A 53,748-nucleotide genomic window follows, 5' to 3' on the forward strand; every position below is an offset into this window, starting at 1 on the left:
GTGCCCGGACGGCGTGCCGGAGCAGGCCAGGTGCTGGACGGGGACGGACGCGAACGGGGCGCACTACGCGATGGCCGTGCCTCAGGACTGGAACGGCTCCCTCGTCGTGCACGCGCACGGCGGCCCCGACCTGGGCGACGCCTCCGACCCGGAGCGCAGCGTCGACGACCTGGGACGGTGGGCGGTGATGGTGGACGAGGGGTACGCCTGGGTCGGCTCGTCCTACCGGCGCGGCGGCTACGGCACGCGGATGGCCGTCGCCGACACGGAGAGCGCACGCCGCGCGTTCGTCGCCGCGTTCGGAACGCCGCGCCGCACGTATCTGCACGGCCAGTCGTGGGGCGGCAACGTGGCCGCGAAGGCCGCCGAGAGCCACGGGGCGCGCGGCCCGTACGACGGTGTGCTGCTCACCAACGGCGTGCTCGGCGGCGGCTCGCGCGGCTACGACCACCGGGTGGACCTGCGCGTCGTCTACCAGCACTACTGCCGCAACCACCCGCGCCCGGACGAGCCGCAGTACCCGCTGTGGCAGGGGCTGCCCGCCGACTCCGCCCTGACCTCCGCCGACCTGCGCGCCCGCCTCCAGGAGTGCACCGGCCTCGCCTCCGCCCCCGCCGACCGCACCGAGCGGCAGCAGCGCAACCTCGACGACATCCTCGCCGTCACCCGCATCCCGGAACGCGCCCTGGAGTCGCACCTCCGGTTCGCGACGTTCACCTTCCGCGACATCGTCCACGAACGCCTCGACGGCCGGAACCCGTTCGGCAACCGCGGTGTCCGGTACACGGGTTCGCACGACGACGCGGCCCTGAACGCGGGCGTCGCACGCTTCGCCGCCGACCCGTCCGCGCGCCGTGACCTGTCGTACGACAGCGACCTCACGGGCGAGGCGACGGTGCCCGTGCTCACGCTGCACGCGATCGACGACCCGACCGCGTTCGTCGAGCACGAGTCGGCCTACCGGGCCACCCTCGAAGGCGCGGGCCGGGACGAGCACCTCGTGCAGACCTTCACCGAGGAGCGCGAGCACAGCGGTCTCAGCCCCGCCGAGTACGCCAACTCCCTTGCGGCCCTGGACCGTTGGGCCCGCACCGGCGACCGCCCCACACCCCGCTCGGTCGCCGCGTCCTGCCCCGCCTTCGACGCACGGTACGGCACGGGCTGCTTCTACGACCCGGCTTACCGCCCCGCCCCGTACGCCTCCCGGGTCCGCCCCCGGCCCGGCGGCACGGACTGGCCCGCGATGACCGCAGAGCAGGAGCGGGCGTGGAGCGGCATCGAGGGAGTGGGCATCGAGCCCTGACCACCCGTCAAAGAGCCGTGTGCACAGGGGCCTTGAGGTGACGTCACAGCAGCAGGAGGGACTTGCCCACCGTCGCCCGCGCCTCCAGGGACCGGTGGGCGTCGGCGGCGCACTCCAGCGGGAACGTCGCCCCGATCGCCGGACGGATCCGCCCCTGAGCCGTCAACCGCAGTGCCTCGCCGAGGAGTTCGCGCACCACGGCCGGAGGGTGCGGGCCGTCCTCCAGAGTGTTGACGGCTCGTACGCCGCGCGCCTCGGCGGTCGCCGGGTCGATGTCGGCGAAACCGCCACCCGCCGTGCCGTACGTCAGGAACCTGCCGCCGTCCGCGACCGCCTCGAACACGGCACGGCCGAGCGGGCCGCCCGCGCCGTCGAAGGCCAGGTCGACGCCCGCGCCCCCGGTCGCCTCACGGGCCCGCTCCTGCCAGCTCGCCACGGAGTAGTCGACGACGACGTCCGCGCCCAGCTCCCGGGCCAGGGCCAGCTTGCGCTCGCCGCGCGCGGCGGCCACCACGTGCGCGCCCGCGTCCCGCGCCAGCTGCACGAGGAGCGAACCCGCGCCGCCCGCCGCGGCAGCGACCAGCACCCACTCGCCGGGCACCAGTTTGCCGGTGCGGGCCAGGGAGAGCGCCGTCACCCCGTCGTGGACCAGGCCCGCGGCGTCCACGGCGGTCACGGCGTCGGGCACCTCGACCAGCTCGTCGGCGGCTGCCGCGAACCGCTCGGCGTACGCCCCCGCACCCCGGGCCACGACCCGCCGGCCCACGAGCGCGGGGTCCACGCCTTCGCCCACGGCCGTCACCGTGCCCGCCGCGCCGCCGCCGGGCACGTACGGCGGCTCGATCGGGAAGAAGTCGCCGCCCCAGCCGTTGCGCAGCAGGGTGTCGAGGTAGATGACGTCCACCGCCTCGGTCCGTACGACGGCCTGCCCCGGCCCGGCCTCCGCGTCGGGAACGTCCGCGATCCGCAGCACCTCCGGACCGCCGAACTCCCGCACCTGAATCGCCCGCATCGTGACCCCACCTCTGCCTGTCGGTTCCGTACGCCTCGGTCGGCGACGTCCTCGAAACGTAGGACTTCAACCAAGGTTCAGGTCAAGGAGCGGCCGTACGACCTGAACGCCGACCGGGCGTGAGACGCAGGTCACATCGGGTGATGTCACATCGCGGTGCGTGCGGTCCGTCGTAGGGGTGAAGGCGGCACACGGCGCCCGAGGCGGCGCCGACACCGGCTCAGTTGTCAACATCCCTACACGGCACAGGAGTTCATCATGGAAGCGCGTCTGCCTCTCTTCGGTGGGAACGTCGGCCCGAAGGTCTTCCGGCACATCAACTCGGCGGGCAAGGTCGTCACCGACTCCGCGCTGCCCCAGGCGACGCAGGAGCTGGTGAAGATCCGCGCCAGCCAGATCAACGGCTGCGGATTCTGCACCGACATGCACACCAAGGACGCCACCGCCGCCGGTGAGACGGCGCTCCGCCTCAACCTCCTCGCGGCCTGGCGGGACGCCACCGTCTTCACCGAGGCCGAGCGGGCCGCCCTGGAGGTCACCGAGCAGGGCACCCGGATCGCCGACGGCGCGGGCGGCGTCACGGACGAGGCCTGGGCGGAGGCCGCGAAGCACTATGACGAGGAGCAGCTCACCGCCCTCGTCTCACTGATCGCGCTCATCAACATGTACAACCGCCTCAATGTGATCGTGCGCAACCCTGCCGGGGACTACCAGCCGGGCATGTTCGGCTGAACCCGCGGCCGCCCCCGGCCGGGGCTCCGGGACGCGAGCAGGCCGTGCACCGGCGGGGGCCTCACCCCCCCCCGCCGGTGGTCGCCCGCCCCGGTCGCTCACTGCTGCAGGGGCAGGATCGCGCTCTCCGGGATCACCGTGTGCCTGAGGTCCGCCGGGACGGGGTTGTTGTGCGAGGGGTACTTGGGGCCCTGCGCGTTCCGGCGGTAGACGGCCGTCGAGTGCTCCGGGTTCTTGTCGAACTCGGGGATCACCTGGTCGCCGAAGACCTCCAGCATCTCCAGGTGCTCCTCGAACGTCATGCCACCCGTGAGCCCGAACACCACCTGGTCGCAGCCCACCGTCTGGTACGCGGCCACCTGCTCGCACACCTCCTCCGGCGTGCCGCACAGCATCATGCCGGCCTTGATGACCTCGTCGAGGATCTCCTCGCCGCCCAACTGGCCCAGCGCGATGGGGGGTTGGGGCCAGGTGATCGCGTCGAGCGACTTCGGCATGGTGTCGTGGTACAGGTTGACGAGTGTCACCAGATAGCCGAGCCCCGCGTTCATGGCGATCTCGCGGGCCCGCTTGCGGTCGTTGAGGCAGATGACCGTGTTGGTCATCATCACGTTGTTGTTCTGGTAGTCGCCGAGGACCTCGACCGGATTCGCCGCGGCCTCCTTGTACGCGTCGATCCGCCCCTTCAGCTCGAAGATCGGCTCGAAGTTGAACGCGATCGCCCCGATCCCGAGCGAACCGGCCTTCGCGAACGACGGCGGGTTGCCGCAGGCCATCCAGATCGGCGGGTGCGAGTGCCCGTACGGCTTCGGCAGGATGTTGTGCGGCGTCGGCACGGTGAAGTGCTCGCCCTGGAACGAGTAGTCGTACTGCTCCCACATGCGCACGATCTCCGGGGCGACCTCGTCCCACTCGGCCTTCGTCGAGGACGTGTCCATGATGTTGAACGACGCCACCTCGTGGCTGCCCGCGCCCCGCCCGGTGCCCCACTCGAAGCGGCCCTCGGTGATGTGGTCCAGCATCGCGGCCCGCTCCGCGTACCGGACGGGGTGCTCCTTGCGCGGCGAGAGGCTGTTGATGCCGGTGCCGAGGTGGATGCGCTCGGTCTTCCCGGCGACGTAGCCCATCAGGACCTCCGGCGCCGACATGTGGCTGTACTCGGTGAGCGAGTGGTGCTCCCCGAACCAGGCGTACTTCCAGTTGTGCTTGTCCGCCTTGATCGCGAGGTCCAACTCCCGCATCAGGGCCAGGTGTTCGGAGGGCCGGTCGTGCGCGGCCGGGCCCGGGACGAATCCGTTCAGGAAGATGCCGAACTCCATCTGGAGCCTCCTCGCTCGTCTGGGTGGGCGCAGGATGCACCACGGAACGTCAAGGAGCCATGGGTACGGCGGATCTGGATCAAAGTCTTCCGGCTCGCCCCGAGCGGCCGTCGCGATCCGGGAAAAGCCCTGACCAGAACCTGAAGTGACGAAGTGTCAGGTCAGGGCCTGATGGGCCGTCAGGCAAGGTGGTTCCGGTCCGCCCGCGGGGGCGTTCAGCCGCTCCGCTCCGCTTCCTTCGCGCGGCGCTCGATCAGCACCGCGAGCCCGTCCAGGATGCGGTCGAGGCCGAACTCCCACGCCTGGTCCTGCTCTTCGTCCGTCACGGCGGACGCGAGGGCCGCGCCGAGCGCCGGGAAGCGCTCGCCGTGCTCCTGGAGCAGCTGCCCGAGGGCGGCGCCGAGCTGCTCCTCGGCGTTCCCGGACGGCCCGGCGGCGCGCGCCTGCTGTGTGAGGGCCCGTACGTGACCGCTGAGCAGCACGGCCGCGTCCATCCGCTCGGCGCCGCTCAGGCCGGTGCCGTCCAGGGTGGCGACGATCCGCTCCAGCCACGACAGCTCGGCGGGCCCGAGCGCACGCGGGCCGACCGTCGCGTCGAGGATCCACGGGTGCCGCCGGAACGCGGCGTACAACTCGACGGCCCAGGAACGTAGTTGAGCGCGCCAGTCGCCGGACGGTTCGGTCGGGGCGGGGCAGGGGCCGATCGCCGCGTCCGCCATCAGCGCGACCAGCTCCGCCTTGCCCGGCACGTACCGGTACAGCGCCATCTTCGTGACGCCCAGATGTGCGGCGACGCGCTGCATCGACAGGTCCGCCAGGCCGTCCGCGTCGGCCAGTTCGACGCCCGCGGCGGCGATCCGGTCGAGGTCGAGGGTCGGGCGCGGGCCGCGCGCGGGCCGGGTGTGCGGGCCCCAGAGGAGCCGGGTCGCCTTGCTGTGGTCGCCGCTCATGACCCCGCCTCCGTCGGTGCGGCACGCCCTGGTGCTCCGGGAGTGCCCTGCCTCTGTCCGCCGCCTGTCGTGAACCGCTCGCCGCCTGCGGTTCTTGCGGCGGCGAGCGTTCTGTGTCTACCGTACACAGTAATTACCGTGTCCGCCGGACACGGTTTCTCGGCGGGGGAGACCCCGCCCGTCGCAGAGGGAGGACCACCGCCCGTGAACAGGACCGTCCTGATATCCGGCGCGAGCATCGCCGGGCCCGCGCTCGCCTACTGGCTGGGCCGCCACGGCTTCAGCCCCACCGTCGTCGAACTCGCCCCCGCCCTGCGCGCGGGCGGTCAGGCCGTCGACTTCCGCAGCGACGCCCACCTCACCGTCCTCGACCGCATGGGCCTGCTCCCCGAGCTGCGCCGCCGCCAGACCGGCGGCAGCCCCATCCGCTTCGTCGACGCCGCCGACCGGACGCTGCTGCGGCTGCCCGCCGAGTTCGCCGGCGGCCGCATCGAGGTGCTCCGCGGCGATCTGGCCGAGATCCTGTACGAGCGCAGCCTGCCCGGCGCCGAGTACGTCTTCGGCGACACCGTCACCGCCCTCACCGAGACGGCCACCGGTGTGCGCGCCGACTTCCGGCACGGCCCCTCGCGCGACTTCGACCTGGTCGTCGGCGCCGACGGACTGCACTCCACCGTCCGCCGCCTCGCCTTCGGGCCGGAGGAGCAGTACGTCACGCACCTCGGTCACTACGCGGCCACCTGGAGCCTCCCCAACTACCTGGACGTGCGGGAGGGTTCGGTCGGCCACAACGTCCCCGGCCGCCTCGCCTCCGTCGGCGTCGACCACCGCGACCCCACCCGGGCGACCGCCTTCTTCGTCTTCGCCTCGCCCCGACTCGCGTACGACCGCCACGATCTGACGGGGCAGAAGCAGATCCTGAAGGACGCCTTCGCCGGGATGGGGTGGGAGACGCCACGGCTGCTCGGCTCGCTCGACCGGGCGCCCGAGCTGTACTTCGACTCCATCAGCCGCGCCGACGTGCCGAGGTGGTCGACGGGGCGGATCGCGCTCGTGGGCGACGCGGCCTGCGGTGCGACCCTCGGCGGCATGGGAACGGGCACGGCCGTCGTAGCCGCGTACGTCCTCGCCGGGGAACTCGCCCGGCACCGTGACGACCACCGGGCCGCGTTCACGGCGTACGAACGGAGGCTCCGCAAGTACGCCGAGGGCTGCCAGACCGGCGGCGACCGCGCGGGCAGGTTCCTCGCCCCGGGCACCGCGACCGGCCTGTGGCTGCGCAACACACTGCTGTCCCGGCGGCTGCTCCTCGACGCGATGCTGCGCATGGGGGAGAAGGTCAGCGCCGATGTCGATCTGCCGGACTGTCCGGTCGCCGCGGAGGCGCCGGAAAAACCCTCCCCGGCGGCCTGAACTGCCGTACGCGGAAGGGGAGTCGAGGACTTCAGGGGCGGGCGAGGCCCACCGTGCTGAACGACGTCTGGTCCTTCGCCGTCGTGCCGCGTGTGATCCACCAGTGCGTCGGATTGTCGCCGTACAGCGAGAACAGGCCGTCCGCCGCCCAGTGCAGCACCAGCTCGTCCTTGCCGTCACCGTCGAAGTCACCCGCGCCTGCGGGGCGTGCGTGCCGCCACTTCGCCGGGACCCGCTCGCCGCCGCTCTCGGCCGGGCCCTCCCGCAGGATGTTCGTCCGCCGCTCCCCGTCGATCAGCGTCGCACCCTCGTACGTCGCGACGAGGAGGCCGTCGCGGCCGTCGCCGTCCGGGTCGGCGGCCACATACCCGCCGGGGCCGTAGTCCGTGGTGCCGCTCTTCGGCGGCTTCGGCAGCCGGTGGGTGACGGGCGCGCCGCCCTTGCCCGGGTACACGGCGAGGGAACCGGCCACGTCCGGGGCCTCCGTCTCGTATCCCGGCTCGTTGTTGCGGCCGCCGTCGTCGCCGATCGCCACGTCCCGTACGCCGTCGCCGTCGAAGTCGCCGAACGCGTGCGCGCTGCCGACCCGCAACTCCTCGCCGCGCGCGGTGAGTCGGCGTCCCTCGCGGGCCCGGAACAGGGTGTTGCCGGACTGCTCGCCGTCGTTCACGTGCTGCACGAGCAGGGACGTGGCCCGCGGCTTCCCCGACGGGTCGACGGCGTCGGCGACGAGCGTCCCGTCGGCCGTCGGCAGGCTCGTGTCCGTCCGCGCGGGCGCCCCGGACCGTGTGAACGGGCCGTACAGGAGGACCGGTCGGGTGCCCTCGTTCTGGGCGATGCCCGCGAGGTCGTGGTGCCCGTCCCCGTCGAAGTCGCCGCGCACCAGCGAGGTCACCCCGAGCTTCGCCACGTCCTGCGGCAGCGGCACCGGCGTCGCCGCCGACCCGCGCTTCGGGCCGGTCGGGCCGCCCCACGTGACATGCGGGACCATGCGTGCGGCGGACACCTGCCCGTCGGAGGCCCGCGCACCGGCGACCGTCGTCACGAAGTCCGGGAACCCGTCCCCGTCCAGGTCGGCGGTGACCACCTCGCCGGAGTACAGCGAGTTCCGGTCACTGCCCTCGACCGACGCGGGCAGCCCGAGGTCCGTCCGCCCGTACACCGTGCGCGTCGCCGGGTCGAGGCCCTGCGACGAGCCGAACACGACGGCCACGCGCTGGGCCGCGTTCGGGTCGTCGGCCGCGCCGACCTGCACGGGAACGAGGAGGTCGCGGTGGCCGTCGCCGTTCACGTCGTCCGGGTCCTTCGTGCCCTCGCCCGCGGCGGGCGCCCGGCTCTCCTTCGGCACGGCCGGCTCCGTGGCCGCGGGCTTCGCGCCTGACTCGCCGGGCTGCGCCCCGCCCGCCGCGCCGCCCCCGCACCCGGTGAGCAACGGCACGAGCAGCGCGGGCACGGCACACACCAAGGCCGCGCTCCGGGCCGTACGGGACATGCTGCGGGCGCCGGGACGCCCGGCTGGGCGGGGGAGGGTGCGCGTGGTCATGCGGGTCAGCCTCACATGGCGGGTGGGAGCGCTCAACCCCGGGGTGGCGGGCCGCAGTCGAGGACGTGTGAGGCGCGGGGCTCAGGCGAAGTCGGCGGACCTCAGTCGAAGTACGACGCCAGCTCGCCACGTCTGCGGACGTCGAGGGTCGCGCAGTGGAAGGAACCGCCGAACGGCGCGTAATGCAGCAGGTCGCAGGGGATCGGCTCGAATCCCCACTTCTCCAGGGCGCGCAGCATGCTCGTGTGATGCCGCTCGGCGACGACGCGTTTCTCGTCGACCATCAGCACATTCAGGCTGAGCCATTTCCCGCACAGCGACGTCAACTTGAGGAGTTGATCCCCGATGGGCTCGGGCTCCGGCGCGACCAGGATGTCCCACGAGTCGAGTACGGCCGGCAGCCGGTCCGGATTCACGTACTCGGGATTGATGAGCGCCTTTCCCGGCGCCAGCACCAGAAACGTCGTGTCGATGTGCATCGGCGTGCGGCAGCTGCTCTCGATCTCGTGGATCCGGAATTCCGGCCCGAGATGCCGGCGCAGCCACTCGATTCCCAGGCCGTTGGTGACATTGCTGCGCGTCACGAACAGATCGCGCCCGGCCCGTACGAAATCCGCCGCGTCGAAGACCGGCTCGAACTCGGTCAGGATGTACCGCATCGGCTCGTCCGGCTGCGGCGTGCGGAAACCCGGCACGAACAGCTCGTCGGTGAGCTGCGGGCGCGGCGCCGCCGTCCAGCGCGCACCCGCCCGGAAATACTCCTTGAGCAGCGGGCGGTAGCTGTGGGTCTCGAAATAGCGGCACGGCCACGCCATCGGCGTCTCGATGATCTCGTCGCCGACCACCAGCATGCTGTCGCGCGGACAGGTGTTGCAGAAACCGCGCGTCGACCAGTCGGGCGTCCCGAAGCGGCGGCGGTGGTCGACCACTTCCGGGCGCCGCACGGTGACGCCGAGCGAACGCAGCAGTTCGATGAATCCGTCGAGCTCCTCCTGCGCCCGCTCCACCATCATCCGCGGATAACGGAATCCCGCCGCGAGCCGCTGAAAACGCGCCGCCCACGGCGGAATGTTGCACGTCACCACATCGTGGTTCGACGGAATCGTCGCGCCTTCGAGTCGCCCGACGATGACTTCCTCCAGCGGGTCCCATTCATTGTGGGAGTTCACGGGGGAGGATGTCATCCGTACTCCTGCGCAGATTCCGTCGCCTACCTTTTCGATGATAGTTGCACGTGATACGCCGAGAAGGGTCAGAGCGGGCGGACTGTCAGGATCTGCTGGGCGTGTCCGATCGCGCCTTTCACGTCGTGCAGGACGGTGCTGGTCACCCCCTGCCCCGTCGGCCCGAACGTGACCGTGGTGTCCAGGCCCGTCCACCGGCCGACCGGCTGCCGGTGCAGATGCAGCGTCAGGTCGACGTTCGGGAACATCCACTCGGTCGGCGAGCGCCGCACGGCGATCCCGTTGGCCGTGTCCACCAGCGCCACGTACGAGGCGAGTGCGCTGCTCGGCTGCCCCGCGACCAGGTCGAGCGGCGTGGAGATCCAGGCCGTCGTACGACCCGGCTGCGGCGGCGCGAGCGGGCGCACGTCGATGGACGCGATGTACCCGCCCGGCCACACCGACTTCATCTCCCACGGCGCGACCTGCTCCGGCGGCGTGAGCGGGCCCGCCGCGCCACCCTCGACCGCCGCGGTGTCGGACGCGGCGAGCCGCCACACCCGCGCGCGGACGACCGGCCGCCCGGCGATCAGCGCCACCGCCTCGAGGAGTTCGATGGTGCGGCCGGGCCGCAGCGACTCCACGCGGACCTCGACCTCGTCCAGGGCGAGCCGCCCGAGGATGTCGAAGCCGATCCGGGAGATCACCAGCCCGTCGTCGGGCCGCTCCCGCTCCGCGAGATGCCGGTCGACGGCGTGCACGAGCAGCCCGCCGAGCGGACTGAAGTGCTGTTCGTCGACGTCCCACGCACCGCTCGCGTGCGCGGTCGGCTTGTAGCGGTGCTCGTCGATGGGCTCGAAGTAACTGCCGGTGTTCAACGGGTGGTTCCTTCACGGGCTCGTGGACGTTCGGGCGCGCCACCCCGCCCGTACGCCGCCACAGGGCCCGGCGTACGAGGTGAGGTGCCGCTGCGGAAAGGGTGCTGCATACACGGGTCTCCGCGCCAGCCCCGAACTCCCGCGACTGATGGCCGCGTTGCACCCCCTGCGGTTGACCGGTACGCGACAGGCCCCTACCGTTTCGCGTTCGTAATCAGAGACGTCGTACGAGATACCGAACGGGCGGATGTCCGGCGGTCGTTGAGGGCGCAGGCGTCGACGGGGTGGGCCGGGTGGACGAGATGGGCGGGGTGGGCGAGGGGCCATGAGGGGCGTCAGAGGCGGCGGCGACGCGGCCGCCGAGTTCCACACGTTCTTCGAGCGGCACTACGCCGAACTCGCCCGGCTCGCCTACCTCCTGACCGGCGACGCGGACGGCGCCGACGACCTCGCGGCCGATGCCCTGCTCGCCCTCTGGCACCGCTGGGACCGGGTGTGCGCCGCCGAACACCCGGCCGCGTACGCCCGGGGAGTCGTCGCGAACATGGCACGCAGCCGCATCCGCAGCGCCGTCCGCGAACGCCGCCGCGTCACCCTCTTCTGGGGCTCGGGCCGGGGCGAGGCCTGTGAGGGGCCCGACGTGCCGGCCGTCGTCGACGTCCAGGAAGCACTGCGGAGCCTGCCGTTCCGGAAGCGCGCGTGCGTCGTCCTGCGGCACGCCTTCGACCTCTCGGAGCGGGAGACGGCCCGAGCCCTCGGAGTGTCGGTGGGTACCGTGAAGAGCCAGACGTCGAAGGGCATGGCCGAACTGCACCGCCTGCTCGGCCCCCGACAGGCCCTGGAACGCGTACGGATGAGCGCCATGGGCGGCGAGCGATGACGCGCGGCCGCGGGGGCCGGAGCGGGGGACAGGGGCGCGGGCTGGAACGGGAGCCGGGCGGGGCAGGTGGTACGGCCGGCGGCGGGGCGAGGCCAGGACGAGCGGAGGAGCCGGCGCGGATGGGCGCGGAGGAGGAGCGGGAGCTGCGCGCGAGCCTGCGCGACGCCGCGCGGGCGCACAGACCCGACCGGGAGCGGATGCGTGCCCGCGTCGCACACGGCATGACCGCACAGGCCCAGGCCCAGGCCCAGGTCCAGGCTCAGGCACGGGGCCGCCGGGCGCCCGGACGTCCGGGCGCGCCCTGGCTGCGCGTCGCGGGCGCGACCGTCGCCGTGGCCGCCGTTCTCGCCGCGGGCGGGTACGGCGTGGCCGCGGCCGTGCGCGAGGACGAGCCGCGGCAGCGGACGGTGGCGACCCGACCGGCGCCCGACCGGACGGAAACCGCGGAGCTGTTGTGGGCGGACGGCTCCATCGACCCCGGCAGCTCCTCGTACTGGAGCCAGAGCAACATCACGGTCAAGGCCCGCGCGCCCCTCACCGCACTCACCGTCGAGGTGCGGCTCGACGGCCGCGACGCCCCCGAGGCCACGGGCAGTTGGCGCACACTCCCCGCCGACGCCTTCGCGGTGACCGTACGGGCCACGCCGGACGGGGGCCTGCTCTACCGCTGGACGCTCAAGCCGGGCCGTACCGTGCCCGCCGGCGAGCATGTCTTCGCCGCACAGTACGACCACACCGAAGGTGGGCGCGACGCACACGGGGACAGGTATCTGGTCCGCGCGGAGGCCCGGAGCGGAGGCGGCTCCGGGGACCAACGGGACGTGTGGCGGGGCGACTTCGGCTGAGCGGTGAGAGGCGTGGCGTGGGAGGACGTCGGCGAGGACGCCGCCACCTTCAAGGGCACCTCGGACACGGCCCGTTACGCGGTCGTGGGCGGCGGCGCGCGCCAGGCCGACGACAAGGTGCTGCAGTTCAACGGCGCCGGAACGCTGACCGTACGCGGCTTCCAGGTCGGCGACTTCGGCAAGTTGGTCCGCTCCTGCGGCAACTGCTCCGAGCAGCACAAGCGGACCGTCGTCATCGACGACGTGGACATCACCGCGCCGGGCAAGTCGATCGTCGGCATCAACACCAACTACGGCGACACGGCCACGCTGCGGAACATCCGCATCCACGGCGACGAGGACCGGAACATCGAGACCTGCGTCCGCTTCACCGGCAACGACTCCGGCGACGAGCCCGAGGAGACCGGCAGCGGCCCCGACGGAAAGTCCTGCCTGTTCACGGACTCGGACATCTCCTACGAGTGACCGGGCGGCAAGGGCGCGAGTTCCCCGGGCGCGCGGTGACTGGCCGCCCAGGTACGGGAGTTGTGCCGTGACGCGTGGGCCGGCCGGGCTCCCCCGGGGTCCGGCCGGCCCACGCGCGGTGCGCCCCGGCGCTACGGCCGGGGCGCGTCTCCGCGTCCGCGTCTGCGTCTTCGGCTCAGCGCGTGAGTTCCGTGAAGCGGCGGGTCAGTTCGGCGCTGCCCTGTTCGGTGAGGCTGCCGTGCAGACGCAGCCGCGAGATGCCGCCGTCGGGGTACACGTCCAGGCGCACGTCCGTGGCCGTGGCGGGGGCGGCCAGCGGCAGCCGGTGCAGGGTGTCGGGCTGGAGGCGGGTGCGCGGCACGATCTCCGTCCACTCGCCGCTCGCGCCGTCCCGCACGGACAGGCTGATCCAGCCCGCCGAGTTGCCCTTCAGGTACGCCGTGTCGACCTCGACGGCACGGATCTCGCCCTGCGCCGGCAGGCGGTACTCGATCCAGTCGTTGCCCTTGTCGCGCCGGCGACGGGTCTCCCAGCCGTCGTCCATCTTGCGGGACGTGCCGGGCAGGATCGTGTTGCCGGGGGAGGAGTAGAACGCGTCCGAGGCGTCGGTGACCGTGCCGCCGTTGACGACGCAGGCCAGGTCGAAGCTGCCGAGGAGCGCCAGCCACTCCGGGTCGGGCACGACCTCGCCGTGCACCCGCAGGCGGGCTATGCCGCCGTCGGGGTGCTGGTTGAGCCGCAGGTGCGTGAAGCGGCGCTCCACCGTGACCTCGAAGCCGTTGCCCGCGTGGCCGCGCACCTCGCTGACGGGGACGATCTCCTCCCACTTCACCTCGCCCGACAGCAGCTCCTCCGGGCCGGCGTCCGGGCGGGCGCAGGCGCCCTCGATGCTGATCCGCTGCGGGTAGTTGCCGCGGAAGTGCGCCGTGTCGACGATGACGCCGCGGACGATGCCGGGCACGCCGAGCCGGATCACCGCCCAGTCGTGCTCCTCCGCTTCCGGGTGCGGGGTGTCCGCGCCCGCGCCGCGGCGCCGCCGGGTCTCCCAGCCGTCCATGACCTTGCCCTTGTGGCCGAAGGCCTCCGGGTCGAACACGGCGCGGTGCGGGAGCAGCAGGTTCTCGCGCTGCGCGAAGAACTCGTCGTTGGCGGCGATCACTCCGCCCCCGAGCCGCCGGTCGGCGAGGTCGGGCAGCTTGGTGAAGCCGAAGTCCCCGTCGCGGAAGTCGGCGTACGGGTCGCCTCCGCCGTACGGGTTCGCGTCGTTCTTGCGGGACGGGTCGAGGGTCATGGCCTGCCTTCCGTGCGGGGCGCGCGCTGGTCGCGGTCGCTGTGATCCGACTGTCACAGACAGCGAGCAGGTAGGTCCATCGAAAGTTTCCGAACAAGAACTTCAGCAGAACTGAACAATCGCCGAGCCGCACCGGAGCACGGCGACTGCTCAGTGCACTCCACGCCTCAGTGCAGCTCCACGCCTAGGACCTTCTCCAGCCGCTCCGCCTGCTCGTCCGTCGCGAACACCATGTACGTGTCGTAGTTGGCGTTTCTCAGCCGTACGAAGTCGCCGAGCCGGAATCTGCGCGGGTCGGCCTCCGGGTCCGGGTCGACGTGGCCGACGATGCTCGGCACGGCCAAGTGGTCCAGGTAGTCCTCCGACAGGTGCTCGACCAGTTCGCGGACCGGGGCGCCGTTGCGCCGGAACTCCAGCCACTCCTCGTCCCGGTCGTCCCGCACCAGCCGTACGTCGGTGATCGTGACGGAGCCTTCGGTGAGCGCTGCGGCCTGGTCCAGGATGAACGCGTAGCTCTCGTCCAGGAAGTCCACGTCGTCGCCGTGCGCGGAGACCGCGACCCCGAACTGCTCCAGCGCGTCGAACACTTCACTGGGGTCGCCGAACGGCTGGTGCGCGTACGGGGCGAACTCCTCCAGGACCTCGGCGACCCGCGCGGCCGACACCATGCCCAGGTCCTCCAGAACCGCGCCGACATACGCGTACGTGGACGGTCTGAACCAGAACAGCACGTCCCGCAACGGCTCCGCCGGGTGGTCCGGGTCGGGCGGGAGCAGCAACTCCCGCAGGCAGCCGAGCGGTTGGGCCGCGCCGGGCAGGCGTTTGCCGGGCTGGGCCACGTACGGCAGTCCCGTCCAGCGGTGCTCCCGCGAGCCCAGGGTGCCGGGTTCGGCGGACTCGTCCAGCGGGACGTACTGCCACATGGCGCCCGTGGTGCGGCGGATCACCTCGCCCAGGTACCAGCACGCGCCCTGCACGAACGGCTCGTCGCGCGCCGCGTCGAACTCCTCGACCGTGGCGAAGCGTCGCCGTACGACGGTCTCCAGCCAGTCCAGCGTCTCCGGGTGGAAGTTCCACCGCCAGGCCTCGTCGAACGCGTCCTTCGCCCACTCCGCCAGGGCCTCGCTCCGCTCGGCGGTCCAGCGGGCCAGGAAGGGGTCCTCGGCGAGCGGCGGCGCCGGGTCGACCTGCGGGGTGTGCGCCTTGACCGGAGACCAGCCCGGAACCTGCTCCTCCAGCGCGGCGACGGCCTCCCGCAACCGGGCCACCTCCCCGGCGAACGCCTGCCCCGAACCGGTCCGCAGCGCATGCTCGACCAGCAGCTTCGGCGCGATCGGCGACAGCCCCAACTCGGCGTCCGGGCACACCACCGGCTGGCCGGGAGCGCCGCCGACCGGCCGGGTGTTCCACCCCCAGGACCCGCCGGCGACACCGAGCAGCACCTCGCCCACGTACGCCGCGGACGCCGCCACCCACTCGGCGCGGTCCTCGGCGGAAAGGGGCGAAAGGGTGGAAGACGACGGCGAGTCCGGGGCAGCCGGGGAAGCCGGGGACGGGCCTGGGGGAGCGGCGGCGCCCACGTGCGTGGACAGGGCTCTCTCCAGGACGTCCAGGGACCCCGGCGTGAAGTCGAACCACTCGCCGTCGGGCGCCAGCGCCTTCTCGTCGGGCAGCAGCACCTTGTCCAGGAGCAGCAGCCGATAGGGCAGCTCGCCGACCCAGCTCCGCAGCAACTGCTCCGGAGCCGGGGCGCCGTCGGGCACGTCCGCGCGCGTCTCAGTGGTCATGCGGCCACCCTAGGCGCGCCCACTGACAACGCGGCCCGGAAGCCGAACTCCCGCGGCGGAAGCGGAACTCCCGTTTCAGCAGCGGGAGTTCACTGCTTCAGTGCGTGAACACCGCACTGGCGAGCACCACATGGACGACCGTGCCGCCGAGGATGCTCAGGAGGGCGTTGCGCCGCCACAGGTGCAGGCCGACCGTCACGGCCAGGGCGATCACCGGGGCGAGGGCACGCGTCTCGGTCACGGGCAGGTCGCGCAGGCAGTACACGAGCAGGATGACCATGACGCCCGCGGGCATGCGCGTACTCAGGTACTGGACCGTGCTGCTGGCGCGCAGCGGCGCGAGCGCGGCGAACGGCAGGGCGCGCAGACCCCACGTGACGGCGGCGGAGACCGCGACGGCGGCCAGCAGATAGGGCGTCTCAGGCATCCCGTCCGCCCCCGTTCTCCGAGGCCGAGCACCGGATCCCGTTCGCCGAGCGCCGGGCCGCCGCGTTCTTCGCGCGCACGTACCGGCCCGCGAAGTGCCGTACGACCAGCGCCACCACGAACAGGGAACAGGCCGCGAGCATCATCTGGGAGGGGAACAGGACCCGCGCGATCACCGCGCTGAGCAGGGCGAGCGCGGGCGTCGGCAGGTCGTCGAGCCGGTCCCGGATCGCCTCCAGGGCGAGGACGGTGAACAGCGCGGTCAGGGCGAAGTCGAGGCCCGTGACCTCCTCGGGCACGAGCGTGCCGAGCAGGGCGCCGAGGGTGGCGCCGGCGACCCAGTACAGGTGCATGTACAGCTGCAGGAACACGATGCGCCGCCCGGGCCAGGAGCGGGCCTGCTCGCCGGTCGTCAGGGCGAACGCCTCGTCGGTGAGCGCGAACGTGCTGTACGCCTTGCCCGCCCGGCCGCGCACGCGGTGCAGCGGGAAGGAGAGCGCGTAGAAGACGTGCCGGATGTTGACCAGGAACGCCGTCAGGGCGACCGTGCCCAGCGGTGCGACCGCCGAGACCAGCCCGATGAGCAGGAACTCGAACGACCCGGCGTAGATGAACGCGGTGAACGCGGTCGCCCACCACCAGTCCAGGCCGGACTGGGTGATCAGGACGCCGAAGGCGAGCCCGAGCGGCACGAGCGCCAGACCCACGGAGGCCGAGTCCCGGAACGCGGTCAGTGCGGCGGGCCGGACCTCAGCGGGCTCTACGGGAGCGGGCTGGACGGGAGCGGGCTGGACGGGGGCGGAGGTCTCGGCGGGCGGGGTGACCGGCGGGGCCGAGGGGGCCGGCACGCGCGCCGGCGGTGGTGCTGAGGTCGTCGACGGAGCGTCGACCAGCTGCAGGTCGACGGTCCGGGCAGGTTCACCGACGACCGGTGTACGTATGGGCATGCCGCAATTTTAGAAAAGAGTCCGCCTAATTTGGTTGCCGATGATGCCCGTATGATCTCTGCATGAGCAATGAAGTGCATATCGATGAGATCGACAGCGAAATCTTGTTTCAGCTGGGCCAGGACGGTCGTCTGACCAACGTCGAGCTGGCCAAGCGGGTGGGGCTGACGCCGCCGCCCTGTCTGCGCCGGGTGAAGCGTCTGGAGGAGAGCGGCGCGATCGCCGGATACCGGGCCGTCGTCGACCCCGAAGTCCTGGGCCGTGGCCTGGAGGTGCTCATCGACGTGGAGGTGAGCGCGAACGACCGGAAGACGTTCCTGGAGTTCGAGGAGACGGTGACGTCCTTCGAGGAAGTCGTCGAGTTCCGCCGCATGTTCGGCAGGCCCGACTACTTCATCCGCGTCGCCGTCGCCGACCACGCGGCGTACGAGGTGTTCCTGACCGACAAGCTCAGCGCCCAGGCCTGCGTGCTGCGCGTGGTGTCCCACCTGACGATGAAGCGGATCAAGGGCGGCCCTTGAGGCACACATGCCGGTCGGCCGGCGGCCCCATGACGTTCAGCACGGGCTCGGGGCCCGCCCCCTCGGCCCCCGGTTCCTCGTCGTCGGGGCAGGCGAACGTGAACAGCGCTCCCGAGGGCACCGTCCTGATCGACACCTGGTCGGAGAACGTCAGCGGCGGATACGGCTCCCACGCGCACCCGGCCCGGTCCAGGCCCGCCAGGACGTCGGTGTGGCCGAGCCGGGCAGGGAACTCCCTTTTACCGCCGAAGAGTTGGGGCGGAAGTTCCACGACGTCCCGCCACGTCTGCAGACAGATCATCGTGACCCTGCGGCACGAACCCTGGGACGTGGGCAGCATGAGCGGCTCCCGGCGATGGCCGCGGCTCTTCGCCTACGGGGATCTGGAGATCAGCGTCTGCTCTCCACGGGCCGGATCGTGACATCAGAGAAACCCGTCCGGCAGCGTCGCCCCCGTGGACCGCAGATAGCGGAGGGCCGCCGCGAGGGAATGGCAGTCGAAGAGCGCGGAGTGCTCCTGCCCCGACCCCGGCCGCGGTCGCCCCAGCACCTTCCACAGCCGCCCGACATTCACGTCCGCCGTCGTCGGCGCCACATGATTGATCCACGGCCGTACGTTCACGAACCGGGCGGCCAGCCAACTGTGCTCCAGCGTTTCTCCCCGCGCCCGCGCCCACCCGACGTTCTCGCCGAGCACCACCATGTCGTTCCCGTACGACAGCACCGACCGGCCCGCGCAGAAGCCCAGGAAATCGCTGAGCGCGCGGGCCGGGGCCACGCCCTCACGGTCCACCTGCTCCTGTTCGATGCCGGTGAGTTCCGTGAAGTACGGGGAGAGCCGCGGGTTCACCACGGGCCGTACGAGCGTCTCGAACTCCTCGGCCACCGCGTATTCCTCGTCGAGCCGGACGGCGCCGATCTGCACGATCTCCCGGAGTTCCCCGGGCCCCGACCAGTCCCGTTCCAGCGCGCCGGGCCAGGACGTGAATTCCAGGTCGAAGAGTACGAACGTCGTCACGGTCTCCGTGCTCCTTGGTCCGGGGGAGGGGAAGAGGTGTCCGGCGGGTCGGCTGGTCCCGCGGTCATTCTTCGGGCTTCGCGCGGCGGAATCCGGCCGGGACACCGTCCGTTCCAGGGAAGCACGGCCGACCGGCACACGCCGTCCACGTCCCGTTCAACCGCGCGTACGGCCAGGGGAATTCAGCCCCGACCGCGCTTCACGCCTACGCCCCCGGCGGGATGTGCTTCGCCCGGGACCGGACCTGGAACGCCGTGCCGATCTCGACGACGCCCACGACGAGCAGCCACAGGCCGCCCCACAGCGTCAGCACCGCCACCGACTCGAACGGCGACACGATCAGGACGACGCCCGCGAGCGCGCTCACGACGCCGAGGAACACCTGCCAGCCGCGCGCCGGCGTCTCCGGGTCGGAGAGGGCCGCGATGGTCTGCGTGATGCCGCGGAACAGCCAGCCGATGCCGATCCACAGCGCGAGCAGCAGCAGCGACTGCATCGGCCCGCGGAAGCAGAACAGGCCGAGCAGGATGGACAGCGCACCGCTGATGAACGCCATGATCCGCATGGCCGCCGACGTGTGCGTGCCGAACGCCGAGACCAGCTGGAAGATGCCGCTCACGAGGAGGTAGAGGCCGAAGAACACTCCGGCGGCCAGCAGCGAGGCGCCCGGCCACACCAGGACGAGCACACCCAGGATCAGCGAGGCGACACCGGCGAGGAGGACCACCTGCCAGGCCGACTTGGCGAGCATTCCGAGCGGCCCGGGCGGCGTCGCCCGCCGCTCGCCACGGTGCTCCTCCTGGGCTGCTCCCCGGGCCTCGGTCCCGGCCGCTTCGCGATGCGGCGGCGGGGGCGGCTGCGATTCGTTCGGCGCTTGAGTCATGTTCGACTGTTCGTTCACGCGCACCGCCGTCGCGACCGGGATTGCGCCGGACGGGTTACGCGCCACGCAGCGCCCAACGGGCCGAGGGACGCACGACGGCCGCACGGCGGGGCGCGCACGGTACCTGCCCCACCCCGGCGAGCGTACGGTCGTACCTTCCCCGGTGTACCGTCGAGCCCATGCCCACCACCCCCTTCGCCGACGACCCGCGGACCAACCTGCAGCGCATGCTCGCCGGGGACCTCTACATCGCCGACGACCCGGAGATCGGCCGCCGCCAGGACCGCGCGATGCGGCTCGCCGCCCAGTACCAGCAGCTCTACCGGGAGGACCGGGACAAGGCCGCGCAGCTCCTCGACGGCCTGCTCGGCGAGGTGGGCGAGGGCGTCGACCTGCGGCCGCCCCTGTACGTCGACTACGGCAGCAACATCACCATCGGCGCGCGCACCTTCGTCAACTACCACCTGACCGCCCTCGACGTCGCCGCGATCACCATCGGCGAGGACTGCCAGATCGGCCCGAACGTCCAACTCCTCACCCCCACCCACCCGTTGGAGCCGGGGCCCCGCCGGGACAAGTGGGAGGCGGCGCTGCCCATCATCATCGGGAACAACGTGTGGCTCGGCGGCGGCGTCATCGTCTGCCCCGGCGTGACCATCGGCGACGACAGCGTCATCGGCGCGGGCGCGGTCGTCACCCGGGACGTCCCCGCCGGCGTTCTGGCCGTCGGCAACCCGGCCAGAACCGTCCGCGCACTCCCGAAGTCCTAGGATCGGCAGCCATGGCCACCGGACACACGGACCCGCAGCGGCGCGCACGCATCCTCGCCGCCACCCTCGACCACATCGCCGAGGAGGGCGTCGCGGGCGTCTCGCACCGCAAGATCGCCGCCCGCGCCGGGGTGCCGCTCGGCTCGATGACGTACCACTTCTCCGGCATCGACGAGTTGCTGCGCGAGGCGTTCACCGGGTTCGCGGACCACATCGTGACCGTCTTCGAGGAACACCTGGACCGGCCCGGCAGCCCCGAGGAGGCGTGCGAGGCCGTCACCGACCTCGTGCACGTGCTGTCCGAGGGCCCGCGCCGCGACCTGGTCCTCACCCAGGAGCTGTACACGCTGGCCGCGCGCCGCCCCGAGTACCGGGAGCTCACCCAGGCCTGGATGCGCCGCAGCCGCGAGCGCCTGGAGCGGCACTTCGACCCGGACACGGCACGTCAACTCGACGCGCTCATCGAGGGGTTGACCCTGCACCGCGCCCTCGACCCGGCCCCGCACGACCGGGCCCTGACCCGCGAGGCGGTCCGCCGCATCACCGCCACGCCCCCGCGGGCGTGACCACGAGAACGGCCCGTGGGGCGCGGCCCTGACACCGCGCCCCACGGGCACCCCTTCACGTACGCCGGGTCGTCACCGCACCGCGACGTCCTCGCCGGAGAGCTTCGCCAGCACACCGTCCTTCGTCACGGACAGGTCCCGCAGGCGCAGGTCCACCGGCATGTCGTCCGGCAGCCGCGCCGAGAACTCCATCGTCTCCGCGACCTTCGGCTCCTGCACCTTCCGCAGGCCCGCGATCAGCGCCGGGTCGATCCCGGTCGGCTTCAGCAGCGACGGGTGCTCCACCAATGCGTCCAGGGCACGCCCCTTCAGCAGCTGGTCCGCGCGCGTCCGCTTCCCGGCCGCCTCCTGCAGCTCGCCCTCGTCGACCTTGCCCGCCGCGGGCGCCGCCAGCTGCAGACCGCCGCCCTTCCCGGGCGTGTACGTCAGGAGCCCGGGTACGACGAGACGCGCGTCGTCGACCTTCATCGTCACGCCGCGGTCGCCGACCCGCTGCACCTGCGCCTCGGCCCGCACCTGGACCTGCTTCCCGGCCACCGGGATGTCGCCGCGCGCCAGCACCACGTTGTCCCGGCCGGACGACTGATCGGGCGTCAACTTCACCTGGGACGCGCCCACTTCGCGGTTCAGGTCGGCGAAGTCCAGGAACACCTCGCCGTTCACACGGCCGAGCTCCACGCCCTCGACGGAGCTGGGCAGGCTCCTGATGAGGCCGATGTCGTCCACGTCGACCTTCACCTGCGCCACGGACACCGGGCCCGCGGGGATGTCGGGGACGTTGACCTGCACGTGGTCCAGATCGCCCGTCGCCACCTGCGCGAGGAACGGGAAGCTGTCGATGTGCACCTCGGGCTCGGCCCGCAACTTCAGCGCCTTCTGCGCCTCGTGCGCCGCGACGTTCTCCGCGTACAGCACGGCCCAGCGGTCGCCGATCGCGAGGAACGCCAGCAGGACGATCAGCGTGACGACCGTCTTGCGGACGCGGCGCAGCGTCCGCCTCCGCTTCTTCGGCTTGCGGCCGCTGCCGTCGCCGTCGTCCTTGCTGTCCGAGGGCTTGCTGTCGGCGGGTTTGCCGGGCTCGCGCGAGGCGTTCGACTCGTCGGCGTCCGGGCCGGTCTGCTCCTCGGAAGTCCTGGCCTCCGGAAGCCGGGTCGTTCCGGCCGTCCGGGTCGTCGTGGCCCGGTCGTCCTCGGGCTCTGCTTGTCCGTTCTCCATCACCGCCTCATGCGATCACAGGGCGGCCTTCGCGTTCAAACGCGGGAGTTGGTCCCTTCCCGTTCGTCCCGTTCGCCCCGCTCCCGCAGGTACGTGTCCAGCATCCCGGCGCCGGACAGCATGGCCCGGCCGCGGGCGGCGAGCCTGCCGTGCCAGTCGGACAGGGCGGCCTCCAGAGGCGCGCGTCCACCGGCCGCGCGCACCTGCTCGACGAGCGGGGCGATCTGCTCCAACAGGTAGCCGCCGCGCCGGAGTTGGTGGACGAGGCGGGCGTCCCGCACGGCGTCGGCGTCGTACACGCGGTACCCGGTCTGCGGGTCGCGGCGCGGAGCGACGAGGCCTGCGCGCTCCCATTTACGGAGGGTGGCGGGGCGGACGCCGAGCCGGTGGGCCAGCGGTCCGACGAAGGACGAGGCGGCCGCCCGGCCGGGTTCGCTCGCCGTCGAGGGTTCCGTCGAGCGGTGCGGGTCTGCGTGGTCGGTGGAGGTGTGCAGGTCGCGGAGTGCGTTCTCCACCGCGGCGAGGGTGCGCCGGTCCTCCAGGAGTTGGGCGTGGCTCTCGTCGATGAGGCGGTACGCCTCGTCCTCCGTGCCGTCGTTCACTGCCCGCATGACCGATGCGGAGGTGCGGTGCCCGTGCCCCGGAAGCAGCGCGAGAAAGGCGCGCAGGGCGCTCGCGTGCAGCGGGGTGTACGTGCGGTGGCCGGAGGCCGTCCGTTCGGCGGGCGGGAGGACGCCGGCCTCCTCGTAGTTCCGTACCGCCTGCGTGGAGAGGCCGTGCTCGCGCGCCAGATCGACGGGCCGGAGCCGAACCCGGGTTTGAGACTTCTGCTGCCCCAAGCCGCTCATCTCCCGCAGTCTGCTCGCCAAAGTTTCCACCGAAAGTTCAACGATAGCGTTGAAGGCATGGCAACCGACACCACGGACCTCACCGCATCCCTCCCTGCCCTTCGCGCAGGCCGGGGCGTCCACTCCCTCGACGCCGCGGCCGTGCTCCGCCTGCTCCCGGGCCCCCGCCCCCGCGTCCTCGCGCTCGGCGAGCCCACCCACGGCGAGGACGCGCTCCTCGACGTCCGCAACGCGCTGTTCCGGCAACTCGTCGAGGAGGAGGGCTACCGCACGATCGCGATCGAGAGCGACTGCCTCCGGGGCCGGGCCGTCGACGCGTACGTCGCCACCGGCGCCGGTGACCTCGACGAGGTCCTGGCAGAGGGCATCAGCCACGGCTGGGGCGCCTACGCCGGGAACCGTGAACTCGTCCGCTGGGCAAGGGAGTTCAACGCCCGAGCGGAGGACGAGGGTCGCCCCGCCGCGGAGCGGCTGCGCTTCGCCGGGTTCGACGGCCCGCTGGAGATCACGCACGCCGACAGCCCCCGCCAGGCCCTCACCGCACTGCACACCCACCTCGCCGCCCACCTGGACGCGGACCTGCTGCCGTGCACCGCGGCAACCCTCGACGCACTGCTCGGCCCCGACGAACCCTGGACGAACCCGGAGGCGATGAGGGACCCGGCGCGCTCCATCGGCCGCCACCCCGAGGCGATCCAACTCCGCCTGTACGCCGACGAGTTGACGTCCCTGCTCGACGCGCACGCCCCGCACCTGGCCGCCGTGTCCACGCCGGAGGAGGCGGAGACGGCCCGGCTGTACGCCCGTACCGCCGTCGGCCTGCTCCGCTACCACCACGCGATGGCCGACACCTCACCCGCCCGCATGTCGCGCCTCTGTGGCATCCGGGACCACATGATGGCCGACAACCTGGGCGCTCTCGCCGCCCGCGGGCCGGTGCTCGTGCACGCCCAGAACGCCCACCTGCAGCGGGAGAAGAGCTCCATGCAGATGTGGCAGGGCCGGGTCGAGTGGTGGAGTGCGGGCGCCCTGCTGAGCGCACGGCTCGGTGACGCGTACGCCTTCGTCGCCACCGCGCTCGGCACGATCCGCCACCAGGGCGTGGACGCTCCGCCCCCGGACACGGTGGAAGGCCTCCTGTACGCCCTCCGGCGGAGCCCCGTCCTGCTCGACCCCGCCCGCCTCGCCGACGCGCTCGCAGGCGCCGCCCCGGCTCCCCGCGTCTCCCCGTGGTTCGGCTACGCCCCGCTCGACCCGGGCCGTCTGTCGACGATCGACGGGCTGGTGTTCGTACGGGACGTGGAGCGGGGCACAGAGGTGCGGGAGGGCCGGGAGGGCCGGGGGAGCGGGGCGGGCTAGTCCGTCAACCCGGCCTCCGCGCAGGCGACTTCGTACTTCGGCGTGCAGATCTCCGACACCTTGAAGATGCCGTCCTTGACGACCGTGCTCTTGATGTTCCTGCGCGTCAGCGGCTCCACCACCACCGTGTGCGCGCGGATGTCCTTGGCCGTCGGGCTGTCCACGCGGTCGGAGGTCATCGCCTCGAACTCGATGTTGCGCCCCTGCGAGATCCGCACCGCCATCTCGGCGGCCGTGGCGGCCTCCTCCGTATAGGGCTTGTACACACTCATGTACTGATCGCCCGTCAGGATCCGCTGGACGGCGGCGAGTTCGGCGTCCTGCCCGGTGACCGGAGGCAGCGGGCTGACCCCGGCCGCCTTCAGGGCCTGGATGATCCCGCCGGCCATGCCGTCGTTGGCCGAGTACACCGCCGCGATGTTCTCCGCGCCGAGGTCGGAGATCGCCTCCTCCATATGGGCCTTGGCGCCCGAAGGCTTCCAGCCGGCCGTGTCGTACGACTTGGCGATCGTCACCGTCAGCTTCAGGCGGCTGCGGGCGCCGGACTCCAACTGCGCGCTGTTCGGGTCGGTCGGCGAGCCGTTGATCATCACGACCTTGCTCTTCTTCGTCGCCGCGTCCCCCAGCGCGTCCACGATCTCCTTGCCCTGCGTCTCGCCGACCAGCTGGTTGTCGAAGCCGATGTACGCGTCGATCGGCCCCTCCGCCAGGCGGTCGTACGCGATGACGTGCACGCCCGCGTCCTTCGCGGCGCGGACGGCCGGGGCGATGGAGTGGGCGTCGACGGCGTCCAGGACGACCGTGTCCACCTTGTCCGCGATCATCGAGCGGAGCTGGCTGCTCTGCCGTTTCGCGTCGTGCTCGGCGTTGGCGTAGACGAGGCGGCCCTTGCCGTCGGTGAGCTCCTCCACCTGTTTCTCGATGATGGGGTGGTCGAACTTCTCGTACCGGGCCGTGTCCTTCTCCGGCAGCAGCAGGCCGATCGTCACGTCGTCGCCCTTGCGGGCGGCCGGGCTGCTGCTGCTCTCGTCGCCGGGCAACAGCTCACCGCAGGCGGTGAGCGTGACCAGCTGGACGGATGCGATGCAGGTTGCGGCTGCGCATCGCATGCGCGTGTTCATGGGGTCCCTCCCTGACGGCCGCCACGGTGCGGCCGAATGGAGGGCAGCAAACTCGGTCACAACACCCGAGTCAAGAGGTGAAGCCACAAAGCAATCGAACCGGGCCCCGGCCTTCGCCAAGTGAACCGTCGACGGCTACGGCGACCCCCGATGCGGTCCGATTCCGGGCAGGCCTGCCCTGCTCCCTCTCGGCCGCCGCGACGTGACGTCCGCTACTCCCGCGGTCGGCTCGGTGACTGCGGGGTCCGGCCGAGGGCGCTGTGTTCGAGGACGGCGCCGGCCGGCCCCGGGTCGGTGTGCGCCGAGGCCCTGCTCCGCTCGGCCGCCAAATTCCGCAGCCGCTCGCGCAGCTCACCGGCCGGCTCGCCCAGGACGATCGTGCTGACGACCAGCTCCAGCATGAGCCGGTCGTACGCGTCACCCATCGGCCTGCAGCGCTCGGGGTCCTGCTCGACCCGCGCGGCGGTGATGCGCAGACCGCCCTCGGGGACGGGGGTGAACGTCGCCTCGTAGACGCAGTGACCCGTCCAACTGCGGTGCACGTAAAGGATGTCGCCCTCGGCGAAGGCGTTCCACCGCTCGTCCATGGACCCGGCCCGGCAGCCGCGCCGGATCCGGTCCCACTCCGCCTCGGTCCACACCCGCTCGGGCAGGAGCGCCATCTGCCGAGGGGTGCGCATCGGGTTCAGCCGGCGGAACGAGGCACGCGTGAGGGCCTGCGGGAGCGGGTCCGCGGTGGCCGGTCCCGGGGAGGGGACGGCAGGTCTCGGGGAGGGGACGGCCGGTCTTGGGGACGGGGAGTCGGCGTTCATGGCGGGGATCCTACGACCCCCGACACACCCCCGACGCGCCGGTCCCGGCCTCCCGACCGCCGTACGCGGCGGGGGAGACCGGGACCGTGGAAAGGTGACCGGAAGGGCGGTGCGCTATCGGCCCGGGGGCGTCAGCGCGTGGCGGGGATCGACGGGCGCTCGTCGTCCGAGTCGGCGCCCTCGCCGCCGCGCACCCACACCGTGCGCTGCGGGAACGGCATCTCGATGCCCGCGGCGTCCAGGGCCTCCTTGACGCGGCGGCGCAGCTCACGCGTGACCGCCCACTGCTTCAGCGGGGACGTCTTCACGACGAGACGCACCACGACACCGTCGGGGCTGAGCGACTGCACACCCCACACCGACGGGTCCTCCAGCAGGACGTCCTTGAAGTCGGGGTTCTCGCGCAGCGCCAGACCCGTGTCCTCCAGGACCGTGAAGACCTTCTCCAGGTTCGAGTCGTACGCCACCGAGACGTCGAGGACCGCGCGGGCCCACTCCTGGCTGTCGTTGCGGACCCGCATGATCTCGCCGTTGCGGATGTGCCACAGGCCGCCGTTGAGGTCGCGCACCTGCGTCAGGCGCAGGCCGACGTGCTCGACCTCGCCGATCGCCTCGCCCAGGTCGACCGAGTCGCCCACGCCGTACTGGTCCTCGACCATGATCAGCATGCCGGCCAGGTAGTCCGCGACCAGGCTCTGGGCGCCGAAACCGATCGCGAGACCGACCACACCGGCGCTGGCCAGCAGCGGGCCGAGGGCGATGCCGATCTGGTCGAGCACCATGGCCAGGCCCATGACGGCGATGACGATGGTCACGATGGAGCTGAGCACCGAGCCGATCGTGCGGGCCCGCTGCTCACGGCGCTCGTCCGCACGCGACGGGTCGCGCTGCAGCACGGCGGGACCGCGGGTGGAGCGGCGCGGCTCGTCGCCGTTGTTCTGGAGTACGCGGTTCACGACGCGGGTGATGGCCCGCTGAGCGAGCTTCCGCAGCAGCATTGCGCCGAGCACGATCAGGACGATGCGCAGCGGGACGCCGACGAGCGTGCCCAGGTTGTCCTCCAACCACTGCGGAGCGGAGATCGCAGGGTTGTCGGTGCTGGCCAGGAGGTACGACGCGGACGCGTCGACGGATGACACGGGGAGGCTCCGTTCGATCGGTGACAGCGGTGCTTGAAGGGCGAACCTATTGACGGTGCTCCGTCGAGGTCAAAACTGTGGAGAGCGCGTGCGCACCCGGTGAACGGCAGGCGGACCCTGTTATTCCGCTCCGGCGGCGTTGTCAGTGGCGGCTGCGAGGCTGGGGCGCATGGACATGGACAGGGGAATGGACAGGGGTACGGGCAGGGGCATGGGCGGGGACGAGGAGCTGCTCCGCGGCCGCATCTACGGCCAGGACCACGACGACCCCCGCAGAGGCCCCCAACCCGGCCGCAGCTACGTGCAGTTGGTGGCCGGCCCGCTCGACGGACTGCTCCTGGACGTCACCGGCTGGACGCCGCAGGAGACCGCGAGCGGCGCCGCGCTCGAAACGGAGCTCGGCCGGTTCGGAGCGGGCGGCCGCGCCCTCTACGAGCCGCGTCCGGGCGACCCGGTGCGCTGGGACTGGTCGGGGGACGCCCGAGACACTCCGTGACACTCCATGACCGGGGGTGAGGCCGTGAGAGGGGCGAAGGGGTGAGGGGGGTGAGGAGAGCGAGGGGGCAGGCGGTCGGGCACGGCGCCGGTCGTGGTGCGGTGGCCGCCCGGGTGCAACATCATGAACTGGGCCCTGTCGTACGACCGGCCCGCCGCCGACCCGAGGCCGCAGCCGGGAGGAACGCGTCATGAAGGCACTGCAGTACCGCGCCGTGGGCACCGCACCCGAGGTCGTCACCGTCGCCGATCCCGAGCCCGGACCCGGACAGGTGCTGCTGAAGGTCACCGCGGCCGGCGTCTGCCACTCCGACATCGCCGTGATGAGCTGGCCCGCCGAGCAACTGCCCTTCCCGCTGCCCCTGACCCTCGGGCACGAGGGCGTCGGCACGGTCGCCGCGCTCGGCGAGGGCGTCACGGGCTTCGAGGTCGGCGACCCCGTCGCGGTGTACGGGCCGTGGGGCTGCGGGAGTTGCCGCATGTGCGCCCAGGGCAAGGAGAACTACTGCCTGCGCGCCGCCGAGCTCGGCATCCGCCCGCCCGGACTCGGCGCCCCCGGAGCCATCGCCGAGCACATGATCGTCGACAGCGCCCGGCACCTCGTACCGCTCGGCGGCCTCGACCCGGTGCAGGCCGTGCCGCTGACCGACGCCGGCCTGACCCCGTACCACGCGATCAAGCTGTCGCTGCCCAAGCTGCTGCCGGGCAGCACGGCCGTCGTCATCGGCACGGGTGGGCTCGGCCACGTCGCCATCCAGCTGCTGCGCGCCATGACCGCGGCGCGGGTCGTCGCCCTGGACGTGACCGAGGAGAAGCTCGCGCTCGCCCGCGACGTCGGCGCCCACGAGGCGGTCCTGTCCGACGCGTCCGCCGCGCAGGCCGTGCGCCGACTGACCGGCGGCAGGGGTGCGGAGGTCGTCCTCGACTTCGTGGGCGCCCCGCCGACGGTCGCCTCCGCGGGCGCGATGGTCGCGGTCGAGGGCGACGTGACGATCGTCGGCCTCGGCGGCGGCACCCTCCCGGTCGGCTTCGGCGCGGTGCCGTACGAGGCGAAGGTCTGCTCGCCGTACTGGGGCACCCGCGCCGAGCTCATCGAGGTCCTTGACCTGGCCCGCGCCGGTGCGGTCGATGTGCACGTGGAGACGTACAGCCTGGACGAGGCGCCGCGGGCGTACGAGCGGCTGCACGAAGGGAAGATCAACGGGCGGGCCGTGATCCTGCCCAACGGATGAGGCCCGCCCGGCGGTTGCGGGGTGGACCCGTGGGCAGGGGGGATTGTCAGTGGGGTCGTCTAGGTTTGCCGCATGGCCGAGTTCAAGGACTTCAACTTCAAGCTGATCGTGATCGAGCAGCTGATGTACATCGACGAGAAGCTCACCCCGCCCTTCGACCTGGGCGCCCACCTGCGCAGCCTCGGCATCGAGGACGACCCGTGGGAGTACGCCTACAAGAACGACCTGGCGTACAAGATGCTGCCCGAGGCCCGGAGTCACTTCGAGGCCCTGGAGATACCCGGCGAACTCCTCGCACAGGTCGAGGAGTTGTGCATGGACGGCGGCAACCAGGTCTACCAGGAGTGCTCGCCGGTGTGGGACGGCGAGGACGAGCTGTACGACGTGGCGTCGCTCGACGACCTGGTGCTGCTGCCCAACCTGAAGCGGGTCATCGGCTCGGAGTTCCTCGGGCCCGAGCTGTGCGGCGCGCTGGAGGCCAGGGGGATCGTGGCCGACTGACGGCCCGGTCGCGCCGCGCGGGGTGGGGCTAGACGCGGTCGAGGGGGCGGTGCGGTCCGGCGGGCAGTTCGGCCCTGATCGGATCGCCGGGCCGGACGGTTCCGCCTTCCCGGACGACGCCCATGATCCCGGCCTTGCGCACCAGGTTCCCGGACGCGTCACGCCCGACGACCTGCTTGAGCAGACCCTCCCGGAACGCGTCGATCTGCACGCACGGATTGCGCAGCCCCGTCACCTCCACCACGGCCGCCGCGCCGATGTGCAGCAGCGTGCCGGTCGGCAGGGCGAGCAGGTCGAGACCGCGCGTCGTGATGTTCTCGCCGAGGTCGCCGGGTGTCACGTCGAAGCCTGCCGCCCCGACCTCGGCGAACAACTCCTCGTGGATCAGGTGCACTTGGCGCAGATTCGGCCAGGTCGGGTCCTGCGCCATCCGGGAGCGGTGCTTCACGGTCACCCCGGCGTGCACGTCCCCTTCCACGCCGAGCCCGGCGAGCAGCGTGATGCTGCCCCGGTTGGGCTTCGTGAAGGAGTACGTGCTGTTGCTGCTCACGGCCGTGACCGCGCCGCCGTCCGTCATCGCTTCCCCCAGGCCTGTGTTCCCCGTATGCCCTGTCCCGTTCGCCCTGCCGAGCCTAGTGCGGTCCCCGCTCGGCCGCCTCGAAGAAGCGGACGATCCGCGGCAGCGCCTCCCGCATCGAGGCGTTGTGGTCCAGGTCGCCGACGTCCGTCAGTCGGTGCGGCGCGCCGTTCGCCGTCAACCGGCGGGCGCAGTACGCGGAATGGGAGAAGTCCACGTCCCGGTCGCCGCGGCCGTGGAACAGCTCCACCGGCACGCCGGGCCGCCAGTCGCAGGCGCGGTCGAGCGGCCGGAGCCGCTCCGCGAGAAGCCCGGTCGGCCTGCGCACCTTGGCGAGAAAGTCCTCGGTGAACAGATCCCGCGCGGCCCCCGGCAGCGCGCCCGCGATCTCCTCGGTGGTGTGGTGCCCGTCGAACAGCCCCTCCACGGTCCGGTCGTACGGCGGTCGGAACACGTCGGACGGGGAGCCGTAGAGCCCGTACGCCTTCTTCCAGGCGGTGGCGAAATAGGCCAGGTACAAGCCGGACTTGGAGATCTCGTCGTCCGCCGCGGCGGCTTCGAACGCCGACAGGTGGAAGGGGCCGCTGACCGGGGCGAGCGCGCCGGGCCGGAAGTACGGGTCGGCCCGCTCCTGCCCAAGTGCCCGCCCCACCAGCATCGTCGCGTGCCCGCCCTGCGAGAACCCGGAGACCTGCACGTCCCGGTGCAGCTCCCGGCCGGTCCGGTGGGCGAGGGTCCGTGCCGCCCGCAGCCCGTCGACCGCGGCCGCGACGGTGGCGCGCGGATCCCCGTACGGGTGGAAGCCCTCGCCCGTGCCGAGGCCCACGTAGTCGGGCGCCGACACCGCCCGGCCCGTGGAGGCGAGCAGGAGCGCGGCGAGCCGGTCGCCCGAGTCCGGGTTCACGGAGGCGACGTCCTTGCGGTACACGGTCGTGCCGTGCAGCCACGACACGGCGGTGAGCCGGCGCCGCTCGCTCCTCGGCAGAACAACCAGCTGGGAGGCGGTGGTCGGGGCCCCGGAGCTGTTGCGGGTGCGGTACGCGACCCGGTACGCCGTCACGCCGTGCCGGACCTGCCCGGCGTCGATCTTCCCGCGCAGCGCCTCGGCCACCTCGTCGGCACTGAGCACGGCCAGGACCTGCGCGGAGACTACGGCGCCGTCGGCGAGCGCGGTACGGGATTCCGTACGGGAAGCCGTGCGGGCTTCCGTACGGGAGGAGGCCGCGTTCGCCTCGGCAGGAGGGAGGGCGGTCAGGCTCCCGACGAGAGCGGCGACGGCCACGCATCGGGCCGAGGGGAACGGGTGCGGGCGCGTTGAAGTCATGGCCGGAGCCTGCCGGTCGGGGGCCGCACCGCGACATCCTGCCCGCCGCCGACCGCACCGGGGGTACGCCTCTCAGGGATCCCGTAGGGGACGGCGAGCTCCTGCGCCGGACACGCAATGCAGGTGCGTGCACGTCCGCCGGTGCCGCATCATGCCCGGGTGATCCTCATGCAGCCCGTACTGGAGATGCCCTGCACGGCCGGCTTCGACCTGTGGCCCGTGGCCGAGCTGCCGCCGTACGGGTTCCTGGCCCTCGGCGGTGGGCTCGGGCCCGGCGAGGTCGGGGCCGCAGTGCTGGCGATCGCCGCCGCCAACGACGTCGAACCCGAGCACGGCCGACTCCCGCGCCCGGACGACCCGTTGCGCGGGCTTCTGCACGGCCTGTTCACCGTGGACCCGCTGTTCGCCCCCGGCGGGCTGCGCGTCACGGACACGGCCACCGGCGTGACCCTCGTACCCGGGTGCTGCAACGGCCTCGACGAGCGCGGCGACTGGCGGACGATGCTCGACTGCGGCAGCGCGGGCTTCGGCCACGACCCGTCGCCGCTGGCTGAACGGCTGGGCGACACCGTCCGGTTGACCGTGGATGCCGAGGCCGACGACAGCCCTCGTATCGAACTCCCCGTCACACAGCTTCGAGAGCTGCTCGCGGGCGCGGAGAGCGACCTGCACGCGTTCCACGCGGTGGCGGGGGAGTGGGCGCGTGCCCAACTGCCCGACGTGGCACAGGAGTTGAGGGAAGCGATCGGCAAGGCCCTGGCCCTGCACTGACGACCCGACCCGGCAGCCCGCCCCCCGGCGGAACCGCCGTCCTCACCCCCGCAGCACCACCATCCGCTCCGTGGCCCGCGTCATCGCCACATAGCGGTCCACCGCGCCCGCCACGCCCCGGCCGAAGGAGTCCGGCTCCACGAGGACCACCAGGTCGAACTCCAGGCCCTTCGACAGCGACGGCGTCAGCGACCGCACACGCGGCCTCGGCTCGAACTCCGGGGCGCCGATGACACAGGCCACGCCCTCCGGGTGCGCGGCGAGCCAGTCGTCCAGAACCGAGTCGAGCTCGGCGACCGTGCCGTACGCGACGGGGATGCCGCTGCTGCGCACCGACGTCGGAACGTTCGCGTCCGGCAGGGCCTCGCGGATCACCGGCTCGGCGGCCGCCATCACCTCTTCCGGCGTGCGGTAGTTGATGCTCAGCGAGGCGATGTCGATCCGGTCGAAACCGACCCGCTCAAGCCGCTCCCGCCACGACTCGGTGAAGCCCTGCCGGGCCTGCGCGCGGTCGCCGACGATCGTGAAGCTCCGCGACGGGCAGCGCGCCAGCAGCATCTGCCACTCCGCGTCGGTCAGCTCCTGCGCCTCGTCCACCACCACATGCGCGAACGGCCCGGCCGGCACGTCGGGTTCGGCGGTCGGCAGCGCGCCCGCGTCGATCAGGCTGTCCTGCAGGTCCCGGCCGCGCAGCATCGTCACCGCGCCCTCACCGTCCGCGTCCGCCGCGATCACGTTCTCGACCACGCCGGCCATCCGCTCCCGCTCGGCCGCCACCGCCGCCTCGTGCCGGCGCCTGCGCCGCGACGCCTCCGGGTCGCCGAGCCGCTGCCGGGCCGCATCGAGCAGCGGCAGGTCCGACACCGTCCACGCCTGCGGCTCGGCCCGCTGCAGCCTGCGTACGTCGTCGCGCTCCAGCCACGGCGCGCACAGCCGCAGATACGCGGGCACCGACCACAAGTCGCCCACCAGATCGGCCGGTTCGAGCAGCGGCCACGCACGAGTCAGGGCGCCCACCAGCTCCCGGTCCTGCCGCAGCACCCGACGGAACTGCTCCTCCGGCACGTCGTCGTCCTGGCGGTCGTGCAGCAGCGCCACCAGCTCGTCCCAGATCACGTCCCGCGCCTCGTTGTGCGGCGTGCCCGGTGCGGGCGCGCGGAACGCCTCGGCCCAGTCGTCGGCGGTGAGGCGTACGTCGGTCCACGGCGTCGTCACCGTCATCGGCTCGGTCGGCGGCTCCTCGTAGAAGCGGACGGCCGTCTCGATCGCCCGCACCATGTCCGCGGACGACTTGAGCCGCGCCACCTCCGGATCGGCCTCCTCCGGCGCGCCCGCGCCCTCCGCGACGAGATCCCGCACCGTGCAGGTCCGCACGCCCTCCTCGCCGAGGCTCGGCAGCACGTCCGACACGTACGCGAGATACGGCTGGTGCGGCCCGACGAACAGCACACCTCCCCTGCGGTGGCCGAGCCGCGGGTCGGCGTAGAGCAGGTGCGCCGTGCGGTGCAGGGCGACCACCGTCTTGCCGGTGCCGGGCCCACCGTCCACGACCAGCGCGCCCCGCGAACCCGCCCGGATGATCGCGTCCTGGTCGGACTGGATGGTGGACAGCACGTCCCGCATCCGGTCCGACCGCCGGCCGCCGAGGCTCGCGATGAACGCGGACTGGTCGTCGAGCGCCGCATGCCCTTCGAGGCCCTCGGCGGTGAACACCTCGTCCCAGTAGTCGCTGATCCGCCCGCCCGACCAGCGGTAGCGGCGGCGGCTCACCAGTCCCATCGGGTCGGCGTGCGTCGCCGCGAAGAACGGCTCGGCGGCGGGGGAGCGCCAGTCCACGAGGAGCCGGCGCCCCGAGGAGTCGGTGAGGCCGAGCCGCCCGACGTACACGGGCTCCACGTCGCCCGCCCCGACGACGCGGCCCAGGCACAGGTCGAGCCCGAAGCGCCGCAGCGTACGGAGCCGACCGCTCAGGCGGCGCACCTGCACGTCCCGCTCCATCGCCTCCCGGCCCACGCCGCCCGGCGCCCGCAACTGCGCGTCGAGCTGCGCGGACAGCTCGGCCACCTGCTGCTCCAGGCTCTCCGCGACAGCGGCGAAGTGCTTCTCGTCGGCGGCGATCAGGACGGGGTCGGCCTTTGCGGCCAGGTTCTCCGGCAGGGCGAACACACCGGCGTTCAGTGGGGTCAAGTCAGCGGCTCCGATCAGCGCTCGCGCCCACGGAACGACCAGCGCGCACGCACGGCGTGACGCTCGTTTCCGCAGGTCGGGGAAGTAGGAGAGCGATTGTGCGGGACGAAGGGGGCCTTGCCGCAAGGCCCCCACTGCGCTATACGTTGAGAGTGGCAAGGAGCGGGCACAGCCCCCTTGCCGCCCCCACCCGGCCCCCGTCACCGGGCGTCCCCGCACTCCCGCACCGCTGCGGACCACTCCCCGCACCGCGAAGTCCCGTGCCCCCGCGAGAGACTGTGCCGACGACCGTGTCCGCACCGTCCCTCCCCGGAGGCGCCCCGATGCACGAGCCACCCGCCCTGCCCGAGCCGCCGTCCCCGCAGGCGCTGTTCCTCGACGCCTACGACGCGCTGCTCGACCGCTGGGGCCCCGGCGTCGAACGCCTCGACATCCCCACCTCCCACGGCACCACCCGCGTCAACGCCCTCGGCCCGCGCACCGCACCCCCGCTGCTCCTGCTGCCCGGCGGCGGAGACAGCTCGGCCTCGTGGTTCGCCAACGCCCCCGCCTGGGCCGAGACCCACCGCGTCCTCGCCGTCGACCTCGTCGGCGACACCGGCCGCAGCACGCCCGCCGACGGCCGCCGCATCGCCACCGTCGCCCAACTCGCCGACTGGCTGGTGCAGTTGCTCGAAGCCCTCGACGTACGCGACATCACCCTCGCGGGCCACTCGTACGGCGCCTGGATCGCCCTGCAGTACGCGCTCCACCAAGCCCGGAACCCACCAGGAGATCCCGCTGCGCCCCGCGTCGAACGGCTCGTCCTCCTCGACCCCACCGGCTGCTTCGCCGGGTACCGGCCGGCCTATCTGCTGCGCGCCCTCCCGATGCTGCTCGCGCCCAGCCCCGCCCGCGTACGGTCCTTCCTGCGCTGGGAGGGCGGCGGCGCCGCGTACGACCCCGACTGGCTGGCGCTGCAGGAGGCCGCCGCCGGGGTGCGGACGGCCCGCCCCGTCACCGGCCCCCGCCCCACCGCCGCGGCGCTGCGCACCCTCGACGCGCCCATGGCCCTCGTCTTCGCCGGAGCAGCCCGCCCGCACGACGCGCACAAGCTCGCCCGCACCGCCGCCCGGGCGCTGCCGCAGGCCGAGACCACCGTCGTCCCCGGGTGCGGACACCACGGTTTCCAGCACCTGGCGGGCCGTCAACTCAACGAATTGGTAAGGGAGTTCATGCGTAAGTGAGGCCCCGTTCAGGCGGAGCTGAGTAGTGTGTGCCGCTGTACTTCCCGGTAACGGACACCACGGGTGTCTCTTGAGGAGGAACAGCCATGGGGGAACGAAGAATTGCGCGGAGCAGGCGACGCGTCCTGATCCTGGTGAGCGGACTCGCCGCCCTGGTCGCGGGCGGCGCCGCGCTCACCGCACCGACCGCCGTCGGCGCCGGAACGACCGCGGCCACGTCCGCCTTCCCGGTCGCCGACCCCGACACGGTGCGGGCGGCCAACGGCACGTACGTCACGTACGGCACGACCGTGCCCGCCGGTCGCGGCAAGCGGTGCGAGGGCGCGACCGGCAAGCTGTACGTCCCGGTCCTCGTGCACGGCTCGGGCAACAGCGTCGGCCTCACCGACTGCGCGTCCGACGACGCCCTGCCCGGCGGGCCCGGGAGCTGGGCCGAGCCCGGCGGGGCGGTCTGGGCGCCCGGAGTGGTCCGGTACGGCGACCGGTACTTCATGTACTACACCGCCTCCCGCAAGGGCTCGGGCCAGAAGTGCATCGGCCGCGCGATCGCCTCCGACGCGCGCGGCCCGTTCCGCAACGCCGGGGGCTGGGCCTGCCCGCCGGGCGGCCGCTGGGCCATCGACGCCAACCCGTTCGTCAGCGGCAACACCATGTACGTGACGTACCGGGACGACGCCATCACCTCCGGCGCCGAGACCGGCCTGTCGACCGTGCGCACCGACAGCGAGGGCCGCGCCGTGTGGAGTTCGCGCCGGGACGTCCTCAAGAGCACCGACATCACCTGGGACACCCGCAAGAGCAACAGCTCCACACACGTCGTCGAGAACCCGTCGATGTGGCGCATGCCCGACAAACACTGGTACCTCATGTGGTCCGGCAACAACTGGGACAGCCCCCGGTACGCCACCGGCATCGCAGACTGCGGCACCACGCCACTGCCCGGCTCCCGCTGCAAACCCCTCCGGCGCGGCGTCGAGCGCCCGTACTTCGGCTACACCGGCGCCACCGGCATCAGCCCGTACAAGGGCCTGCCCGACAACCGGCGCGGGCCCGGCGGCATGGACGTGTTCAAGGCGGCCGACGGCAGCCCGCGCGTCGTCTGGCACTGGTGGGACGGCACCCTCCGCCGCCCCATGACGGGCAGCCTCACCCGGGGCGCGGACGGCTTCACCGTCCGCTGAGCCGTACCGCCCACTCGTACCGCCCACTTGTACCGCTGACCCGTACCGCCGAGCCGTAAGGGAAAGCCATGAACCCCACGGAAGCCATCAACCGCAGACGGGCCCTCGCCCTCGCCGGGGGCGCGCTCCTCGGGACCGCCGGCGCGCTCGCCGCAGGCGGACGCGCGGACGCCGCCGGCGCGTGGCAGCGTCTCGTCGTCGTCACCGCCAACATCGGACGCGACCGCCTCGACCGCCGCGAACAGGCCATCAGGGACGTACGGCGCGCCGTCACCGTCGACGGCCGCCTCGCCAAGCCGCTCGTCGGCTGGCAGGAGATCGGCGAGGGCGACGCCGACGGCCGCGAACCCCGCTGGATCGACCAGCACTTCGGCACCGCCTACCGCAACCTCTACACGTACGACAGCACAGCGCACCGCGTGCCCATGTCCGTCCCGAAGACGTACGACGTCGTGGACCGGCGGGTCACGCGGGTGCACGGCGGGAAGGACGGGGTGTCGCCGCACCGGGTGATCACGCAGGCGCTGCTGCAGCACGCCGACGACCCGAAGCTGCGGTTCGTCTTCGCCAACACCCACTACGTCGCGGGCGCCTGGAACGGCCGGGAGGACCCGCACGAGGCCTGGCGCGACGACATGTGGCGGCGACACTTCCGCGCGCACCGCGACGACGTGATCGGGCACTGGCGTTCCCGCGGTCTGCCCGTCGTCTGGACCGGCGACGTCAACCGCACCCCGATGCCGCTGCTCCTGCCGAACCACGAGAAGCGCGCCTTCGCCCGCGGCATCGACCAGATCGGCTGGGTGCCCGGCACCAACGGCACGCAGATCAGGCTGAGTTGGACGAAGACCGTGCCGATGCACGTCGACGGACACGACGCCCGTGTGGCCGTCCTGCAGATCCGCCGCGCCTGACCGCACGGACCCGGGGACGAACGCGACGCGCCCCGGACCGGGTCGACTCCCGGGCCGGGGCGCGTCGTTCACGCCATGACGGACGGTCAGGCGCCGCTGGCGTCCAGCATGTCCTCGCGCTCGACGATCTTCACGCGCTCGCGGCCCTGCGGCTCACCGAGCGCCTTCTCCGCGGCGTCGAGCTTGTACCAGCCCTCCCACGTCGTGTACCGGATGCCGCGCTCGCCGAGGAACGCCTCGACGGCCTCGGGCGCCGGGGACTCGGGCGTCTGCAGCCGGCCCTCCGCGTGGTCCTCGAGCAGGTTGGCGATGGTCTCGTTGGCGTCGCCCTTGGTGTGGCCGATGAGCCCGACGGGACCGCGCCGGATCCAGCCCGTGACGTACGTGGACGACATGTGCGCGCCGCCCTCCTCGATGACCCGGCCGCCCTCGTCGGGAACGGTGCCGGTCGCGACGTCCCAGGGCAGCTTGGGCAGCTCGTCGGAGAGGTAGCCGACGGCGCGGTAGACGGCCTGGACGTCCCAGTCCGTGTGCGTGCCGGTGCCCTTGACGTTGCCCGTGCCGTCGAGCTCGGTGCGCTCGGTGCGCAGGCCGACGACCTTGCCGTCCTCGCCGAGGATCTCCACCGGCGACTCGAAGAAGTGCAGGAACAGCTTGTGCGGGCGGTCGCCGACGTCGCGGATCGCCCAGTTCTCCAGGGTCTTGGCGACCATGTCGGTCTGCTTGTTCTTGCGGCGCTCCGCGATCGAGCCCTCGTCGTAGTCGATGTCCTCGGGGTTGACGATGACCTCGATGTTCGGCGAGTGGTCCAGCTCGCGCAGCTCCATCGGGGAGAACTTCGCCTGCGCCGGGCCGCGGCGGCCGAAGACGTGGATCTCCTTGGCGCGGTTGGCCTTCAGGCCCTCGTACACGTTCGGCGGGATCTCGGTCGGCAGCAGCTCCTCGGCGGTCTTGGCGAGGATGCGCGCGATGTCGAGGGCGACGTTGCCGACACCGAGGACGGCGACCTTCTCGGCGGACAGGTCCCAGGTGCGGGTCACGTCCGGGTGGCCGTCGTACCAGGACGCGAAGTCCGCGGCGCCGAGCGAGCCGTCGAGGTCGACGCCGGGGATGCGCAGCTCGCGGTCGGCCATGGCGCCGGTCGAGAAGACCACGGCGTCGTAGAAGGAGCGCAGGTCGTCGAGGTGGACGTCGGTGCCGTAGTCCACGTTGCCGAAGAGGCGGACCTGCGGCTTGTCCAGGACCTGGTGGAGGGCGGTGACGATGCCCTTGATCCGGGGGTGGTCGGGGGCGACGCCGTAGCGGATCAGGCCGAAGGGGGCCGGCATGCGCTCGAAGAGGTCGATGGACACCCCCGGTTCGGCAGCCGCCGCGGACTTCAGCAGAGCGTCGGCGGCGTAGATGCCGGCGGGACCGGCTCCGACAATGGCTACCCGCAGAGGGCGCGGCATGTTCAGGTTCCCTTCGAGTGATGGCTGGTACTCGAGGAGAAATCCTAAAGTAAGGCAAGCCTAAGTCGGTAGGCGGGTCGGGTTTATGAGGTCATAAGGCAGAGTTATGCCTTTGCCAAGCATGACTTTGGGGCCCGGAAGCGTTCACCCTAGCCGCCCGCCGGTCGTCCTCCGTGCGGGGTACGGCGGCCCGGGTGGGGTTCAGCTGCCTGCGCGGGCGTCGATCTCCGCGACGAGGGCCTCGATGCGGCGCCGGATCTCGTCCCGGATCGGCCGCACGGACGCGACGCCCTTGCCCGCCGGGTCCTCCAACTCCCAGTCCAGGTACGTCTTGCCGGGGAACACCGGGCAGGCGTCGCCGCAGCCCATCGTGATCACGTAGTCCGAGGCCTGCACGGCCTGGGTCGTCAGCACCTTCGGCTCGGCCGCCGAGATGTCGACGCCCACCTCCGCCATCGCCTCGACGGCGGCCGGGTTGACCCGGTCGCCCGGCAGGGAACCGGCCGAGCGGACCTCGACCCGGTCGCCCGCGAGATGCGCGAGGAAGCCGGCGGCCATCTGCGACCGCCCGGCGTTGTGGACGCAGACGAACAGCACGGAGGCGAGCGGGGCGGAGGTCATGGGCTGTTCCTTTACGGGGGCTGCACTGGTACCGGTGGTCGAGGTCAGTGGCGACTGACATCACCGGCGCGTGATGTGAAAGTATCAGTCCATGATGACGTCAGTCGACGCTGACCTGATCCGGGTCCTGGCCGACCCGCTCAGGCTGCAGATCGTGACCCTGCTCGCCCGCGAGACGCTGTGCACCACGCACCTCGTCGAGGAGACCGGCGCCCGGCAGACCAACCTCTCCAACCATCTGAGAGTGCTGCGCGAGGCCGGCTTCGTGGACACCGAGCCGTGCGGCCGCTTCACGTACTACCGGCTCCGCCCCGACGTCGTCGCCCAACTCGCGGGCCAGTTCGCCGAGTTGGCCGAGACCGCCCGTACCGCCGCCGACAACAAGAGGGCCTGTCCGTGACCCGCACCGAACCGCTCCCGACGACCGCCGCCGAAGAATCCTCGGTCGTCGCCAAGCTGTCGACCCTCGACCGCTTCCTCGCCGTCTGGATCCTGCTCGCCATGGCCGTCGGCCTCGGCCTCGGCCGCATGGTCCCCGGCCTGAACGACGCGCTCGCCGCGGTGGAGCTGGGCGGCATCTCGCTGCCGATCGCCGTCGGCCTGTTGATCATGATGTACCCGGTCCTGGCCAAGGTCCGCTACGACAAGCTCGACGCGGTCACCGGCGACCGCAAGCTGATGGTGTCGTCGCTCGTCATCAACTGGATCGTGGGTCCGGCGGTCATGTTCGCCCTGGCCTGGATCTTCCTGCCGGACCTGCCCGAGTACCGCACGGGCCTGATCATCGTGGGCCTCGCCCGCTGCATCGCCATGGTGATCATCTGGAACGACCTGGCCTGCGGCGACCGCGAGGCCGCCGCCGTCCTCGTCGCCCTGAACTCGGTCTTCCAGGTTCTGGCCTTCGGCCTCCTCGGCTGGTTCTACCTCGACCTGCTGCCGCAGTGGCTCGGCCTCGGCGACGGGCAGGGCCTGGACGTCCCGGTCTGGCACATCGCCCTGAACGTGATCGTCTTCCTCGGCGTCCCGCTCCTCGCCGGCTTCCTCACCCGCCGCATCGGCGAACGCCGACTCGGCCGTGAGGCGTACGAGCGGACGTTCCTGCCGAAGATCGGCCCCTGGGCGCTCTACGGGCTGCTGTTCACGATCGTCGTCCTCTTCGCCCTGCAGGGCCGGACGATCACCTCGCAGCCGCTCGACGTGGCCCGGATCGCGCTCCCGCTGCTCGTCTACTTCGGCCTGATGTTCTTCGGCACGTTCCTGCTCGGCAAGGTCATCGGCCTGACCTACGAGCGCGCCACGACGCTCGCGTTCACGGCCGCCGGGAACAACTTCGAGCTGGCCATCGCCGTCGCCATCGCGACCTTCGGCGTCACGTCCGGACAGGCCCTGTCCGGCGTCGTCGGCCCGCTCATCGAGGTCCCGGTCCTGATCGCCCTCGTGTACGTGGCCCTCGCCTGGCGCAAGAGCTTCCCCGCGCAGGCCTGAGGGCGCACACGCACGGCGGCACACCTCTGTTCCCGGTCCGTTCCAGGCTCCGGCCCTGTTTCGATGAGTGTCTATCTTGACGTACGTCGAAACAGGTGCCAGCCTGGCCGTACAAGACATCGACATACGTCGAAACAGAGGAGTCGCCGTGCACGCGCCCACCGCCCCCGTCACCGCCCTGCCCGTCCTGGTCGTCGGGGCGGGCCCCGTCGGACTGGCCGCCGCGGCCCAGTTCGTCGAGCGCGGCCTCGAACCGCTCGTCCTGGAACAGGGCCCGGCCGCGGGCGCCGCCGTCCGTGAGTGGGCCCACGTCCGCCTCTTCTCCACCTGGGGCGAACTCACCGACGAGGCCGCCGAGAAGCTCCTCGCCCCCACCGGCTGGACCCGCCCCGACCCCGGCACGTACCCGACCGGCGGCGACTGGGCCGAGCAGTATCTGCAGCCGCTCGCCGACGCCCTCGGCGACCGCGTCCGCTACGGCGCCCGCGTCACCGGCATCTCCCGCGCGGGCCGCGACCGGATCGTCGACGCAGACCGCGAACAGCAGCCGTTCCTCGTGCAGTTCCGCACCGCCGACGGCGGCGAGGAGCAGGTCCGCGTCCGCGCCGTCGTCGACGCCTCCGGCACCTGGGCCACGCCCTCGCCGGCCGGTGCGAGCGGACTGCCCGCACTCGGCGAGCACGCCGCCGCCGACCGCATCGCCTACCGCGTCCCCGACCTCGACGACCCGGCCGTCCGCGCCCGGTACGCGGGCCGCCGCACCGCGGTCCTCGGCTCCGGCACCTCCGCGTTCACCGCGCTCGCGGGCCTCGCCGACCTCGCGAAGTCGGACGACGGCGCAGGCACCCGAGCGGTGTGGATCCTGCGGCGCGGCCTGTCCGGCAGCACGTACGGGGGCGGCGAGGCCGACCAGCTGCCCGCCCGCGGCGCACTCGGCCTCGCCGCGAAGGCCGCCGTCGACGAGGGGCACGCCGAGGCCGTCACCGGCTTCCGCACCGAGGCCGTCGAACGCGCCGCCGACGGCCGGCTGGTCCTGGTGGGCGAGGACGGGCGGCAGCTGGAACCGGTCGACGAGGTCATCGTCCTGACCGGTTTCCGCCCCGACCTCTCCTTCCTCTCCGAGCTCCGCCTCGACCTCGACGTACGCCTCCAGGCCCCCGTCGCCCTCGCCCCGCTCATCGACCCCAACCAGCACTCCTGCGGCACCGTCTACCCGCACGGCCGGCGCGAGCTGTCCCACCCCGAGCAGGGCGTCCACCTCGTCGGCATGAAGTCGTACGGCCGCGCCCCGACGTTCCTCGCCCTCACCGGGTACGAGCAGGTCCGCTCGGTCGCCGCCGCGCTCGCCGGTGACCTCGACTCGGCGGACCGCGTCGAGCTCACGCTGCCGGAGACGGGCGTGTGTAGCGGGGGCGGCCTCCCGGGGCTCCCCGTGCTCACCGAGGGCGGGGGCGGCGGCTGCTGCTAGGCGGCGGGCGCCGAGCCGCCGGGTGCGCAAGCGGGGCCCTGCGCCCGGGAGTTGGCGTACGGGCCGCGGGGGGAACGCGTTGTCACTCGGATGGTGCGTTCCCCGCCGCGTACGCCCGTCGTTGGGGGTGTGTGCGTAACAACAGTCACGTGGCGACCAGTCACGCCGCGACCGAGAACTCCCGACCGCCGGGCTGCACTTGCGGGGCGACGGCGGCGGGCGAGGCCGGAGCCGAGGCCGCCGGAATTCCCGTACTCGCGGATCTGCTCCAGGCGTTGGACCGCCTGAAGAACGATTTCGAGGAGCGCCTCGTGGACATCGCCCCGACGGGCCGGGAGGAGGAGCCGAAGGCGTATGCGACGTCCGACCCGTCCGACCTCCTGAAGCCTTTCGCGGATCTGCGTCCCGCACGCCTGGGAAACAGTTCGAGAAACCACAAGAAACGTTTCTGCGCACGGCGGTTGGACATCTCCCTGGATTCCTTCGGGGGAGGGGTGCGGGTCGTACGGGCGACGGAGCCCACGGGGACTACGGGCCGGGCCGCGCGTGCGGACTGACGCCGTCCGCCGGGAGGAACCCGGTCCGCTGCAGGGCCCGGCGGGCGGCGAGAAACCCGGCGACACGGAAGGCGCGCGGGCGGGACCCGAAGGTGTCGGCACGCATTCCGGTGAGCACGACACGCACGGCGAGGGCCAACTCCGGCTCAAGCTCCCGGAATTGCTCCCGCATTCCGTCGGCGACGGCGGCGCGGAATCCGGGAACGTCCGCGGCGGGCTCGTAATCGACGACCAATTCGTCCGCGACGACGAATGCGAACCCCTCGCTCCCGGCCGGCTCGAAATCCGCGGTGATGTCGGCGAATTGGGGCGCGCAGTTCATCTTCCGATGCAGTACGCGCACACCGCGAACCGGATACGGCGGGAAGCGGGGGAACGGCGAGGTCATACGGGAACGGTACCGGGGTGGGGGAGGGGAGCGGGTCGTCACGGGCACGATGCTGAGCTGGTGTTCCGGCGCTGCCCCCCCGCTGCGGAGACGGCTCCGGCGCAGGAACGCCAATCTGTCGGCCTTCACGGTCGACGTCCTGGCCATCTGCCCCTCCCGGTCGTCTTTCACCTGCGACACCGTCGTGGCTTGTCGCGCAGTTCCCCGCGCCCCTGGGGGCGAGCCCCGGAACGCCGGACCGCTTACGCTCCCTCCATGACCGCACACTGGGGGGCCACCCGTGCCTGGGTGGAGAAGCAACTGGCCGGATCCGGCGAGCGCATCGAACACGTCGTACGGCTGCGCGGCGGCTGGTCGTCCGAGATGCGGCGGCTCGACGTCGCCGGGCCGGGCGGCCTACGGGCCCTCGTGCTGCGGTCGTTCGTGAAGCCCTTCTACCTACGGCACGCCGAAGGGCTGCTGGAGCGTGAGGCGGCCGTGCTGCGGCTGCTGCGGTCGCGGGCCGAACTCGTCCCCGCCGCCGAGCCGTTGGCCGTCGACGCGACCGCGCGCCACTGCGACCACCCCTCCCTCCTCATGACCCTGCTGCCCGGCACGATCCGGCTGGACGACCGACATGCCGACGCCCGGGCCGAGTTGCTCGCCCGCCAGCTCGTCCGTATCCACCGGATCGACGGCCTGCCCGAGGAGCCACGGCCGCGTACGTACCAGGCCTGGACCTCGCCCGAGCGCGTACGCGTCCCCGAGCGCACCGCGTGCCCCGAGGTGTGGCGGCGGGCCGTGGACGTCATCCGGCGCCGACCGCCCGCGTACCGGGGGACGTTCCTGCACCGCGACTTCCACCCCGGGAACGTGCTGTTCACCGGCGACGGGCCGGACAGGGCAGAGGGGCCGGACAGGGCAGAGGGGGCGGACAGGGCAGGCAGGCCCGGCAGGGCTCGCGGGCTGCGGATCAGCGGCGTCGTCGACTGGGTCGAGACCTCCTGGGGGCCCGCCGACCTCGACGTCGCCCACTGTGCGACCGCCCTCGCGCTGCTGCACGGCGTCCCGGCGGGCCTCGCCTTCGCCGACCGGTACGAAGCTGCGGGCGGCCGGCTCGACCCCGACCCGGCAGCGCACCTCTACTGGCGGCTCCTCGACGCCCTCGCCTTCGCGCCCGACGCCGAGAAGGTCGCCGTACCGTGGCGTGAGGTCGGGAGGGACGACCTCACGCCGGAACTGCTGACCCGCCGCCTGGAGGGCTACGTGCAGGCGCTCCTCGGGCGGTACGGGACGGTCACGGGCTGACCGAGCGCCAGATGCGGTCCGGCAGCGCCGCGACGGCCGCGTCCAGGTCGACGTCCCCGACCGAGATCCAGCGGCGCGCGACCGCCACGACCGGACCGAGCACCAGCGACTCGATCAACTGCTCCGGCAGCGGCGCGAGTTGACCGCCCGTCACATACGACTGCACCCACTCGGCGATCGGCGAGAGCCGTGCCTCCTGCGCGTCGCGTACCTTCTCGATGTTCTCCATGCCGTACCGGTCGACGGTCGTCGAGTGCAGCAGCCGCGCCGCGTCCGGATGCGTACGGACGAAACCCAGGTACGCGTGCACGACCCGCTCGACGCCCGCACGCGCGTCCTCCGCCTGCGTGAGGGCCGTGACCAGCTCCCCGAGGAGCCGGCCGAGCCAGCGCTCCGCGAGGGCGATCACCACGCCGTGCATGCTGCCGAAATGGTGGTAGACGCTGCCCGAACTCACCCCGCTGGTCCGGGTGACCGCCTCCACCGTCAGCCCCGCCTCGCCCGACGAGGAGTAGATCCGCAGCGCGGCGTCAAGGACCTGCTCGACGGTTGCTTCTCCACGCTTCTGCTTCGGGCTCATCGTTGGCGGCGTCCTCGGGGTGGTGGCGGGCGAGTGGACGGGTACGGCACGGTTTCGGGTGGGACGGTTGCGACACGATGTGCGCCGCAACCGAAGCCTAGAGGACCCTTTCCGGAGAGGTTTGTGCAGGAACGGGCGGCCGGGGCGGGATCCGGTCAACTGCCGTGCCCGAACTGGCCAGTTGTCGGCCGACGGGTCGGCCGCGGCGTGGCGGGAACCGCACACTGCGAGGAAGTGCTGTTGTCCCGCCGACAGCGGAGGACGACCATGAGTGACCTCGACGACGTCGCGCCGCGGCTGCTGCGGAGGCTGGAGAGCCGCAACCTCTTCCTCCGCACGCCCGAGCCCGCCCCCGCCGACCCGCCGCACCAGACGGTGATCCAGGTGTGCTGGCAGCCCGCGCGGGAGGACGGCCAAGGGGTGCTGCCCGTAGGTCACATGGTCCGCACCCGCTACCGGCGCGGCGTCCTCGGCCGCATCGTCGAGTACTGGGCCGCCCACGCGAGCACCGACCCCCGCACCTCCGGCCGCCGCACCGAGGTCGCGGCCCGCCTGCACGACATCAACGACGCCCTCGGCGCGGTCCTCGACCACATCCACCCCCGGTACAGCTGAGCCGAAGCCGCATGCCAGGGTGGCGCCATGGCGGACTGGCAGGCGCGGAGCCCCGAACTGTGGGCGTGGCTCGGATCGCTGCAGTACGGCGACATCCTGACCGGCACGGTCGCCGCGATCGAACGGTACGGGGTCTTCGTGAACCTGGACGACGGCCCTCGCCACCCGGTGTTCCCCGGCGTCGGCTTCATCACCGTCCCCGAACTGTCCTGGCGGCACCTCACCGCGCTCACCGACGTCGTCGCCGTCGGACAGCAGGTGACGTGCGCCTTCCTGCAGTTCGACACCCACAACGCCGAGGCGAGGCTCTCCCTCCGCGCCCTCCTGCCCGACCCGTTCCGCGCCTTCGCGTACCGCGCCGAACGCGCCGAACCCGGCCGGGTGCTGCACGGGACCGTCGACAAGGTGGCGAAGATCGGGGTGTTCGTCGAGGTCGGGGACGGCGTCGTCGGGCTGGTGCCGCGCGCGGAGTACGCGGACGGGGAGCTGGCCGCGCTCAGGGCCGGGGACGTCGCGCCGGTCGTCGTCGGCCACGTCGACCGGGACCGGCGCAGGGTGCTGCTCACCCGGTGGGCCGCCGCCGATGAGTTCCGGGCGCCCGGGCGGTCTACCCCCTGAGGCCCGCTCCGCGCACCGGCGGCCGGGCCCGGACCGAGCGAGCGCCGCCCCGGAGGAACCCCATGACTGGCAAGGCACTGCCCACCGTCGTCGACGCCGAGACCTGGCAGCGGGAGCTGGACGCGCTGCGGGCCAGGGAGAAGGCCGCGACCCGGGAGCTCGACGCGATCGCCGCCCAGCGGCGCCGGCTCCCCATGGTCGAGATGCCCGACTACACCCTGCGGGGCGAGGAGGGCCCGGTGAAGCTCGCCGAGATCTTCGGGGACAAGTCCCAGCTGATCGTCTACAACCACATGTGGTTCCCGGACAAGGAGTGGCAGTGCCCGGGCTGCACCGGCTTCACCTCCCAGTTCACCCGGCAGGAGTTCCTCGCCGCGTACGACGCCCGCTTCGTGATCGTCACCCAGGGCCCGATCGACGAGGCCCTCGCGTACAAGCGCCGCGTCGGCAACGAACTGCCCTGGTACTCGACCGCCGACAGCCCCTTCGGCTCCGACGTGGGCGCGCCTCCCGGCGGCGGCTTCGCGATCAACGTGTTCCTGCGCGACGGCGACACCGTCTACCGCACCTGGCACACCAACGGCCGCGGCACCGAGCAGCTCAGCCACACCTTCGCCCTGATCGACACGCTGCCGTACGGCCGTCAGGAGGAGTGGCAGGACGTCCCCGACGGCTGGCCCCAGTCCCCGACGTACAGCCGCTGGCCCAGCTCCAAGGAGATCGCCGCGTGGTACGGCACCGAGGCGTGAGCGCGCCCGCCGCCTGACGTCGGATCAGACCCGCGGGACCAGGGCGCGGGCCGCCTCCCGTGCGGAGGCGAGGGCCGAGTCGTGGTCCGCGCCGCGCAGGCCGAGGACCACGCGTGTGCTCAACCCGTCGAGCAGTGCGAGGAGTTGGGTGGACACCGCCGCAGGGTCGTGCGCCGCGAAGCGGCCCTGGCGGACTCCGCGTTCGAGCAGGGCCGCCAGGTCGTCCTGCCAGCCCGCGTCCAGCTCGTCCTGCGCCTCGCGCAACGACGTGTCCGCCGTCGTGCGCGCCCACAGCTCGACCCAGAGCATCCACCGCGGATCACGCGGCCCCACCGGCAGATACAGCTCCAGGAACCGGTCCAGCTTCCGGTCGGCCGGAACCCGGCGGGCCAGCAGCGCGCGCCGCTCCTCCGCGAGACGGCCCTCGCTCCAGCGCAGCGCCTCCAGGAAGATCCGGTCCTTGCTGCCGAAGTAGTACAGGATGTGGCCGCCGCTCATCCCCAGGCGGCGGCCGAGCGACGCCATCGTCAGCTCCGCCAGGCCGTGTTCGGCCACGGCCGCCACGACCTCCGCCAGCATCCGCTCCGGCGACGGCCGCCCGTCCCGCTCCCGCGCCCGCACCGACACCGGGGGTCCCTCCTGCCGTACGACCAACGTCTCTGTCCGTCGACCTTATCGGCGCCGCGCCGGGTCTTGACGTGCGCGGTCGCGCCCTCCATCTTGAATGGCGTTCCATAAGTTTGAACAGCGTTCAAGGATGTTCAGGATTCCGGAGAGGTTCACCGATGGAGAGCACCGCCGCCGCGCCCCGCCCCGCCGATCTCGTCGTGCGCGGAGCCCGTGTCCACACCGTCGACCCGGCACTGCCCGAGGCGCAGGCCATGGCCGTGGCCGACGGGCGGATCGTCTGGCTCGGGGACGACGCGGACGCAGGCGCGTGGACCGGGCCCGGCACCCGCGTGCTCGACGCGGCGGGCAAGCTGGTCCTGCCCGGGTTCATCGACGCCCACAACCACGTGCGGCTCGGCTCCGACGACGCCAGCGCCCAACTCGCGGGCGCCGACACCCTCGACGAGGTGCACGCGCGGCTCACCGCCTGGCGCGCGGCCCACCCCGACGCCGAGTGGATCGAGGGCGAGGCCTTCGACTACGCGGCCCTCGGCGGCGGCAGGCTCCCCACCGCCGCCGACCTCGACCCGGTCACCGGCGACACCCCGGCCTTCGTCCTCAGCTACGACGTCCACACCGCCTGGCTCAACACCGCCGCCCTGCGCCGCCTCGGCATCGACGGCGACCGCACGGACCTGCCCTTCGGTACCGCGCACACGGACCCGGAGACCGGCCGACCCACCGGCCTCGTCAAGGACTTCGCCGTGAAGGGCCTCTCCCGCGACGGGCACCGGGCCCTGCAGAAGCTCGGCGTGCCCTGGGCCTCCGTCGAGCGGCAGTACCGACGGCTCGTCAAGTCCCTGGACGACGCGATCGGTTACGGCATCACCACGGTCGTCGAACCGCAGAACTCCCTCGACGACCTCGCCCTGTTCGAGCGGGCCCGCGCCGAGGGGCGGCTCGCCTCGCGCCTCGTCGCCGCCCTGTTCCACCCGCGCGGCACGACCGCCGCCGACCTGGACGACTTCGCCGCGGCGGCCCGGCAGTACGCGGACGACCGGCTGCGCGTCGGCCCGCTCAAGCTGTACATCGACGACGTGGTGGAGCCGCGCACCGCCGCACTCCTCGAACCGTACGCGGGCTGCCGCCACCACCGCGGGGACACGTACTACCCGCCCGAGGAGTTCGCCGAGCTGCTGGCCCGCCTGGACGCGCGCGGCTTCCAGTGCTTCGTGCACGCCACCGGCGACCGGGGCATCCGCGTCGCCCTCGACGCCTTCGCACACGCCCGCCGGGTCAACGGGGAGCGGGACTCCCGCCACCAGATCGTGCACGTCGAATGCCTCGACCCCGCCGACACCGCCCGGTTCGCCGAGCTCGGCGTGGTCGCTTGCATGCAGCCGCGGCACTGCGCCCCGGACGTCGCCGGGCCCGGCAAGGACTGGGCGGAGAACGTCGGGCCCGAGCGGTGGACCAAGGCCTGGCCGATGCGCAGCCTGCACGCGGCGGGCGCCCGGCTCGCGTTCTCCAGCGACTGGAACGTCGCCGAGATGGACCCGATGACCGGCATCTACACCGCCGTCACGCGCCGCCCGCTCACCGGCGGCGAGCCGTGGATGCCGGAGGAGACCGTCGACGTCGAGACGGCCGTGCACGGCTACACGATGGGCTCCGCGTACGCCAACTTCCTCGAGCACGAACGGGGTTCGCTGACCGTCGGCAAGGCGGCGGACTTCGTCGTCCTGTCCCGCGACATCCTGCGCGTGCCGGCCGAGGACATCCCCGGCACGGTCGCGGAGACCGTCGTCGTGGCCGGGGAGGTCGTGCACGCCCGCTGAGGACGACAGAATCGGGACGGTGAACCCCTCCCGCAGCACGCCCCCGGACCTGGCCGACCTCCTGCACGGCGCCGGACTCGTCGTGCCCGAGGAGCAGGCCGGGGCCGGGGACCTCACGCTGTCCGACGTGTGGGAGCCGCTGCGCGACGACGCGTGGGACGAGGCGCTCGGACTCCTGGAGGAACTCGCCGCCGCGCCCCCGCTCCCGTACGCCTTCTGGCGCGACCTCGCCACCGCCGCCGAGCAGCTGCGCCTGCCGCGCAGCACGGCCTGGTGCCACTGGCGCGCGGGCGAGGCACGGCACGGGACAGTACGGGCCGACCTCACGCTCGACGCAGGCTCCCGGCGGCGAACTCACGTGCCGGGGGCGGGAGTTCTGCGCCCGATGTGGGACACGGGGCGGCGGACCGACGACGGTGAGCCGGTGCTCGACATCGCCGCACTGTGGATCGAGAACGTGCCGTCCCTGCCCCCGGGCGGGCGGGCCACGGTCCGCCTGGCCCCCCTCGCCCCCGCCCGCTGGCGGCACCTGCGGCCCGGCCAGGAGATCACCCTCTACGAGACCCGCGAGGCCGGAGGAACGGCCGTACTCCTCGACGTGCGCATCCCGCCGGAGCCGGAAGACGCCGGGTAGCCCGCTGTGCGCTCGCCGCCCCGGGGCGGTCGGGAGGACGATGGAAGGGACGCCGCCAGGCGGATCCGGCACGGCCGGTGCCGGGACGCGTGCGTCGAAGGGAGGTGTGTGATCCATGGCGCAGTTCATGGACGTCCACCACGGCATGCAGGGCCTCACGGCCGACCAGCTGAAGGCGGCCCACCAGGCCGACCTCGCCATCGAGAAGGAAGAGGGCGTCCACTTCGAGAAGGCCTGGGCCGACCCCAGCTCGGGCACGGTCTACTGCCTCTCCGAGGGCCCCTCGGCCGAAGCGGTCCAGCGCGTGCACGAACGTGCCGGTCACAAGGCCGACGAGATCCACCCGGTCCCGCTCACCGTGTGAGCGCGCCCGGCGCGAGCACGGGAACAGGCCCCGACCACCGACGGCCATCCGGGAGCACACCCGGGTGGCCGTGCCCGTGCCCGTGCGGTGGGCGGGCCGCCGCTCACGCCCCCGTGACCACCCGCATGAACACCGCCGGTTCCGAGCCGTCGTTGCGGTACGCGTAGTCCTGGTCGCTGGCGATGACCGCGCTCTGCCCGGCCGCGACGACCTGCGGCCCCGTCGCGAGGACCAGCGTGAGCCGGCCCGCCAGGACGTGGTGGATCTCCTGCGCGCCCGCCCGGTCCGGCTCGGCGTCGTACCGCCCGCCGGGCGCCAGCGTCCAGCGCCACAGCTCCGCGCGCGGCTGCCGGGTCGCACCGAGGAGCAGGGCCCGGCTGCCGTCGACCGCCTCCCAGACGACCGTCCCCTCGACCTTCGGGCCCGCCGGGTCGGCCGCCGGCAGGGCGAGCGCGGCGAAGTCGGTGTCGAGGGCGCGGGCGATCCGGTCGACGGTCGCGAGGCTCGGGTTGGCCTGGCCCAGCTCGACGTCCGTGAGCATCCGGCGGCTGATCCCCGCCGCGTCCGCGAGGCGCTGCACGCTCCAGGCGCGCTCCTTGCGCAGGGCGCGGATGCGGTCGCCGATACGGGTGACGAACTGCTGCGTGGCGTGGCTGTCGCCGCCGGACCCGATGCTCATGGCTGAGCAGTTTAGTGCGCAAGATCATTGCCCCGTACGCCGAGTGAGCAATATATTGCGCATACCTGAGTGTGTCGTACGACGGAGGGACAGCCGACGTGAAGATCCGCCCGTTCGCGGTCGAGCAGTGGATGAACCAATACGAGGAGACCTGCCGGTACAACCTCGCCGAGACCTGCGTCCGGTCCCTGACCGTCGGCGAGCTGCTCGACCTGACCGGCCGCCGCGCCGAGTTCCACGCCGAACTCGAAGCGCTCCCGCTCACCTACGGCCCCATCCCCGGCAGCCCCCGCCTGCGCGCCCTCGTCGCCGGGCTCTACGCGGACCAGGGGCCGGACAACGTGCTGATCACGCACGGCGCGGTCGGCGCCAACGCGCTCGTGCACGCCACCCTCGTCGAGCCCGGCGACCACGTCGTCGCCGTCGTCCCCACGTATCAGCAGCACTACTCCATCCCCGACAGCATCGGCGCCCGCGTCGACCTGCTGCCGCTGCGCGAGGCCGACGGCTGGCTGCCCGACCTCGACGCGCTCGACCGGCTCGTCACCGACGAGACCAAGCTCATCGCCGTCAACAACCCCAACAACCCGACCGGCGCGCTCATCGACGAGGCCGGGCTCCGCCGGATCGCCGACATCGCCCGCCGCGCCGGCGCCTGGCTGCTCTGCGACGAGGTCTACCGGGGCACCGACCAGACCGGCGACGGCTTCACCGCCTCCGTCGCCGACCTGTACGAGCGCGGCATCTCCACCGGCGGCATGTCCAAGCCCTACTCCCTGGCAGGGCTGCGCCTCGGCTGGATCACCGGCCCCGCCGAGCTCCTCGAAGCCGTCGCCACGCACCGCGACTACACCACCATCAGCGTCGGCCGCGTCGACGACCTCCTCGCCTGCCTCGCCCTGGAGCACAAGGACGCGATCCTCGCCCGCGCCCACGCCCTCACCCGCGCCAACCTCGCCGTCCTGGACGCCTGGGTCGAGGGCCGCGACGACGTCTCGTACGTCCGGCCCGCCTCCGGCACGACCGCGCTGCTCCGCTACCGACTGCCCCTCGGCTCCTACGAGTTCTGCACCCGGCTCCTGGAGCGGACCGGCGTGATGTTCACCCCCGGCGCGGCCTTCGACATCGAGCACACCGTCCGCATCGGCTTCGCCGACGACCCGGAGACGCTCCGTACGGGGCTCGAGTCGGTCGGGAAGTTCCTCGACGGGCAGGCGGCGGACGGGGGTTGAGGGCCGGGGCATCCGGCCGTCGGGCGCTCGGCTCCTCCGAACCGGTGAGGGTGCGGATAAAGGGTGACGGGCCTGGACAGCGTGACGGCATGATGACCGATGTACCGCAGTCCATGACCAGCGCGGCCGCCGCCGCGCTCGACCGTCACGCAGCCGGAGGCCTGGGCGCCCGGATGGGATCGCGGCTCTGGGTCGAGTTCGCCCACCAGGACGCGAGCGTCGTCCTGCGCGCCATGGCCGACTACCTCGACCGCTGCACGGACACCCCCACCGCCATCACCCTCGACCTCACCGACCGCCCCGCCGCCGAGCACGACCCGGACGTCACGCACTACGACGAGGTGGAATGGACCGGAACGCTGTACGTGGACGTGCTCGACGCCGACGGGCAGGACGGCCCGGAGGGTGACGGCGGTACGGCCGGGGTGTGAAAGTGAGCGCATGCAGGAACCGCAGCTCACCGCCCCTCTCTCCGACGCCGGGCCGCTCTCCGGCGCCGAGTCTCCCTCCGGCCGCCGACCCGACCCCCGCACGGCCGCCCGTGCCGTCGTCGCCGAGCGGCACCCCGACGCGCGTGCCGCGTTCCTCGCCGGCAGCGTCCTGACCGAACGGCGCACCGCCCGCTCGGACCTGGACGTCGTCGTGCTCCTCGACGGCCCGCCCGCCCCGTACCGGGAGAGCCTGCTGCACGAGGGCTGGCCGGTCGAGCTGTTCGTGCACACCGTCGACACCTGGCGGGACTACACGACCCGGGAGATCGCCCAGCGCCGCTCGGCCCTCCTGTTCATGTGCGCCGACGGCACGCCGATCCTCGACGCCGACGGCACCGGCGCCGAAATCGCCGCCCGGGCGCAGGAGTTGGCCGCCGCCGGGCCGCCCCGCGCCACTCGCCAGGAGCTGGACGACCGCCGCTACGCCCTCACCGACCTGCTCGACGACCTCGAAGGCGACCCGCCGCC

57 protein-coding genes and 1 pseudogene (2 of these 58 only partly in view) are annotated in these 53,748 nt (G+C 72.5%); 31 read left to right on the top strand and 27 right to left on the bottom strand.

The window, feature by feature from the left end; translation table 11 throughout:
* A protein-coding gene (locus ACIDOF_RS20725; protein ID WP_409007447.1) for a hypothetical protein crosses the window boundary here: on the top strand, positions 1-1,303 show its 3' portion. The gene continues 155 nt to the left of window position 1, outside the view; the window shows 1,303 of its 1,458 coding nt (coding positions 156-1,458); its start codon lies off the left edge, out of view; its stop codon occupies positions 1,301-1,303.
* Positions 1,304-1,346: 43 nt separating this feature from the next.
* On the opposite strand, the gene ACIDOF_RS20730 is transcribed toward ACIDOF_RS20725, so the two are convergent.
* The gene (locus ACIDOF_RS20730) at positions 1,347-2,315 is read right to left on the bottom strand and encodes a zinc-binding dehydrogenase (protein ID WP_409007448.1); all 969 of its coding nucleotides are present in this window, start codon (positions 2,313-2,315) and stop codon (positions 1,347-1,349) included.
* 258 nt (positions 2,316-2,573) lie between these two features.
* Here ACIDOF_RS20730 and ACIDOF_RS20735 point away from each other — a divergent pair, with 258 nt between their 5' ends.
* The gene (locus tag ACIDOF_RS20735) at positions 2,574-3,047 is read left to right on the top strand and encodes a carboxymuconolactone decarboxylase family protein (protein WP_409007449.1); all 474 of its coding nucleotides are present in this window, start codon (positions 2,574-2,576) and stop codon (positions 3,045-3,047) included.
* Positions 3,048-3,145: 98 nt separating this feature from the next.
* Here ACIDOF_RS20735 and ACIDOF_RS20740 read toward each other — a convergent pair whose 3' ends face one another.
* Together ACIDOF_RS20740 and ACIDOF_RS20745 are read right to left on the bottom strand one after the other, a co-directional pair.
* A complete protein-coding gene (locus tag ACIDOF_RS20740; RefSeq protein WP_409007450.1) occupies positions 3,146-4,366 on the bottom strand; it encodes an LLM class flavin-dependent oxidoreductase in 1,221 nt (406 codons plus the stop codon).
* Positions 4,367-4,581: 215 nt separating this feature from the next.
* Positions 4,582-5,316, bottom strand: a complete 735-nt coding sequence (locus ACIDOF_RS20745) for a TetR/AcrR family transcriptional regulator (protein ID WP_409007451.1) — start codon at positions 5,314-5,316, stop codon at positions 4,582-4,584.
* A gap of 204 nt (positions 5,317-5,520) precedes the next feature.
* Between ACIDOF_RS20745 and ACIDOF_RS20750 the strand changes: the two genes are divergently transcribed.
* The gene (locus ACIDOF_RS20750) at positions 5,521-6,729 is read left to right on the top strand and encodes an FAD-dependent monooxygenase (protein WP_409007452.1); all 1,209 of its coding nucleotides are present in this window, start codon (positions 5,521-5,523) and stop codon (positions 6,727-6,729) included.
* 31 nt (positions 6,730-6,760) lie between these two features.
* Here ACIDOF_RS20750 and ACIDOF_RS20755 read toward each other — a convergent pair whose 3' ends face one another.
* From ACIDOF_RS20755 to ACIDOF_RS20765, 3 genes are all read right to left on the bottom strand, one after another.
* On the bottom strand, positions 6,761-8,272 hold the full coding sequence (locus ACIDOF_RS20755; protein WP_409007453.1) for an FG-GAP repeat domain-containing protein: 1,512 nt from the start codon (positions 8,270-8,272) through the stop codon (positions 6,761-6,763).
* A 101-nt stretch (positions 8,273-8,373) separates the two neighbouring features.
* Positions 8,374-9,456 carry an amidinotransferase gene (locus ACIDOF_RS20760; RefSeq protein ID WP_409007454.1) on the bottom strand — a complete coding sequence of 361 codons (1,083 nt, stop codon included), beginning with the start codon at positions 9,454-9,456 and terminating at the stop codon, positions 8,374-8,376.
* A gap of 68 nt (positions 9,457-9,524) precedes the next feature.
* Complete coding sequence (locus ACIDOF_RS20765) at positions 9,525-10,313, bottom strand: thioesterase family protein (RefSeq protein ID WP_409007455.1); 789 nt, start codon at positions 10,311-10,313, stop codon at positions 9,525-9,527.
* A gap of 325 nt (positions 10,314-10,638) precedes the next feature.
* Between ACIDOF_RS20765 and ACIDOF_RS20770 the strand changes: the two genes are divergently transcribed.
* The 3 genes and pseudogenes from ACIDOF_RS20770 to ACIDOF_RS20780 all read left to right on the top strand — a co-directional run.
* Positions 10,639-11,193 (top strand): SigE family RNA polymerase sigma factor, encoded by a 555-nt coding sequence (locus ACIDOF_RS20770; RefSeq protein WP_409007456.1) that lies wholly within the window; start codon positions 10,639-10,641, stop codon positions 11,191-11,193.
* 119 nt (positions 11,194-11,312) lie between these two features.
* Positions 11,313-12,038, top strand: coding sequence for a hypothetical protein (locus ACIDOF_RS20775; protein WP_409007457.1), 726 nt, complete (start codon positions 11,313-11,315; stop codon positions 12,036-12,038).
* Between the two features lie 3 nt (positions 12,039-12,041).
* Positions 12,042-12,503, top strand: a pseudogene (locus ACIDOF_RS20780) (pectate lyase); the annotation flags it as partial.
* A 175-nt stretch (positions 12,504-12,678) separates the two neighbouring features.
* On the opposite strand, the gene alc reads toward ACIDOF_RS20780, so the two are convergent.
* The 4 genes from alc to ACIDOF_RS20800 all read right to left on the bottom strand — a co-directional run bounded on the left by alc (position 12,679) and on the right by ACIDOF_RS20800 (position 16,954).
* Positions 12,679-13,794 carry an allantoicase gene (gene alc, locus ACIDOF_RS20785; RefSeq protein ID WP_409007458.1) on the bottom strand — a complete coding sequence of 372 codons (1,116 nt, stop codon included), beginning with the start codon at positions 13,792-13,794 and terminating at the stop codon, positions 12,679-12,681.
* A 167-nt stretch (positions 13,795-13,961) separates the two neighbouring features.
* Positions 13,962-15,581, bottom strand: coding sequence for a hypothetical protein (locus tag ACIDOF_RS20790; RefSeq protein WP_409007459.1), 1,620 nt, complete (start codon positions 15,579-15,581; stop codon positions 13,962-13,964).
* A gap of 97 nt (positions 15,582-15,678) precedes the next feature.
* Complete coding sequence (locus tag ACIDOF_RS20795; RefSeq protein ID WP_409007460.1) at positions 15,679-16,008, bottom strand: branched-chain amino acid transporter permease; 330 nt, start codon at positions 16,006-16,008, stop codon at positions 15,679-15,681.
* Positions 16,001-16,954 carry an AzlC family ABC transporter permease gene (locus tag ACIDOF_RS20800; protein WP_409007461.1) on the bottom strand — a complete coding sequence of 318 codons (954 nt, stop codon included), beginning with the start codon at positions 16,952-16,954 and terminating at the stop codon, positions 16,001-16,003. The genes ACIDOF_RS20795 and ACIDOF_RS20800 overlap by 8 nt, the downstream gene beginning before the upstream one ends.
* Before the next feature lie 62 nt (positions 16,955-17,016).
* Between ACIDOF_RS20800 and ACIDOF_RS20805 the strand changes: the two genes are divergently transcribed.
* Positions 17,017-17,475: an Lrp/AsnC family transcriptional regulator gene (locus ACIDOF_RS20805; RefSeq protein WP_409007462.1), complete on the top strand. Its 459-nt coding sequence runs from the start codon at positions 17,017-17,019 to the stop codon at positions 17,473-17,475.
* Here the strand turns inward: ACIDOF_RS20805 and ACIDOF_RS20810 are convergent.
* The 3 genes from ACIDOF_RS20810 to ACIDOF_RS20820 all read right to left on the bottom strand — a co-directional run bounded on the left by ACIDOF_RS20810 (position 17,459) and on the right by ACIDOF_RS20820 (position 19,376).
* Positions 17,459-17,815 (bottom strand): hypothetical protein, encoded by a 357-nt coding sequence (locus tag ACIDOF_RS20810; protein ID WP_409007463.1) that lies wholly within the window; start codon positions 17,813-17,815, stop codon positions 17,459-17,461. The genes ACIDOF_RS20805 and ACIDOF_RS20810 overlap by 17 nt on opposite strands.
* A gap of 84 nt (positions 17,816-17,899) precedes the next feature.
* On the bottom strand, positions 17,900-18,493 hold the full coding sequence (locus tag ACIDOF_RS20815) for an exonuclease domain-containing protein (RefSeq protein ID WP_409007464.1): 594 nt from the start codon (positions 18,491-18,493) through the stop codon (positions 17,900-17,902).
* Positions 18,494-18,698: 205 nt separating this feature from the next.
* Positions 18,699-19,376, bottom strand: a complete 678-nt coding sequence (locus ACIDOF_RS20820; protein WP_409007465.1) for an HdeD family acid-resistance protein — start codon at positions 19,374-19,376, stop codon at positions 18,699-18,701.
* A 179-nt stretch (positions 19,377-19,555) separates the two neighbouring features.
* On the opposite strand from ACIDOF_RS20820, the gene ACIDOF_RS20825 reads away from it, so the two are divergent.
* On the top strand, positions 19,556-20,146 hold the full coding sequence (locus tag ACIDOF_RS20825) for a sugar O-acetyltransferase (RefSeq protein ID WP_409007466.1): 591 nt from the start codon (positions 19,556-19,558) through the stop codon (positions 20,144-20,146).
* 11 nt (positions 20,147-20,157) lie between these two features.
* Positions 20,158-20,712 (top strand): TetR/AcrR family transcriptional regulator, encoded by a 555-nt coding sequence (locus tag ACIDOF_RS20830; RefSeq protein WP_409007467.1) that lies wholly within the window; start codon positions 20,158-20,160, stop codon positions 20,710-20,712.
* Positions 20,713-20,784: 72 nt separating this feature from the next.
* Here ACIDOF_RS20830 and ACIDOF_RS20835 read toward each other — a convergent pair whose 3' ends face one another.
* Positions 20,785-21,927: a DUF2993 domain-containing protein gene (locus tag ACIDOF_RS20835; RefSeq protein WP_409007468.1), complete on the bottom strand. Its 1,143-nt coding sequence runs from the start codon at positions 21,925-21,927 to the stop codon at positions 20,785-20,787.
* A 35-nt stretch (positions 21,928-21,962) separates the two neighbouring features.
* Positions 21,963-22,775, bottom strand: a complete 813-nt coding sequence (locus ACIDOF_RS20840) for a TioE family transcriptional regulator (RefSeq protein WP_409007469.1) — start codon at positions 22,773-22,775, stop codon at positions 21,963-21,965.
* Between the two features lie 57 nt (positions 22,776-22,832).
* On the opposite strand from ACIDOF_RS20840, the gene ACIDOF_RS20845 reads away from it, so the two are divergent.
* Positions 22,833-24,134, top strand: coding sequence for an erythromycin esterase family protein (locus tag ACIDOF_RS20845; RefSeq protein ID WP_409007470.1), 1,302 nt, complete (start codon positions 22,833-22,835; stop codon positions 24,132-24,134).
* On the opposite strand, the gene ACIDOF_RS20850 is transcribed toward ACIDOF_RS20845, so the two are convergent.
* The 3 genes from ACIDOF_RS20850 to ACIDOF_RS20860 all read right to left on the bottom strand — a co-directional run bounded on the left by ACIDOF_RS20850 (position 24,131) and on the right by ACIDOF_RS20860 (position 27,206).
* Positions 24,131-25,255: a substrate-binding domain-containing protein gene (locus ACIDOF_RS20850; RefSeq protein WP_409007471.1), complete on the bottom strand. Its 1,125-nt coding sequence runs from the start codon at positions 25,253-25,255 to the stop codon at positions 24,131-24,133. The two genes, ACIDOF_RS20845 and ACIDOF_RS20850, sit on opposite strands and share 4 nt — an antisense overlap.
* A gap of 212 nt (positions 25,256-25,467) precedes the next feature.
* Positions 25,468-26,067: a hypothetical protein gene (locus tag ACIDOF_RS20855; RefSeq protein WP_409007472.1), complete on the bottom strand. Its 600-nt coding sequence runs from the start codon at positions 26,065-26,067 to the stop codon at positions 25,468-25,470.
* Positions 26,068-26,198: 131 nt separating this feature from the next.
* The gene (locus tag ACIDOF_RS20860; RefSeq protein WP_409007474.1) at positions 26,199-27,206 is read right to left on the bottom strand and encodes a mechanosensitive ion channel family protein; all 1,008 of its coding nucleotides are present in this window, start codon (positions 27,204-27,206) and stop codon (positions 26,199-26,201) included.
* A gap of 211 nt (positions 27,207-27,417) precedes the next feature.
* Here ACIDOF_RS20860 and ACIDOF_RS20865 point away from each other — a divergent pair, with 211 nt between their 5' ends.
* The 3 genes from ACIDOF_RS20865 (at position 27,418) to ACIDOF_RS20875 (ending at position 29,434) form a co-directional block, all read left to right on the top strand.
* Positions 27,418-27,702 (top strand): hypothetical protein, encoded by a 285-nt coding sequence (locus ACIDOF_RS20865; protein WP_409007517.1) that lies wholly within the window; start codon positions 27,418-27,420, stop codon positions 27,700-27,702.
* A gap of 190 nt (positions 27,703-27,892) precedes the next feature.
* Complete coding sequence (locus ACIDOF_RS20870) at positions 27,893-28,933, top strand: NAD(P)-dependent alcohol dehydrogenase (protein ID WP_409007475.1); 1,041 nt, start codon at positions 27,893-27,895, stop codon at positions 28,931-28,933.
* Between the two features lie 72 nt (positions 28,934-29,005).
* The gene (locus tag ACIDOF_RS20875; protein WP_409007476.1) at positions 29,006-29,434 is read left to right on the top strand and encodes a DUF6892 domain-containing protein; all 429 of its coding nucleotides are present in this window, start codon (positions 29,006-29,008) and stop codon (positions 29,432-29,434) included.
* A gap of 28 nt (positions 29,435-29,462) precedes the next feature.
* On the opposite strand, the gene ACIDOF_RS20880 is transcribed toward ACIDOF_RS20875, so the two are convergent.
* On the bottom strand, positions 29,463-30,011 hold the full coding sequence (locus ACIDOF_RS20880; RefSeq protein ID WP_409007477.1) for an MOSC domain-containing protein: 549 nt from the start codon (positions 30,009-30,011) through the stop codon (positions 29,463-29,465).
* A 55-nt stretch (positions 30,012-30,066) separates the two neighbouring features.
* Positions 30,067-31,335 (bottom strand): hypothetical protein, encoded by a 1,269-nt coding sequence (locus tag ACIDOF_RS20885; protein ID WP_409007478.1) that lies wholly within the window; start codon positions 31,333-31,335, stop codon positions 30,067-30,069.
* A 168-nt stretch (positions 31,336-31,503) separates the two neighbouring features.
* Between ACIDOF_RS20885 and ACIDOF_RS20890 the strand changes: the two genes are divergently transcribed.
* Positions 31,504-32,106: a hypothetical protein gene (locus tag ACIDOF_RS20890; RefSeq protein WP_409007518.1), complete on the top strand. Its 603-nt coding sequence runs from the start codon at positions 31,504-31,506 to the stop codon at positions 32,104-32,106.
* Positions 32,107-32,148: 42 nt separating this feature from the next.
* Here ACIDOF_RS20890 and helR read toward each other — a convergent pair whose 3' ends face one another.
* Entirely contained in the window at positions 32,149-34,293 is a 2,145-nt protein-coding gene (gene helR, locus ACIDOF_RS20895; RefSeq protein ID WP_409007479.1) for an RNA polymerase recycling motor ATPase HelR, read from the bottom strand.
* A 323-nt stretch (positions 34,294-34,616) separates the two neighbouring features.
* On the opposite strand from helR, the gene ACIDOF_RS20900 reads away from it, so the two are divergent.
* The 3 genes from ACIDOF_RS20900 to ACIDOF_RS20910 all read left to right on the top strand — a co-directional run bounded on the left by ACIDOF_RS20900 (position 34,617) and on the right by ACIDOF_RS20910 (position 37,614).
* Positions 34,617-35,519 (top strand): alpha/beta fold hydrolase, encoded by a 903-nt coding sequence (locus ACIDOF_RS20900; RefSeq protein ID WP_409007480.1) that lies wholly within the window; start codon positions 34,617-34,619, stop codon positions 35,517-35,519.
* 86 nt (positions 35,520-35,605) lie between these two features.
* On the top strand, positions 35,606-36,700 hold the full coding sequence (locus ACIDOF_RS20905; protein WP_409007481.1) for a family 43 glycosylhydrolase: 1,095 nt from the start codon (positions 35,606-35,608) through the stop codon (positions 36,698-36,700).
* A gap of 68 nt (positions 36,701-36,768) precedes the next feature.
* Positions 36,769-37,614, top strand: a complete 846-nt coding sequence (locus tag ACIDOF_RS20910; protein WP_409007482.1) for a hypothetical protein — start codon at positions 36,769-36,771, stop codon at positions 37,612-37,614.
* A gap of 86 nt (positions 37,615-37,700) precedes the next feature.
* On the opposite strand, the gene ACIDOF_RS20915 is transcribed toward ACIDOF_RS20910, so the two are convergent.
* A complete protein-coding gene (locus ACIDOF_RS20915; RefSeq protein WP_409007483.1) occupies positions 37,701-39,065 on the bottom strand; it encodes an FAD-dependent oxidoreductase in 1,365 nt (454 codons plus the stop codon).
* Positions 39,066-39,266: 201 nt separating this feature from the next.
* Positions 39,267-39,686, bottom strand: a complete 420-nt coding sequence (locus tag ACIDOF_RS20920; protein WP_409007484.1) for an arsenate reductase ArsC — start codon at positions 39,684-39,686, stop codon at positions 39,267-39,269.
* Between the two features lie 91 nt (positions 39,687-39,777).
* Between ACIDOF_RS20920 and ACIDOF_RS20925 the strand changes: the two genes are divergently transcribed.
* The 4 genes from ACIDOF_RS20925 (at position 39,778) to ACIDOF_RS20940 (ending at position 43,196) form a co-directional block, all read left to right on the top strand.
* Positions 39,778-40,086: an ArsR/SmtB family transcription factor gene (locus tag ACIDOF_RS20925; RefSeq protein ID WP_409007485.1), complete on the top strand. Its 309-nt coding sequence runs from the start codon at positions 39,778-39,780 to the stop codon at positions 40,084-40,086.
* Entirely contained in the window at positions 40,083-41,171 is a 1,089-nt protein-coding gene (arsB, locus tag ACIDOF_RS20930; protein ID WP_409007486.1) for an ACR3 family arsenite efflux transporter, read from the top strand. The genes ACIDOF_RS20925 and arsB overlap by 4 nt, the downstream gene beginning before the upstream one ends.
* 148 nt (positions 41,172-41,319) lie before the next feature.
* Entirely contained in the window at positions 41,320-42,639 is a 1,320-nt protein-coding gene (locus ACIDOF_RS20935; protein WP_409007487.1) for an NAD(P)-binding domain-containing protein, read from the top strand.
* A gap of 149 nt (positions 42,640-42,788) precedes the next feature.
* Complete coding sequence (locus ACIDOF_RS20940) at positions 42,789-43,196, top strand: hypothetical protein (RefSeq protein WP_409007488.1); 408 nt, start codon at positions 42,789-42,791, stop codon at positions 43,194-43,196.
* On the opposite strand, the gene ACIDOF_RS20945 is transcribed toward ACIDOF_RS20940, so the two are convergent.
* Positions 43,168-43,584, bottom strand: coding sequence for a hypothetical protein (locus ACIDOF_RS20945; RefSeq protein ID WP_409007489.1), 417 nt, complete (start codon positions 43,582-43,584; stop codon positions 43,168-43,170). The genes ACIDOF_RS20940 and ACIDOF_RS20945 overlap by 29 nt on opposite strands.
* Before the next feature lie 255 nt (positions 43,585-43,839).
* Between ACIDOF_RS20945 and ACIDOF_RS20950 the strand changes: the two genes are divergently transcribed.
* Positions 43,840-44,871, top strand: coding sequence for a phosphotransferase family protein (locus tag ACIDOF_RS20950; RefSeq protein WP_409007490.1), 1,032 nt, complete (start codon positions 43,840-43,842; stop codon positions 44,869-44,871).
* Here the strand turns inward: ACIDOF_RS20950 and ACIDOF_RS20955 are convergent.
* Complete coding sequence (locus tag ACIDOF_RS20955) at positions 44,861-45,451, bottom strand: TetR/AcrR family transcriptional regulator (RefSeq protein WP_409007491.1); 591 nt, start codon at positions 45,449-45,451, stop codon at positions 44,861-44,863. The genes ACIDOF_RS20950 and ACIDOF_RS20955 overlap by 11 nt on opposite strands.
* A gap of 267 nt (positions 45,452-45,718) precedes the next feature.
* On the opposite strand from ACIDOF_RS20955, the gene ACIDOF_RS20960 reads away from it, so the two are divergent.
* The 3 genes from ACIDOF_RS20960 to ACIDOF_RS20970 all read left to right on the top strand — a co-directional run bounded on the left by ACIDOF_RS20960 (position 45,719) and on the right by ACIDOF_RS20970 (position 47,433).
* Positions 45,719-46,066 carry a hypothetical protein gene (locus tag ACIDOF_RS20960; protein ID WP_409007492.1) on the top strand — a complete coding sequence of 116 codons (348 nt, stop codon included), beginning with the start codon at positions 45,719-45,721 and terminating at the stop codon, positions 46,064-46,066.
* Between the two features lie 27 nt (positions 46,067-46,093).
* Positions 46,094-46,684 (top strand): S1 RNA-binding domain-containing protein, encoded by a 591-nt coding sequence (locus tag ACIDOF_RS20965; protein WP_409007493.1) that lies wholly within the window; start codon positions 46,094-46,096, stop codon positions 46,682-46,684.
* Positions 46,685-46,746: 62 nt separating this feature from the next.
* A complete protein-coding gene (locus ACIDOF_RS20970; RefSeq protein WP_409007494.1) occupies positions 46,747-47,433 on the top strand; it encodes a DUF899 domain-containing protein in 687 nt (228 codons plus the stop codon).
* A 24-nt stretch (positions 47,434-47,457) separates the two neighbouring features.
* On the opposite strand, the gene ACIDOF_RS20975 is transcribed toward ACIDOF_RS20970, so the two are convergent.
* The gene (locus ACIDOF_RS20975; protein WP_409007495.1) at positions 47,458-48,060 is read right to left on the bottom strand and encodes a TetR family transcriptional regulator C-terminal domain-containing protein; all 603 of its coding nucleotides are present in this window, start codon (positions 48,058-48,060) and stop codon (positions 47,458-47,460) included.
* Between the two features lie 158 nt (positions 48,061-48,218).
* On the opposite strand from ACIDOF_RS20975, the gene ACIDOF_RS20980 reads away from it, so the two are divergent.
* The 3 genes from ACIDOF_RS20980 to ACIDOF_RS20990 all read left to right on the top strand — a co-directional run bounded on the left by ACIDOF_RS20980 (position 48,219) and on the right by ACIDOF_RS20990 (position 50,878).
* Positions 48,219-49,880 carry an amidohydrolase gene (locus ACIDOF_RS20980; RefSeq protein ID WP_409007496.1) on the top strand — a complete coding sequence of 554 codons (1,662 nt, stop codon included), beginning with the start codon at positions 48,219-48,221 and terminating at the stop codon, positions 49,878-49,880.
* Positions 49,881-49,899: 19 nt separating this feature from the next.
* Positions 49,900-50,514 (top strand): hypothetical protein, encoded by a 615-nt coding sequence (locus ACIDOF_RS20985; RefSeq protein WP_409007497.1) that lies wholly within the window; start codon positions 49,900-49,902, stop codon positions 50,512-50,514.
* A 115-nt stretch (positions 50,515-50,629) separates the two neighbouring features.
* Positions 50,630-50,878 carry an SCO4226 family nickel-binding protein gene (locus ACIDOF_RS20990; protein ID WP_409007498.1) on the top strand — a complete coding sequence of 83 codons (249 nt, stop codon included), beginning with the start codon at positions 50,630-50,632 and terminating at the stop codon, positions 50,876-50,878.
* A 103-nt stretch (positions 50,879-50,981) separates the two neighbouring features.
* On the opposite strand, the gene ACIDOF_RS20995 is transcribed toward ACIDOF_RS20990, so the two are convergent.
* The gene (locus tag ACIDOF_RS20995) at positions 50,982-51,557 is read right to left on the bottom strand and encodes a helix-turn-helix domain-containing protein (protein WP_409007499.1); all 576 of its coding nucleotides are present in this window, start codon (positions 51,555-51,557) and stop codon (positions 50,982-50,984) included.
* 98 nt (positions 51,558-51,655) lie between these two features.
* Between ACIDOF_RS20995 and ACIDOF_RS21000 the strand changes: the two genes are divergently transcribed.
* From ACIDOF_RS21000 to ACIDOF_RS21010, 3 genes are all read left to right on the top strand, one after another.
* The gene (locus tag ACIDOF_RS21000; protein ID WP_409007500.1) at positions 51,656-52,789 is read left to right on the top strand and encodes an aminotransferase; all 1,134 of its coding nucleotides are present in this window, start codon (positions 51,656-51,658) and stop codon (positions 52,787-52,789) included.
* An 89-nt stretch (positions 52,790-52,878) separates the two neighbouring features.
* Positions 52,879-53,220: a hypothetical protein gene (locus tag ACIDOF_RS21005; RefSeq protein WP_409007501.1), complete on the top strand. Its 342-nt coding sequence runs from the start codon at positions 52,879-52,881 to the stop codon at positions 53,218-53,220.
* 10 nt (positions 53,221-53,230) lie between these two features.
* A protein-coding gene (locus ACIDOF_RS21010; RefSeq protein ID WP_409007502.1) for a nucleotidyltransferase domain-containing protein crosses the window boundary here: on the top strand, positions 53,231-53,748 show its 5' portion. 295 nt of this gene lie beyond the right edge of the window; 518 of the gene's 813 nt are visible here — the first part of the coding sequence; it begins with the start codon at positions 53,231-53,233; its stop codon lies beyond the right edge, outside the window.

The organism is Streptomyces sp. Da 82-17 (genome assembly GCF_046098215.1).
In the GTDB taxonomy this organism is placed as follows: domain Bacteria; phylum Actinomycetota; class Actinomycetes; order Streptomycetales; family Streptomycetaceae; genus Streptomyces.

Bases quoted from the DNA above. Each gene is read 5' to 3' on its own strand.
- ACIDOF_RS20730 (WP_409007448.1), bottom strand. From the start codon at position 2,315: ATGCGGGCGATTCAGGTGCGGGAGTTCGGCGGTCCGGAGGTGCTGCGG.
- ACIDOF_RS20735 (WP_409007449.1), top strand. From the start codon at position 2,574: ATGGAAGCGCGTCTGCCTCTCTTCGGTGGGAACGTCGGCCCGAAGGTC.
- ACIDOF_RS20740 (WP_409007450.1), bottom strand. From the start codon at position 4,366: ATGGAGTTCGGCATCTTCCTGAACGGATTCGTCCCGGGCCCGGCCGCG.
- ACIDOF_RS20745 (WP_409007451.1), bottom strand. From the start codon at position 5,316: ATGAGCGGCGACCACAGCAAGGCGACCCGGCTCCTCTGGGGCCCGCAC.
- ACIDOF_RS20755 (WP_409007453.1), bottom strand. From the start codon at position 8,272: ATGACCACGCGCACCCTCCCCCGCCCAGCCGGGCGTCCCGGCGCCCGC.
- ACIDOF_RS20760 (WP_409007454.1), bottom strand. From the start codon at position 9,456: ATGACATCCTCCCCCGTGAACTCCCACAATGAATGGGACCCGCTGGAG.
- ACIDOF_RS20770 (WP_409007456.1), top strand. From the start codon at position 10,639: ATGAGGGGCGTCAGAGGCGGCGGCGACGCGGCCGCCGAGTTCCACACG.
- ACIDOF_RS20775 (WP_409007457.1), top strand. From the start codon at position 11,313: ATGGGCGCGGAGGAGGAGCGGGAGCTGCGCGCGAGCCTGCGCGACGCC.
- alc (WP_409007458.1), bottom strand. From the start codon at position 13,794: ATGACCCTCGACCCGTCCCGCAAGAACGACGCGAACCCGTACGGCGGA.
- ACIDOF_RS20790 (WP_409007459.1), bottom strand. From the start codon at position 15,581: ATGACCACTGAGACGCGCGCGGACGTGCCCGACGGCGCCCCGGCTCCG.
- ACIDOF_RS20795 (WP_409007460.1), bottom strand. From the start codon at position 16,008: ATGCCTGAGACGCCCTATCTGCTGGCCGCCGTCGCGGTCTCCGCCGCC.
- ACIDOF_RS20800 (WP_409007461.1), bottom strand. From the start codon at position 16,954: ATGCCCATACGTACACCGGTCGTCGGTGAACCTGCCCGGACCGTCGAC.
- ACIDOF_RS20805 (WP_409007462.1), top strand. From the start codon at position 17,017: ATGAGCAATGAAGTGCATATCGATGAGATCGACAGCGAAATCTTGTTT.
- ACIDOF_RS20810 (WP_409007463.1), bottom strand. From the start codon at position 17,815: ATGCTGCCCACGTCCCAGGGTTCGTGCCGCAGGGTCACGATGATCTGT.
- ACIDOF_RS20820 (WP_409007465.1), bottom strand. From the start codon at position 19,376: ATGACTCAAGCGCCGAACGAATCGCAGCCGCCCCCGCCGCCGCATCGC.
- ACIDOF_RS20825 (WP_409007466.1), top strand. From the start codon at position 19,556: ATGCCCACCACCCCCTTCGCCGACGACCCGCGGACCAACCTGCAGCGC.
- ACIDOF_RS20830 (WP_409007467.1), top strand. From the start codon at position 20,158: ATGGCCACCGGACACACGGACCCGCAGCGGCGCGCACGCATCCTCGCC.
- ACIDOF_RS20835 (WP_409007468.1), bottom strand. From the start codon at position 21,927: ATGGAGAACGGACAAGCAGAGCCCGAGGACGACCGGGCCACGACGACC.
- ACIDOF_RS20840 (WP_409007469.1), bottom strand. From the start codon at position 22,775: ATGAGCGGCTTGGGGCAGCAGAAGTCTCAAACCCGGGTTCGGCTCCGG.
- ACIDOF_RS20845 (WP_409007470.1), top strand. From the start codon at position 22,833: ATGGCAACCGACACCACGGACCTCACCGCATCCCTCCCTGCCCTTCGC.
- ACIDOF_RS20850 (WP_409007471.1), bottom strand. From the start codon at position 25,255: ATGAACACGCGCATGCGATGCGCAGCCGCAACCTGCATCGCATCCGTC.
- ACIDOF_RS20855 (WP_409007472.1), bottom strand. From the start codon at position 26,067: ATGAACGCCGACTCCCCGTCCCCAAGACCGGCCGTCCCCTCCCCGAGA.
- ACIDOF_RS20865 (WP_409007517.1), top strand. From the start codon at position 27,418: ATGGGCGGGGACGAGGAGCTGCTCCGCGGCCGCATCTACGGCCAGGAC.
- ACIDOF_RS20870 (WP_409007475.1), top strand. From the start codon at position 27,893: ATGAAGGCACTGCAGTACCGCGCCGTGGGCACCGCACCCGAGGTCGTC.
- ACIDOF_RS20875 (WP_409007476.1), top strand. From the start codon at position 29,006: ATGGCCGAGTTCAAGGACTTCAACTTCAAGCTGATCGTGATCGAGCAG.
- ACIDOF_RS20880 (WP_409007477.1), bottom strand. From the start codon at position 30,011: ATGACGGACGGCGGCGCGGTCACGGCCGTGAGCAGCAACAGCACGTAC.
- ACIDOF_RS20885 (WP_409007478.1), bottom strand. From the start codon at position 31,335: ATGACTTCAACGCGCCCGCACCCGTTCCCCTCGGCCCGATGCGTGGCC.
- ACIDOF_RS20890 (WP_409007518.1), top strand. From the start codon at position 31,504: ATGCAGCCCGTACTGGAGATGCCCTGCACGGCCGGCTTCGACCTGTGG.
- ACIDOF_RS20900 (WP_409007480.1), top strand. From the start codon at position 34,617: ATGCACGAGCCACCCGCCCTGCCCGAGCCGCCGTCCCCGCAGGCGCTG.
- ACIDOF_RS20905 (WP_409007481.1), top strand. From the start codon at position 35,606: ATGGGGGAACGAAGAATTGCGCGGAGCAGGCGACGCGTCCTGATCCTG.
- ACIDOF_RS20910 (WP_409007482.1), top strand. From the start codon at position 36,769: ATGAACCCCACGGAAGCCATCAACCGCAGACGGGCCCTCGCCCTCGCC.
- ACIDOF_RS20915 (WP_409007483.1), bottom strand. From the start codon at position 39,065: ATGCCGCGCCCTCTGCGGGTAGCCATTGTCGGAGCCGGTCCCGCCGGC.
- ACIDOF_RS20920 (WP_409007484.1), bottom strand. From the start codon at position 39,686: ATGACCTCCGCCCCGCTCGCCTCCGTGCTGTTCGTCTGCGTCCACAAC.
- ACIDOF_RS20925 (WP_409007485.1), top strand. From the start codon at position 39,778: ATGATGACGTCAGTCGACGCTGACCTGATCCGGGTCCTGGCCGACCCG.
- ACIDOF_RS20945 (WP_409007489.1), bottom strand. From the start codon at position 43,584: ATGACCTCGCCGTTCCCCCGCTTCCCGCCGTATCCGGTTCGCGGTGTG.
- ACIDOF_RS20950 (WP_409007490.1), top strand. From the start codon at position 43,840: ATGACCGCACACTGGGGGGCCACCCGTGCCTGGGTGGAGAAGCAACTG.
- ACIDOF_RS20955 (WP_409007491.1), bottom strand. From the start codon at position 45,451: ATGAGCCCGAAGCAGAAGCGTGGAGAAGCAACCGTCGAGCAGGTCCTT.
- ACIDOF_RS20960 (WP_409007492.1), top strand. From the start codon at position 45,719: ATGAGTGACCTCGACGACGTCGCGCCGCGGCTGCTGCGGAGGCTGGAG.
- ACIDOF_RS20965 (WP_409007493.1), top strand. From the start codon at position 46,094: ATGGCGGACTGGCAGGCGCGGAGCCCCGAACTGTGGGCGTGGCTCGGA.
- ACIDOF_RS20970 (WP_409007494.1), top strand. From the start codon at position 46,747: ATGACTGGCAAGGCACTGCCCACCGTCGTCGACGCCGAGACCTGGCAG.
- ACIDOF_RS20980 (WP_409007496.1), top strand. From the start codon at position 48,219: ATGGAGAGCACCGCCGCCGCGCCCCGCCCCGCCGATCTCGTCGTGCGC.
- ACIDOF_RS20990 (WP_409007498.1), top strand. From the start codon at position 50,630: ATGGCGCAGTTCATGGACGTCCACCACGGCATGCAGGGCCTCACGGCC.
- ACIDOF_RS20995 (WP_409007499.1), bottom strand. From the start codon at position 51,557: ATGAGCATCGGGTCCGGCGGCGACAGCCACGCCACGCAGCAGTTCGTC.
- ACIDOF_RS21005 (WP_409007501.1), top strand. From the start codon at position 52,879: ATGATGACCGATGTACCGCAGTCCATGACCAGCGCGGCCGCCGCCGCG.